This is a genomic window from Mycobacterium timonense (assembly GCF_025821985.1).
Classification (GTDB): Bacteria; Actinomycetota; Actinomycetes; order Mycobacteriales; family Mycobacteriaceae; genus Mycobacterium; species Mycobacterium avium.
In genome coordinates, this window is sequence record NZ_JACKSY010000006.1 from 1 (window position 1) to 56,200 (window position 56,200).

The window sequence follows — 56,200 nt, forward strand, 5'->3', positions numbered from 1 at the left end:
ATAGGCCACGCAGGCACCCTACGGCCCACCGGCTAGTGCACAAATCCGCACCAGGCCACAACCGAAGACACAGGTCACAGCCCTACACAACCGCCGGATCGCCGACAGTGATAAAAGTCAGGTCAAATCCACATACGCGCCGAAGTCAATGACATAGACGTCGTACCTTTCCCCTGGCTCGTCTTGAGCCGAGTAACCTCGGCGAACGAGGTGGATGACTCGGGCATCGAACAACGCTGTAAGCAACGGCGCGCCCGAAGATCGTTGATTTACAAGGAATCCCCGTGCTCGCTTTTCGCGGATGACCTTGTCGATAACCCAGTTCAGTAGCTCCAGTCCGCCCGGCACTCCGCGCAGCGCCGATTCTTTGTCCGTCTGGAACCACTGGCGTGCTGCTCGGCGAACCTCTGGCATCGAGATCGGGGCGGTCGCCTGCACGAACGGCGGCCTTCGCCGCGATGTTGATCGCGTCTCGCGGAACGCCCTCTGATCCGCGTACCAGCTCGTCAAAGACGCGTGAACTTGTAAAACCCATCGACATCAGGTCGCGTTCACTCCGGAGGCCCGGCACCTGCTCGTCCTCATCGGCTCCAGCGGTCAGGTGCTTGAAGAAAAGGCCGCGAAAAAAATCTCGCGCCCGCTCGCGATCCTGCTCGAAGACCATGAAGTCGTCGAGGTCGACGTTGGCGGCGAAGTCAGCACCGAGTTCGATGCCGATTGGGGGCCCATCTCCAATAGTGGCGCGGAACCGAGTCTGCTGTTCTATCGCCGCGATCTTCACGGTGAACGCCTGCACGGGAGTTACGCAGCGAACAAGGAATTCACCCAGATACGGCTGCATGTCCAGCGGCACGCTGCTCCATTCGTCCAGTAGCAGCCACACCCGGCGCGCTTTCAGGGACTGAGCCAGTTCACGAAGAGAGCGCGCGATTTCACCGAAGTTAAGGCTAAGTCGCTCTTGGCCTTTCCTCGTCTCAGACCGCTTGTCGCTATCCGAACCTGACGCCTCGCCACCGATCTCGGCTCCTGCCGTCATGCTGGTTAGTGAAACCTTCCCCTTGAGGGATCCTCTTCTGGCCCGCGTGCGATCGCTCTCGACAGTGGTCTCCACTCGCCCGTCGACCGCGACGGTGTTCTTCAATGAGTCGAGCAGGTAGTCCAACCTCAGAGCGATCGACTCATCGGCGATCAGTTCTTCATCGCTGAGGACAGCGTCGAGGATGGCGTCGTGTATCTCTGTAAGGAGATTGACTAGAAGTCGCCCCGTGCGTTCAAGAGGGGACGCCCGCTCGGAGTCGAAAAGGCCCTGGGCTGAGCCGATAACCCGAAGATCAATGTAAATCCCGATATCGCCATCATCTGTACGAGTTGACGCGAGGTACTGGAGCGCGTGCGTCTTGCCCGTCCCTCGTCGACCATAGAGAACCTGATGGTCGATTGATTCCAACGCAGCCGCGACTCCGGAGTCGACGAATGTATCTCTTAACTGAGCGGTCACGCGACCCTCAGCCCGTCGCGGCACACGATTAAATGCCCGATTGAGCGGGGAAACACCAGGCACGCAGGCCAGCCTAGGATGCTCAGGCGCCTGTGCCCAGCACCGTTGAGTTCGGCGCGTTGCCGCACGCCATGCAGATCTTTTGTCAGAAGTGCACCGCCGATACGGCCATTCCGGCTCACGGGTGTGGTGGCGGTTCCAACGGCGCCGGTCGCTTACGATTCTGCGTGTGCTTGTGCCAGGAGAAGTGATTTCCTACCTGGAAATGTGCCGTGAGGAGGGGGTCAACCTCCAGCGCGGCATGAACTTCGGCAGCAGCGGTCGGCCCAGCGTCATTCTGATGAGCCGCCGACCGGGCGCACCTTATGACGACCGCATCGAAGAGGACGGCCGTGTCCTTATCTACGAAGGCCACGACAGGCCACAAACTCGGGGCGGTCCGGACCCGAAGACGCTCGACCAGCCTGAGCGCGGCCCCGGCGGCACGCTGAGCCAGAACGGATTATTCCTGCAGGCTGCGTCACAACACCGCGAGATGGGGATGCCGGCGGAGCGTGTTCGCGTGTACGAAAAAATGCGCACCGGCATCTGGACATTTAACGGCACGTTCAGGCTTGTCGATGGATGGCGGGAAGAGTCTCACGAGCGATTGGTGTTCAAGTTTCGGCTCGAGGTCGATCCCGATGCGACGCCTCTTGTCGACTTGCGCGAGCCGCGTCTAGAGCAGAACCGACTCATCCCAACCGACGTGAAGCTGGCTGTGTGGAAGCGTGACGAAGGCAAGTGTGTCGAATGCGGAAGCACCGACAACTTGCACTTCGACCACATCATCCCGTACTCGCGCGGCGGCTCCTCGCTCGTAGCCGAGAACATCCAGTTGATGTGTGCGCGGCACAATTTGGCGAAGCACGACAAGATCCAGTGACGTGACCGCGTGGATGGCAACGCGGATGGCAACACGGCACATCTTGTAGGTTTTCGCCCACTTTCACCCGCACCCGCAAAATCCATCTAGCTGCGGAAACGAAGGCGGGCGAAGGCCAGAGAAGGCCATGCCAGTACCTGGGGGTCAAGTGGTGGCAGCCCTGTCAGCCCGACCAGTGTCAGCCCGACCAACCGCCGACCGGCTACGGCTGAAAGGCCGGGAGGACAGTCCCGGAATCGCGAATCTCCCAGATGGTGTTCGCCCGCACCCCATCGAAGTTGATCTTGTTCAACGTGGCCCGCGAATATGTCAGGTCGATGGCGACCTGCGTCGAGGTGTTGCCGTACGGATCGGTCATCGGGAAGGTGCCCTGCACATTCACCGCGGACGCGTTCGGGTAGGTCGCGTGCGCGTACTTGAGAATCTGAATGGTGTCCGAGCGCGCACCGTCCCTGATCATCTCTTCGCTGTAGTTGTCGCGGATGGCGAACCGGGCGTCCACCACGTCGCCGTCGGGGGCCGCGGCGGTGGTGAAGGTGACGCCGTCCGGCTTCTTGGGACCGGCCGGCGTCGGGGGTGCTGGCTCGGTGGATCCCGTCGCGGCCGAAGTCGCGGTGGCGCGGGCGGCTTTCTCCGGGTCGAAGGCCCAGCTTTTGGCGAAGATGAGCAGCAGGACGACGACGCCCAGAGCCGCCAGGGCCAGGGCCGCCTTGCCGGAGGTGCCGTTCTTGCGTTGCTCGGTGAAGAACGCCCACTCGCCCGTCCAGCTGGTGCCGTCGAAGTAGCGTTTCAGCCCATGACCGACCGCGGGATCGGGGTACCAGCCGGGCGCCGATTTGGGAGGGGGCGGCGCAGGTTCGGAAGGCATCCGTCCATTTTCATCGTGACGCCGACGTCCCGGCCACCCGGCCGACGGCTACCGCGCTCTGCGCAGGTCGGCCAGTGAGTTTCTCAGCCCACCGTCCATCCGGACCTGAACGGCCGCCACCGCCACCATCACCGCGGCGGTCACCAAGTGCACGACCGCGTCGGTGATGTTGTTGGGAAAGGTGAACAGGAACGCGACCTGGTGGGAGAAGAACGCCCAAATGCCCGGCAGCGCACCGGCTATCGCGGCCAGCAGCAGATAGAGCACCGACCAGGACTTGCGGGCGGCGAACACCAGGCCGGGAGCGAACAGCGCCAGACCGGCGACCGCGTGCCAGCCGTTGTAGTCCATCCCGAGCAGCTGGACGGTCGGGGCGTTCGGCCCGGTGGCGAAACTGGGATTCATGACCAGACCGACCACGGCCTGGATCACGTGGACCACGCAGATGACCAGCAGGCCGACCTGGGCGACACTCCACCTCACACTGCACCTCCTTGTGCACCGGGGAACCACCTCGAATACTACGTTTCGTAGTAGACCGCCACAATGGTATTCGGGGTCTGTTCGGGGCGATCGGCCACGAAGGGCTTCCGAACGCTCAGACCAGGTGCAGCCCCTGGGCCAGCTGGGACACCCCGACCACGGTGAACAGCGCGACCAGGATCTGCCGGTGGTAGGTGCGCACCCAGTCGTGCAGCACCAGCAGCAGCGACTGCGTCTTCCCCGGTGTGGCCAGGTACCCGACCAGGATGACCTCCACCACGGCGTACATCAGCACGACGAACGCCACCGACGCGCTGACCTGCGCGGTGACGGAGGCTCCCGAGGCCGCGATGATCGCGACGATGAACAGCACACCGTCGACGGGCACGGAGATGACGCCGATCACCCAGGCCACCCATGACGCCCCGCTCTCCCACGCGCTGTGCATCCGCCCGAGCAGCCGCCGCAGCACCGACCGGTCGTCGGGGGACACGTCCTGCGCCCGGGTCAGCAGCCGCGGCATCGCGATGGTGGCGCCCGGGGCCGCTGACAGTTCCGAGGTCCGGTCGTCGGGCGGTGGCGCGGCGGCGCGCTGGCGGGCCGCGAAGCGCACGGTCAGCACCGCGGCGATCGACAGCCCCACCACGCCGAGGCCGATCTGAATCTTCCCCAGGGCCGAGCCCGTGGACGGGGACGCGTGCGAGGGATGGCCGAACATCGGCGTGAAGTTCAGCAGCAGCACCGGGATCAGCAGCTCGGGCACGCACACGGTCAGCCCGCCGATCCAATACGCCAGCAGGCTCGGCCCGGGCCGCGGCCGCGAAATCATCAGCAGAGCCAGACCCAGACGAACCGGATTGAGCGCAGCCAGCATCCCCAAGCCCAGCACCGACCCCCACATGGGCGCAGCTCTACCCGCGGGTGTCGGGCTCTAAACGCCGGCCTTCGCGCGCCGGGGTGCCGCGGTGATGGTCGGGCAAAGCGAACCTATGCGTCCCCTGTGAACGACGAATTGTGCTCGCGTGCAACGGTTTCAGACACCGCCTCCGATCGGCGCCCTGGCAGGTGAGGCGGCGGATCCGGGGCCGACGACCCAGTCGGTCACGGGGGCGCCGTGAAGCGGTTGGACCACGCGCGCCGGTGACCGGCCGGCGAACGCCCGATGAGTCCGAGGTCCGTGAGATCAATCACAAACAATCGGTGTGATTCCCCGGGGCGGGCGACCACGGCGGACATCGGCGGGTCCAGGTGCGCTCCCACTGCGCCCACGGCCCCGTCAGCTACGACCGACCAGACGCGCCGGCGCCGGGCAACGACGGTCTCGCCCGCGACACAGCAACATCCGTACGTTTTCCCATGGTACGGCAGGGATTCGGCGCGGCGGGCGGCATGCGGCGCCCACCGGAGGGCGCCGGCTTAAAGGGCTGTTAAGGTCGCGTTCATGCCGCAGGCGCGGTCGCCAATTCGCCGGCCCCGCAGCGTATCGGGCCGATGACCGGCTGAGACGGGCGCCGGCGGGCAAACCCCGCCGCCGCGGCCGGCGAGGTGGCGCATCTGAGCGCGGGCAAACCGCATCGGCGACCGCCGGCGACCCGGCCGCAAAAGCCGGTGGCGGCGGGAGTGGCCGGGCAAAGAGGCGTTTTGCTCAGTGCCGCACACGAGTCGAACAGTAGAATCGCCGCGGATCGGTTATGTAGGAACGGAATTCATATGTTTTGCACAGCATCGGTTGGGTATCCGCCGACCGAGGATCGCGGCGTCGACAATCGTAATGCCAGTTCAACGGGGATGCACCGCCCGGCGAACGGCGGGTGTCGGCGCAGGGCCGGAATCTGCGCCGCCGCGTCACGGTGCCGAATCTTGGCGACCAGGCTCACCTTCGCCGGTGTCCAGCCGGTGGGCTGGTTGACGTGGCGGCCCGGCCCGACGGGCTGAATCCTTATGCGCCGCAAGGGCGTTCATGCCACAGGCGGTGCGACGGTGGTAAATCTGGAATCAGGTCTCGGTGAAAAGGGGGGTCCATCACCATGCAGCTCAATCCGTTCGACGACGACGGCGGCCGATTTTTCGTCCTGGTCAATAACGAAGAACAACACAGTCTTTGGCCAACGTTTGCCGACATTCCCCCGGGTTGGCGGGTAGTTTTCGGGGAAGCCGACCGCACCGCATGCCTGCAGTACATCGAAGAGAGCTGGCCCGATATCCGGGCGAAAAGTCTGCGCGACACGCTGAGCGCCGGTTTGTGATGTGCCGACGGCTGTCGGTATGAAGGGTTGCGGGGTCGAGCTCTGGGGGTCAATTAGTGAAACGCGGTGACCGGGCATATCCGGTGACGCGAGGCCAGCTGGACATCTGGCTGGCGCAGCAGACCGGCCACTTCGATGTGGCATGGCAGCTGGGCGTGCTGGTGCGCATCGACGGCGCCATCGACCCCGCGCTGCTGCACCAGGCCATGCGACACGTGGTCGGCGAGGCCGAGAGCCTGCGCGCCAGCTTCTTCGAGGCCGACGGCCAGGTCTTCCAGAAGGCGGTCGAATACTCCGACGTCGACCTGACCTTCTACGACCTGAGCGGCTCGCCCGATCCGGAGCGGGAAGTCCGCGAGATGGCGGCGTCGATCCAGCGCACCCCGATGCCGCTGACCGGTCCGATGATCAAATTCGCTTTGTTCCGAACCGGTTCCGCCGAGTACTACTGGTTCACCACCTGCCATCACATCGCCATCGACGGGATGGGCATCGCGCTGGTGGGCCGGCGGATCGCGGCGGTCTACACGGCGCTTGCGTCCGCCAAACCGATTCCGCCCGCCTTCTTCGGTTCGCTGCAGGACCTGGTCGGCGGCGAGCTGGAATACGAGGCATCCGCGAAATTCCTTGAGGACAAGGATTATTGGCTTGCGCACCGTCCCGGCGACGGCACGGCCGGCCATCCGCCGCGGCCGGCCGACGACGGGCGAGACCCGTATTCGCCCTCCCCGCCGGTGCAGTTGGACGAGTCGGTGATCGGCAGCGTCAAGGAGTTGTCCAAGGCGTTGGGCGTCCGTCGGTCATCGGTGCTCACCGCCGCCTGCGCGTTGTTGGTGCGCGGATGGTGCGCCGACGGCTCCGACGAGGTGGTGCTCGACTTCCCGGTCAGCCGGCGGGTCGATCCCAAGTCGAAGACGCATCCCGGCATGCTGGCCGGGGTGGTGCCGCTGGTGCTGCACGCCCCGGCGACCGCCACGTTCGCCGACTTCTGTCGGCATGTCGATCAGCGCTCGCGAGAAGCGTTGCGGCATCAGCAATTCCCCACCCGCACGCTGGACGGGGAAGGCGACTTCAGCGGGCCGAGGCAGGCGCCGAACCGGGTCGTCGTCAACTTCGTCCCGGCGCGTCTCACCCTCAGCCTGGCCGACGTGCCCGCCACCGCGACGTACACCAGCTTCGGCCCGGTGGGCCACTTCGGGCTGTTCTTCCTGGGATTCGGTGACCAGCAATTCCTGAGCACGGTCGGCACCGGGCAGCCGTTGGCGAACTTCGACGCGACTGACCTGGCGGAGCGATTGCAACGCATCCTGGCGGCCATGGCCGCCGACCCGGCCCGGCTGCTGTCGTCGTTGGACGTGCTGCGCGACCCCGAGCACGCGCAGCTGGAAGCGCTCGGCAACACGGCGGTCCTGACCCGGACGCCGGGCCCGGCGGTGTCGGTGCCGGAGCTCTTCGCGACACAAGTGGCCCGGGCGCCGCAGGACGTGGCGCTGGTGGGCGAAGGCCGTTCGCTGACGTACCGGCAGCTGGATGAGGCGTCGAACAGGTTGGCGCATTTGCTGGCCGGCCTGGGCGCGGGCCCGGGACAGTCTGTGGCGCTGCTGTTTTCGCGGTCCGCCGAGGCGGTTGCGTCGATTCTGGCGGTGCTCAAGACCGGCGCGGCCTATCTGCCGATCGACCCGGCCGCGCCGGAGACCCGGATCGGGTTCATGCTCGCCGACGCCAAACCCGTTGCGGCGCTGAGCACCGCGGAGCTGGCCGGCCGGCTCGAGGCCCACGGCATGACGGTGATCGACGTCAACGATCCCCGTATCCAGGACCGGCCCGCCACCGCGTTGCCGGTGGCCGCGGCCGACGGTGTCGCCTATGTCATCTACACGTCGGGTACGACGGGTGTGCCCAAAGGTGTTGCGGTCACGCACCGCAACGTGACGCAGTTGTTGGGGTCGCTGGATGCGGGCTTGCCGTCGGCCGGGGTCTGGTCGCAGTGCCACTCGTATGCGTTCGATGTGTCGGTGTGGGAGATCTTCGGCGCGCTGCTGCGGGGCGGGCGTCTGGTGGTGGTGCCCGAGGCGGTGACCCGCGCGCCCGAAGAGCTGCACGACGTGCTGGTCAATGAGCAGGTCTCGGTGTTGACGCAGACGCCGTCGGCGGTGGCGATGCTCTCGCCGCAGGGGTTGGAGTCGGTGTCGTTGGTGGTGGTGGGGGAGGCCTGCCCGGCTGAGGTGGTGGATCGCTGGTCGGGCGGGGCGGGTGATGGTCAACGCCTACGGCCCGACGGAGACGACGATGTGCGTGGCCATTAGCGCGCCGCTGGCCCCGGGTATGGGGTCACCGCCGATCGGTGTGCCGGTCGATGGTGCGGGGTTGTTTGTGCTGGACGCGTGGTTGCGGCCGGTGCCGCCGGGGGTGGTCGGCGAGTTGTATGTCGGCGGCGCCGGGGTGGCCGCGGGGTATGTGGGCCGGTCGGGGCTGACGGCGTCGCGGTTTGTGGCGTGTCCGTTCGGGGCACCCGGTGCGCGCATGTATCGCACCGGGGACCTGGTGTGTTGGCGTCCCGATGGACAGTTGGACTATCGGGGTCGCGCCGACGAGCAGGTCAAGGTTCGCGGGTATCGGATCGAACTCGGCGAGGTCCAGGCGGCGCTGGCCGGGCTGGACGATGTCGAGCAGGCGGTGGTGATCGCCCGCGAGGACCGGCCCGGCGGCAAGCGGCTGGTCGGCTACATCACCGGTACCGCCGACCCCGCCGAGGCGCGCACCGCGCTGGCCCAACGGCTGCCGGTGTACATGGTGCCGGCCGCGGTGGTGGCGCTGGACGCCATCCCGTTGACGCCCAACGGAAAACTCGACACCCGCGCCCTACCCACACCCGAATACAGCACCGGCGAATACCGCGCCCCCGAATCGCCCACCGAGGAGATCCTGGCCGGCATCTACGCCGAGGTGCTCGGTGTGAACCGGGTCGGCGTCGACGAGTCGTTCTTCGAACTCGGCGGCGACAGCATCTTGTCGCTGCAGGTGGTGGCCCGCGCCCGTGCCGCCGGGCTGACGTGCCGGCCGCGAGACGTTTTCGTCGAGCAGACCGTCGCCCGGCTGGCCCGGGTGGTCGGCTCCGGCGACCGGGCGGCCGAGGTGGCCGACGAGGGCGTCGGCCCGGTGCCGCCCACCCCGATCATGCGGTGGCTGCAGGCCGCCGAACGGGCCGGCGGGGCCACTGACCAGTTCAACCAGACCGTCCTGGTGCAGGCGCCCGCGGGTGTGACCGAGACCGAGGTCGCAATCGTGTTGCAGGCGTTGGTAGATCGGCACGCCATGCTGCGGTTGCGGGTCACCGACGACGGCGCCGACGGCTGGTCGTTTGAGGTGCCCGAGGCCGGGTCGGTGCAAGCCCGCGACTGCCTGCGGTCGGTGGACGCGCTGTCCGACGAGGCGCTGCTGGCGGCCCGGGCGCGGCTGAACCCGGCCGCCGGGACGATGCTCGCCGCGTTGTGGGTCGAGGCCACCGGCCAGCTGGCGGTGATCATCCACCACCTGGCCGTGGACGCGGTGTCGTGGTGGATCCTGTTGGAGGACCTCAACATTGCCTGGTCGCTGCACCGCGCCGGCCAGCCGGTGGAGCTGGCGCCGGCGGGCACGTCGTTCGCCCGGTGGGCCCGACTGCTCGACGAGCACGCACGCCACCCCGAGGTGGTCGGCCAGCTCGACCGCTGGAAGACGGTCACCTCCACACCGGCCGCGCTGCCGGCACCGCGACCCGACGTGGACACCTACGCCAGCGCCGGTCGCCTGTCGGTGGAGCTGGACGCCGAGACGACCGCGATGCTGCTCGGTGAGGTGCCGGCGGCGTTCCACGCCGGCATCCACGACATCCTGCTGATCGCGTTCGGCCTGGCTTGGACGGAATTCCTGGGCGAGCCCGGCGCTCCGATCGGCATCGACGTGGAGGGCCACGGCCGCCACGAGGAACTGGGCCGCGGCATCGACCTGTCCCGCACCGTCGGCTGGTTCACCACCAAATACCCGGTGTCGCTGGACGTCGCCGGGTTGCGCTGGCCGCAGGTGGCCGCCGGCGACCCGGCGCTGGGCCCCGTCCTCAAACGGGCCAAGGAGCAGCTGCGCACCCTGCCGGAACCGCTGACCTACGGGCTGCTGCGTTACCTCAACACCGACGTCGACCTGGCCGGGGCCGACCCGTCGATCGCGTTCAACTACCTGGGACGCCAAGGCGCCGCGTCTGATTCGGCGGCCGACGGGTGGCGGATCAGCCAGGACATGTCGCTGCTCGGCGCCGCCGCGGCGGTGCCCATGCCGCTGATGCACGCCGTCGAGCTCAACGCCGGCACCATCGACACCGGCGCCGGCCCGCACCTGCACGCCGAATGGACTTGGGCACCTTCGGTTCTCGGCGCGGAGCAGATCACCCGGGTGAGCCGGCTGTGGTTCGAGGCGCTGGCCGGTGTCTGCGCGCACGTGCGCTCCGGCGGCGGCGGTCTCACCCCGTCGGACATCGCCCCGGCCCGGCTGACCCAGCAGCAGATCGACGAGCTGCAAAGCCGGCACCGCATCGCCGACATCCTGCCGCTGACCCCGCTGCAGCAGGGACTGCTCTTCCACTCCAGCACCGCGCAGGGCAACGACGGCATGGACGACATGTACGCGGTGCAACTGGATTTCACCCTCACCGGCCCCCTCGACGCCGACCGGCTGCGCGAGGCGGTGCGCACCGCCATCCCCACCTGGCGGCCCTGTTCTGCGACCAGTACAACGAACCGGTGCAGATCATCCCCGCCGACCCCGCCGTCGAGTGGCGCTACGTCGAGCTCGACGGCGGGGTCGCGGCCGATCCCGGCGACCCGATCGAGCAGCTGTGCGCTGCCGAACGCGCCGCGGTGGGCGATCTGGCCGGCCAGCCGGTATTCCGCACCGCGCTGGTGCGCACCGGAGGCGACCGGCACCGGTTCGTGCTGACCAGCCACCACATCCTGCTCGACGGCTGGTCGCTGCCGATCCTGCTGCGCGAGATCTTCGCCGGCTACTACGGGCAGCGGCTGCCCGCCGCCGGCTCCTACCGGGCCTTCCTCACCTGGCTGGCCGAGCGCGACCTCGACGCCGCCCGCCGGGCCTGGGGCGAGGTGCTGTCCGGTTTCGACACGCCCACCCTGGTCGCGCCGGAGGGCCGGTTGGGGCAGGGCCGCCGCGGCTTCGAAAAGTCTTGTGTCCCTGAGCAAACCACCCGGGCGCTGGGCGAGCTGGCACGCTCCTGCCACACCACGCTGAGCACCGTGCTGCAGGCGGCCTGGGCGGTGGTGCTGACCTCGCTGACCGGCCGGCACGACGTCGTCTTCGGTACCCCGCGCTCGCGGGTCGGCCAGCTCGAGGTCGACGACGCCGAACAGATGGTGGGCCTGCTGATCAACACGGTGCCGGTCCGCGCCGAGATCGCCGCGACCACCACCACCGCGCAGCTGCTGGCGCAGCTGCAGAACAGCCACAACGACACGCTCGAGCACCAGCACCTGGCGCTCAGCGAGATTCACCGCGTCACCGGGCACGACCAACTCTTCGACACCCTTTTCGTCTACGAGAACTACCCGATCGACAGCGGCATGACGTTGGGCGCGGACGGGCTGGCCATCGCCGAGTTCACCAACCGCGAGTACAACCACTACCCGCTGACGGTGGAAGCCCTGCCCGGCCCCGAACTCGGCCTGCACATCGAGTTCGACACCGACGTGTTCGACACGGCGAGCATCGAATCCCTGGTGCAGCGCCTGCAGCGGGTGCTGGTCGCGATGAGCACCGATCCGGCCCGACGGCTGTCGTCGCTCGACCTGCTCGATCGCGGCGAGTCCGAGCTGGTGCTGTCGACGATGTCCGGCGCCGGGGTGAGCGCACCGATCGGGGTGGCCCCGCAGCTGCTGGCCGCGGCGGTGGCCGCCGACCCGGACGCGCCGGCGATCGTCGACGGGGCGCGGGAGCTGTCCTACCGCGAACTCGACGAATGGTCAACACGCCTGGCGCGCAAGCTGATCCAGCACGGTGTGGGCCCCGAGCGCGCGGTCGGGGTGGCGATCGAGCGGTGCGCCGAGTTGGTGGTCGCCTGGTGGGCGGTGACCAAGGCCGGCGGCGTGTACGCGCCGGTGAATCTGGACCACCCGGTCGAGCGGATCGCCTCGGTGCTGGACACGGTGGACGCGGTGTGCGTATTGACCTGCGGCACCGACGAAGTCGCCGGCGCGGGGCCGCGGCCGATCCTGCGGATCGACGGTCTCGACCTGTCCGGCGACTCCACCGAGCCGATCACCGACGCCGACCGGCGCTCCCCGCTGCGCGCCGACGACACCGCGTATCTGATCTTCACGTCGGGTTCCACCGGTGTCCCCAAGGGCGTCGCGGTCAGCCACACCGGCCTGCTGGGCTGGGCCGCGGCCCAGCGCGAGCTGTTCGGCCTGGGTGCGGACGCGCGGGTGCTGATGGTCGCCTCCCCGACCTTCGACGCGTCCGTCGGGGAATTGTTGCTGGCCGCGGGATCCGGGGCGGCGCTGATCGTGGCGCCGCCGCAGGTATACGCCGGTGAGGCGCTGACCGCGTTGCTGCACAACCAGCGGGTCGGCACGGCCATCCTGACCCCCACCGTGATCTCGACGCTCGACCACGGCCGGCTCGACGGGCTGCACACCCTGGTCGCCGTCGGGGAGGCCTGCCTGCCCGAGCTGGTCGACGGCTGGGCGCCGGGCCGGCAGATGTTCAACGGCTACGGCCCCAGCGAGACCACCATCTGGGTCACCTGCGCGCGGCTGACGGCGGGCCAGCCGGTGCGCATCGGCGCCCCGATCCCCGGCGTGTGCGCCCGGGTGCTGGACGGCTGGCTGAAGCCCGTCCCGGTCGGCGTGGTGGGCGAGCTGTATCTGAGCGGGCCGGCGCTGGGCCACGGCTATCTCGGCCGGGTGGACCTGACCGCGGAACGGTTCGTGGCCAACCCCTTTGGCGGCACGGGTGAGCGCATGTACCGCACCGGCGACCTGGTGCGCTGGACGCCCGAGGGGACGCTGGACTACCTCGGCCGCGCCGACAACCAGATCAAGCTGCGCGGGCAACGCATCGAGTTGGGCGAAATCGAGAACACCCTGCTGGCCTGCCCGCAGGTCACCCAGGCGGCCGTCACCGTGCAGGACAGCGCCGCCGGCTCCCAACTGGTCGCCTACGTGACACTCGATCACGGGCCGAGCGACGCGGACGTCCGCCACGACACCGACGACGCCGACGACGTCGCGCAGTGGCAGCACCTCTACGACGACCTGTACGGCGCCGACCTCGCCGCGACGTTCGGCGAGGACTTCCGCGGCTGGAACAGCAGCTACACCGGCGAGCCGATCCCGCTGCAGGAAATGGCCGAATGGCGTTCCGCCACAGTCGATCGCATCATGTCGCTGCGGCCGCGACGCGTGCTGGAGATCGGCGCGGGCTCGGGGCTGCTGTTGTCGCAGATCGCCCCGCGGTGCGACCGCTATGTCGCCACCGACTTCTCCGCGGTGGCGATCGACAACCTGGCCCGATCGATGGAGCAGCTGCAGCTGCCCTGGCGCGACCGGGTCGAGCTGCTGACCCGGCCCGCCCACGTCACCGACGGGCTGCCGCCGGGCCGCTTCGACACCATCGTCATCAACTCGGTCGTCCAGTACTTCCCCAACGCCGGGTATCTGGCCGACGTCATCGACAACGCCCTGGAGCTGCTGGCCCCCGGCGGGTCGCTGTTCATCGGTGACGTCCGCAACCACGCCCTGCAGGGCGCCTTCCAAACCGGCATCGCCCTGGCCCGCGGCGGCGGCGCCGATGCGGCCGAGATCCGCCAGCGCGTCCGCCACGCCATGCTCGGCGAAACCGAATTGCTTTTGGCGCCTGAGTTTTTCACCAACTGGGCCGACTCCCGTCCCGCGGCGGCCGGACTCGACATCCAGCTCAAGCGCGGACTGTCCGACAACGAGCTGAACCGCTACCGCTACGACGTCGTCATCCACAAGGCGCCCGCGCCGGTGCGGTCGGTGGCCGCCGCGCCCACCTGGTCGTGGACCGACTGCACCGACTGCGCCGGACTGCGCGACCAACTGGCGGCGCGGCGCCCCGCCGTTGTCCGCGTCACCGACATTCCGCAGGCCGGGGTGATCGACGACGTCCGGGTCGAAGCCGCGCTGGCCGCGGGGCTGCCCGTCGCCGACGCGCTCGCCGCGGCCGGATCCGACACCGCCGCCGCCGTCGCCGAGGAACTGCATCGCGTCGGTGAGGCCACCGGTTACCGCGTCGCCGTCACCTGGGGCGCCCAACCCGGCATTCTTAGCGCGGTTTTCGTGCAGGACGGCGACCAGGCCGCCGAGCCGCTGACCGATCTCTACCTGCCGCCCGCCGGGGCCCGACAGCGCACCCGGCACGCCAACGACCCGCGCGCCAACACCAAGATCGCGCAGGTGCGGGAGCGGCTGAACGCCTGGCTGCCCGAATACATGGTGCCGACACACATCGTGGCGCTCGACGAATTCCCGATGACCACCTCGGGCAAGCTCGACCGCAAGGCCCTGCCGGCGCCGGACTACCAGCACGCCGACCGCTACCGCGCCCCGTCCACCGCCGTCGAGGAGATCCTGGTCGGCATCTACGGCCAGGTGCTCGGGCTGGAGCGGGTCGGCGTCGACGACTCGTTCTTCGACCTCGGCGGGGATTCCCTGTCGGCGATGCGGCTGATCGCCGCCGTCAACGCCAGCCTGAACACCGACCTCGGGGTGCGGACCGTCTTCGAGGCGCCCACCGCCGCCGAGTTGGCGCTGCGCGTCGGCAGCGAGGCCGACCGGCCCGAGCCGCTGGTGGCGGGGGAGCGCCCGGCGGTGATCCCGCTGTCGTTCGCCCAAACCCGGCTGTGGTTCATCGACCAGTTCCAGGGCCCGTCACCGATGTACAACATCACCGTGGCGTTGCGGCTGTCCGGGCGGCTGGACGCCGACGCGCTGCGCGCGGCGCTGGCCGACGTGGTGGCCCGGCACGAAAGCCTGCGCACGGTCTTCGCGACCGCCGACGGAACCCCGCAGCAGGTGGTCATTCCTGCCGATCGGATCGGCTTCGCCTGCGACGTCGTCGACGCCCGCGGCTGGCCGGAAGACCGGCTGCGCGAGGCGATGTCGGCCGCGGCCCGCTACACCTTCGACCTGTCGGCCGAAAGTCCGCTGCACACCGAGCTTTTCGCCCGCGGCGACGACGAACACGTGCTGGTCGTCGCGGTGCACCACATCGCCGCCGACGGCTGGTCGATCACCCCGTTCGCCCGGGACCTCGGGGTCGCCTACGCGAGCCGGTGCGCCGGCCGAGACCCCGACTGGGCGCCGTTGCCGGTGCAGTACGCCGACTACACGCTGTGGCAGCGCGCGCATCTGGGTGACGTCGACGATCCGGGCAGCCGGATCGCCGCCCAGCTGGACTTCTGGACCGACGCGCTGGCCGGGCTGCCGGAGCGGCTGCAGCTGCCCACCGATCGGCCCTACCCGGCGGTGGCCGACCACCGCGGCGCGCGGCTGGCGGTGGACTGGCCGGCCGAACTGCAGCAACAGCTTCGCCGGGTGGCCCGCGAGCACAACGCGACCAGCTTCATGGTGGTCCAGGCCGCGTTCGCCGCCCTGCTCGCCAAGGTCAGCGCCAGTTCCGATGTGGCCGTGGGCTTTCCGATCGCGGGCCGCCCCGAACCCGTGCTCGACGAGCTGATCGGTTTCTTCGTCAACACGCTGGTGCTGCGGGTCGACCTCAACGAACTGGGCGGCGACCCGACGTTCGCCGAGCTGCTGGCCCAGGTGCGCCGGCGCAGCCTGGCCGCGTTCGAGCACCAGGACGTGCCGTTCGAGTTGCTGGTGGAGCGGCTCAACCCGACCCGCAGCATGTCCCACCACCCGCTGGTGCAGGTGCTGCTCGGCTGGGAGAACTTCCCCGGCGAGGTCACCGCCCCGGCCGCCGGGCTGGCCCTGGGCGACCTGCAGGTCACCCCGATGCCGTTGCACACCAACACCGCCCGCATGGACCTGACCTTCTCGCTGGCCGAACGCTTCACCGAGTCGGGCCAGCGCGCCGGCATCGCGGTGACCGCCGAATATCGCACCGACGTGTTCGACGGCAGAACCGTCGAGGGCCTGATCGAGCGGTTGCAGCGGTTGCTGACGGCGGTCACGGCCGATCCGCAGCGCCGCCTGTCGGCGGTCGACCTGCTCGACGCCAACGAGCACGCCCGGCTCGAAAAGTGGGGCAACACCGCGGTGTTGGCCCGGCCGGCCACCCCGGTGTCGGTGCCCACCCGGTTCGCCGCGCAGGCGGCGCGCACCCCCGACGCGGTCGCGCTGACCTGCGACGGCCGGTCCATGACCTACCGCGAACTCGACGAAGCGGCTAACCGCTTGGCGCACTTCATGATTCACCATGGCGCCGGCCCGGGTGAGCGGGTGGCGCTGCTGTTCCCCCGGTCGGCCGAGGCGATCGTGGCCATCCTGGCCGCGCTCAAGTCGGGGGCGGCCTATCTGCCGATCGACCCCGCGCTGCCGGCGGCCCGCGTCGAGTTCATGCTCACCGACGCCGCCCCGATCGTCGCGGTCACCACCGCCGCGCTGGCTGAGCGGCTGCACGGTTTCGACCTCACCGTCATCGACGTCGCCGACCCCGCCGTCGCCACCCAGCCCGCGACGGCGCCACCGGTGCCCGACCCCGATGACGTCGCCCACATCATCTACACCTCCGGCACCACCGGTGTGCCCAAAGGCGTTGCGGTGACGCAATACAACGTCGCCCAGCTCTTCGACGACCTGCGGATCGGCATCGAGTTGTCGCCGCGGCAGGTGTGGACCCAGTTCCACTCCTACGCCTTCGACTTCTCGGTGTGGGAGATCTGGGGCGCGCTGCTGCACGGCGGCCGCCTGGTGGTGGTGCCCGAAACGGTGTCGCGCTCCCCGAACGAGTTCCACGACCTGCTCGTTCGCGAACACGTCACCGTCCTGACCCAAACCCCGTCGGCCGTCGGGCTGCTGCGCACCGACGGGCTGGACGGCACCGCGCTGGTGATCGGCGCCGAACCCTGCCCGCCCGAGCTCGTGGACCGCTGGGCGCCGGGCCGCACCATGGTCAACGTCTACGGCCCCACCGAAACCACCATGTGGGCCTGCAAGAGCGCACCACTGACGGCCGGGTCGGGCTTCCCGCCGATCGGCGCCCCGGTGACCCGGGCGGCGTTCTTCGTGCTCGACGATTGGCTGCGCCCGGTGCCGCCCGGGGTGGTCGGCGAGCTGTACCTGGCCGGCGACGGCGTCGGCGTCGGCTATTGGCGCCGACCGGGATTGACCGCCGCGCGCTTCCTGGCCTGCCCGTTCGGCGAACCCGGAACCCGGATGTATCGCACCGGCGACCTGGTGTGCTGGGGCCCGGACGGGCAACTGCGCTACCTGGGCCGCGCCGACGAGCAGGTCAAGGTCCGCGGCTACCGCATCGAGCTGGGCGAGATCCAGGCGGCGCTGTCGGCGCTGGACGGGGTGGAGCAGGCCGTCGTCGTCGCCCGCGAGGACAACCCCGGGGACAAGCGCCTGGTCGGCTACGTCACCGGGTCGGTGGCCCCGGCCAAGGCGCGCGCCGCGCTGGCCGAACGGCTGCCCGCCTACATGGTCCCGGCCGCGGTGGTGGTGCTGGATTCGCTGCCGATGACCGTCAACGGCAAGCTCGACACCCGCGCCCTTCCCGCGCCCGACTACCGGCACACCGGCGGGTACCGCGCCCCCGAATCACCGACCGAGGAGATCCTGGCCGGCATCTACGCCGAGGTGCTCGGCGTAGAGCGGGTCGGCGTCGACGACTCGTTCTTCGACCTGGGCGGCGACTCGCTGACCACGATGCGGCTGATCACCGCGATCAACTCCGCGCTGGACACCGACCTGCCGGTGCGCACCGTCTTCGAGGCGCCCACCATCGCCCAGCTGGCGCCGCGCATCGCGCAGAGCGCCGGCGGGCTGGCGCCGCTGGTGGCCGCCGAGCGGCCGGACGTGGTCCCGCTGTCCTTCGCGCAGAACCGGTTGTGGTTCATCGACCAATTCCAGGGCCCCTCACCGCTGTACAACATGGCCGCGGCGCTGCGGCTGCGCGGCAGCCTCGACGCCGGGGCGCTGGGCGCGGCGCTGGGCGACGTGGTAGCCCGGCACGAGAGCCTGCGCACCGTGTTCCCGTCGCACCAGGGGACGCCCCGCCAGCTGGTGGTGCCCGCCGAGCGCGCCGAATTCGGTTGGGACGTCATCGATGCCACCGATTGGCCGGCCGACCGGCTGGATGACGCCGTCCAGGACGTCACCCGCCACACCTTCGACCTGGCCGCCGAAATACCAATCCGCGCAAAGCTTTTCGCGGTATCCGAGGACGAGCACGTGCTGGTGATCGTGGTCCACCACATCGCCGCCGACGGCATGTCGCTGACGCCGCTGGGCGTCGACCTGAGTCAGGCGTACGCCAGCCGGTGCGCCGGGCATGCCCCGGGATGGGCCGACTTGCCGGTGCAGTACTGCGATTACACGCTGTGGCAGCGCGCCCAGTTCGGTGATCTCGACGACCCCGACAGCCGCATCGGCACCCAGCTGGCCTACTGGCAGGACGCGCTGGCCGGCATGCCCGAGCGGCTGGCGCTGCCCACCGACCGGCCCTACCCGGCGGTGGCCGACCAGCGCGGCGACAGCGTGGCGGTCGACTGGCCCGCCGAGCTGCAGCAGCAGGTGCGCCGGGTCGCGCGTGAACACAACGCCACCAGCTTCATGGTGGTGCAGGCCGCCCTGGCGGTGCTGCTGTCTAAGATCGGCGCGAGTTCCGATGTGGCGGTGGGCTTCCCGATCGCCGGGCGGCGCGACCCCGCGCTCGACCGGCTGGTCGGCTTCTTCGTCAACACGCTGGTGCTGCGGATCGACCTGACCGGCGACCCCAGCTTCGCCGAGCTGCTGGCCCGGGTTCAGGCCCGCAGCCTGGCCGCCTTCGAGCATCAGGACGTTCCGTTCGAGGTGCTGGTGGAGCGGCTCAACCCGACCCGCAGCCTNACNCATCACCCGCTGGTGCAGGTNATGCTGGCCTGGCAGAACTTCGCCGGGCACGACGACCCCGCGGCCGCTTTGGCATTGGGTGACCTCGACGTGACGTCGGTGCCGGTGCACGACCAGTCCGCCCGGATGGACCTGGTGTTCTCGCTGGCCGAACGCTGGAACCCCGACGGCGAATTCGCCGGCATCGGCGGGCGGGTGGAATTCCGCACCGACGTGTTCGACGCGGCCACCATCGAGACACTGATCGAACGGCTGCGGCGGGTGCTGGAGGCGATGACGGGCGATCCGGGCCGGCCGCTGTCCGCGGTGGATCTGCTCGACGATGCCGAGCGCGCCTACCTGGAAGAGGTTGGCAACACGGCGATTTTGACCCGGCCGGCGAGCGGGCGGGTGTCGGTGCCCGAACTGTTCGCCACCCAGGTGGCCCGGGTGCCGGAGACGGTGGCGCTGGTCTGCGACGACCTGTCGGTGACCTACCGGCAGCTCGACGAGGCGTCCAACCGGCTGGCGCATCGCCTGGCCGCGGCCGGCGCCGGCCCGGGACAGACTGTGGCACTGCTGTTTTCGCGATCCGCCGAGGCGGTCGCCGCCATCCTCGCGGTGCTCAAGACGGGGGCGGCCTACCTGCCCATCGACCCGTCGGCCCCGCAGACCCGCGTCGAGTTCATGCTCGGCGACGCCGAACCGATCGCCGCCGTCACCACCGCCGAGCTGGCGCAGCGGCTCGCCGGCCGCCCCGTGACCGTCGTCGACGTCGACGATCCGGGCATCGATACCCTGCCGGACACCGCGCTGCCGCTGCCCGACCCGGACGGCATCGCGTACCTGATCTACACCTCCGGCACCACCGGTGCGCCCAAAGGCGTTGCGGTCACTCACCACAACGTGACCCAGCTGCTCGGCTCGCTGGACGCCGGCCTGCCGTCGCCGGGGGTGTGGTCGCAATGTCACTCGCTGGCCTTCGACGTGTCGGTGTGGGAGATCTTCGGCGCGCTGCTGCGCGGCGGACGCGTGGTGGTGATGCCCGAGGCGGTGGCCCGCTCACCGCACGACCTGCACGACGCCCTGATCGCCCGGCACGTCACCGTGCTGACCCAAACCCCGTCCGCGCTGGCGATGCTCTCCCCGCAGGGGTTGGAGTCGGTGTCGCTGGTGCTGGCCGGCGAGGCCTGCCCGCCCGAGGTGGTGGACCAATGGGCGCCCGGACGGGTGATGGTCAACGGCTACGGCCCGACCGAAACCAGCATGTGCGTGAGCATCAGCGCCCCGCTGACCGCGGGATCTGGCATACCGCCGATCGGGTCGCCGGTCGATGGGGCGGCGCTGTTCGTGCTCGACGAATCGCTGCGGCCGGTGCCGCCCGGCGTGGTGGGCGAACTCTACGTCGCCGGATCCGGTGTGGCCGCAGGGTATCTCGGGCGGCCGTCCCTGACCGCGGCCCGCTTCGTCGCGTGCCCGTTCGGGGCGCCCAGCGCGCGGATGTATCGCACCGGGGACCTGGTGCGCTGGCGTGCCGACGGGCAGCTGGACTACCTGGGCCGGGCCGACGAGCAGGTCAAGGTCCGCGGCTACCGCATCGAGCTGGGCGAGATCCAGGCGGCGCTGTCGGCGCTGGACGGGGTGGAGCAGGCCGTCGTCGTCGCCCGCGAGGACAATCCCGGGGACAAGCGGCTGGTCGGCTACATCACCGGCACCGCCGACCCGGCCGAGGCCCGCGCCCGGCTGGGCGAGCGGCTGCCCGCCTACATGGTCCCCGCCGCCGTGCTGGGGCTCGACGCAATCCCGTTGACCCCCAACGGAAAACTCGACGCCCGCGCCCTGCCCGCACCCGACTACGCCGCCGGTGAGTACCGCGCCCCACAGACACCCACCGAGGAGATCCTGGCCGGCATCTACGCCGAGGTGCTGGGCGTGCAGCGGGTCGGCGTCGACGACTCCTTCTTCGACCTGGGCGGCGACAGCATCTCGGCGATGCGCCTGATCGCGGCCGTCAACGCCGCCCTGAACGCCGACCTGCCGGTGCGCACCGTGTTCGAGGCGCCCACGGTCGCCGCGCTAGCGCCCCGGATCGGGGAGGGCGGCAGCGGACTCGAGCCGTTGACGGCCGGTGAGCGGCCCGCGGTGGTGCCGCTGTCGTTCGCGCAGAACCGGCTGTGGTTCTGGATCAATTGCAGGGCCCCTCACCGGTTTACAACATGGCGGCCGCGCTGCGGCTGGACGGCCCGCTGGACACCGAGGCGCTGGGCGCGGCGCTGGGCGACGTGGTGGCCCGGCACGAGAGCCTGCGCACCCTGTTCGCCGCCCCCGAGGGGCGACCCCAGCAGGTGGTGCTGCCCGCCGAGCGGGCCGACTTCGGGTGGGAGGTCGTCGACGCCAGCGGCTGGTCGGCAGACCAACTGGACGAGGCGATCGGCGCCACCGCCCGCTACACCTTCGACCTTGCGGCCCAAATCCCGCTGCGCGCAGAGCTTTTCCGTCTCCACGACGACCGGCACGTGTTGGTGGCCGTGGTGCACCACATCGCCGCCGACGGCATGTCCATCACCCCGCTGGTGCGTGATCTCGGTGCGGCCTATGCCCGGCGGTGCGCCGGTCACGCCCCGGGCTGGGAGCCGCTGCCGGTGCAGTACGTCGACTACACGCTGTGGCAGCGCGCGCAATTCGGTGATCTCGACGATCCCGGCAGCCGCATCGCCGCCCAGCTGGCCTACTGGCAGGACGCGCTGGCCGGCATGCCCGAGCGGCTGGCGCTGCCCACCGACCGGCCCTATCCGCTGGTGGCCGACCAGCGCGGCGCCACGGTGGAAATCGACTGGCCGGCCGAGCTGCAGCAGCGAATCGGCGACATGGCCCGCCGGCACAACGCCACCAGCTTCATGGTGATCCAGACCGCCCTGACCGTGCTGCTGGCCAAGCTCGGCGCCAATCCCGATGTGGCGGTGGGCTTCCCGATCGCGGGGCGGCGCGACCCGGCGCTGGACGACCTGGTCGGGTTCTTCGTCAACACCCTGGTGCTGCGGGTGGACGCGGCCGGCGATCCCAGCTTCACCGAGCTGCTGGCCCGGGTCCGCACCCGCAGCCTGGAGGCCTTCGAGCACCAGGATGTGCCGTTCGAGGTGCTGGTGGAGCGGCTCAACCCGACCCGCAGCCTCACGGGCAGGACACCGGCCCGGCCGCGGGGCTGTCCCTCGGCGATGTCGAAATCACGCCGATACCGGTGGACACCCACACCGCGCGGATGGACCTGACCTTCTCCGTCGGCGAACGCTGGAGCGAGAGCGGCGAACCGGGCGGGATCGGCGGCACAGTGGAATTCCGCACCGACGTGTTCGACCCGGACAGCATCCAGACGCTGATCGGGCGGCTGCGGCGGGTGCTGGAGGCGATGACCGCCGACCCGACACAATCCGTGTCGTCGGTGGACCTGCTCGACGAGCGGGAGCACGCCCGCCTCGACACCCTGGGCAACCGGGCGGCGCTGACCGGACCTCCGCCCCGGTTCGATTCCCTCCCAACACTTTTCGCCGAGCAGGCCGCCCGCACCCCGGACGCCGTCGCGCTGGTCTGCGGCGGCCGCCGGATGACCTACCGGGAGCTGGACGAGGCCGCCAACCGGGTGGCGCACCTGCTGCGCGTGCGGGGGGCCGGCCCGGGACACACCGTGGCACTGCTGTTTTCCCGGTCGGCCGAGGCGATCGTCGCGATCCTGGGGGTGCTCAAGTCGGGGGCGGCCTACCTGCCGATCGACCCGGCGCTGCCGGGCGAGCGGATCGGGTTCATGCTGGCCGACGCCGCGCCGCTGGTCGCGATCAGCACCGCCGAGCTGGCGCCGCGGCTGCACGGCCAGCACGACGTGCCAGTCGTCGACGTGCACGACCCCGCGATCGAGGCCGCGCCCTCAAGCGCGCTGCCGCCGCCGGGTGCGGACGACATCGCCTACCTGATCTACACCTCGGGCACCACCGGCGTGCCCAAAGGCGTTGCGGTGAGCCACCGTAACGTCGCCCAGTTGCTGACGGCCGAGTCGGGGCTGCCGCGCGAGGGCGTGTGGTCGCAGTGGCATTCGCTGGCCTTCGACGTGTCGGTGTGGGAGATCTTCGGCGCCCAGCTGCACGGCGGGCGGCTGGTGGTGATCCCCGAATCCGTGGCCCGTTCACCGGAAGACCTGCACGCGCTGCTGATAACCGAACAGGTCAGCGTGCTCAGCCAGACCCCGTCGGCGGCCGGCGCCCTGTCACCCGAGGGCCTCGAGGACCTCACCCTGGTGGTGGCCGGCGAGGCCTGCCCGAGCGAGCTGGTCGACCGCTGGGCGCCGGGGCGGACGATGATCAACGCCTACGGCCCCACCGAGGCCACGGTGTACGCGGCGATCAGCGCGCCGCTGCGGCCGGGAGCGCTGGGTGGTGTGCCGATCGGCTCCCCGGTGCCGGGCGGGGCGGTGTTCGTGCTGGACGAGTGGCTGCGCCCGGTGCCGCCGGGTGTGGTGGGCGAGCTCTATGTCGCCGGCGCCGGGGTGGCCTGCGGCTATTGGCGGCGCGGCGGGTTGACCGCGTCGCGGTTCGTGGCGTGTCCGTTCGGGGCGCCCGGGGCGCGGATGTATCGCACCGGCGACCTGGTGCGCTGGCGCGGCGACGGCCAACTGGACTATCTGGGCCGCGTCGACGAACAGGTCAAGATCCGCGGCTACCGCATCGAACTCGGCGAGGTGCGCGCCGCCCTGGCCTGGGTGGACGGTGTCGACCAGGCGGTCGTCGTCGCCCGCGAGGACCGGCCCCGGGACAAGCGGCTGGTCGGCTACATCACCGGCACCGCCGACCCGGCCGCGGTGCGCGCCGCGCTGGCCGAACGGCTGCCCGCCTACATGGTCCCGGCGGCCGTCGTCACGCTCGACGCAATCCCGTTGACGCCCAACGGAAAACTCGACACCCGCGCCCTGCCCGCACCCGAATACTCCGACGCCGACCGGTATCGCGCCCCCGACAACGCCGTCGAGGAGATCCTGGCCGGCATCTATGCCCAGGTGCTGGGCGTGCAGCGGGTCGGGGTCGACGACTCGTTCTTCGACCTGGGCGGCGACAGCATCTCCTCGATGCAGGTGGTGACCCGGGCCCGCGCCGCCGGCCTGGTGTGCAAGACCCGCGACATCTTCGTCGAGCAGACGGTCGCCCGGCTGGCCCGGGTCGCCGAGGTGGCCGACGCCGACGCCGCGGCCGACGAGGGTGTCGGCGAGATCACCGCCACCCCGATCATCCGCTGGCTGCAGGACGTGGAAAGCGCCGGCGGCCAAGTCGATCAGTTCAACCAGGCCATGCTGGTGCGGGCGCCCGCCGGCGTCACCGAGGCCGACGTGGTCACGGTGTTGCAGGCCCTGCTGGACCGGCACGCCATGCTGCGGCTGCGCGTCGAGCGCGACGACGCCACCGGCGAGTGGTCGCTGCAGGTGCCCGAGCCCGGGTCGGTGGACGCCGGCGCCTGCCTGCATGCGGTGGACGAGCTGTCCGACGCGGCCGTCATCGAGGCGCGGTCGCGGCTGAACCCCGCCGCCGGCGTGATGCTCAGCGCGGTGTGGGCGAACGCCACCGGGCAGCTGGTGGTGATCATCCACCACCTGGCCGTCGACGGTGTCTCATGGCGAATCCTGCTGCAGGACTTGAACATCGCCTGGGCGCAGCATCACGGCGGGCAGCCGGTGGCGTTACCCGCGGCGGGCACCTCGTTCGCCCGGTGGGCGTCACGGCTGGCCGGGCACGCCCACCACCCGGACGTGGCGGACCGGGCCGGCGCCTGGCAGGCGGTGGCGGCGACCCCGCCGGCGCTGCCCGCGGTGCGTCCCGACGTGGACACCTTCGCCTCCGCCGGCCACCTCTCGACCGAGCTGGACACCGAAACCACCGCCATGCTGCTCGGTGAGGTGCCGGCGGCATTCCACGCCGGCGTGCAGGACATCCTGCTGATCGCGTTCGCGCTGGCGTGCGCGGAGTTTTGCGGCACCCGCGGCACGCCGATCGGCATCGACGTCGAGGGCCACGGCCGGCGCGAGGAACTGGGCCGCGACATCGACCTGTCCCACACCGTGGGCTGGTTCACCACCAAATACCCGGTCGCCCTGACCGTCGGCGCCCTGGATTGGGCGCAGGTCGTCGCCGGCGCGCCGGGACTGGGCGACATCCTCAAGGCCGCCAAGGAACAACTCCGCTCGCTGCCCGACCCGCTGAGCTACGGGCTGCTGCGCTACCTAAATCCCGGCGTGGACCTGGACGGGGACGACCCGCCGATCGGGTTCAACTACCTGGGCCGCCAGGGCGGGGCCACCGAGTTGACCGCCGACATGTGGCGGCCCGAGCCGGACGGCTGGACGGCCACCCGCGCGGCCGCCGCCATCCCCATGCCACTGATGCACACCCTGGAGCTCAACGCGGTCACCGTCGACTCCGCGTCCGGCCCGCGGCTGCACGCCAACTGGACCTGGGCGCCCTCGGCGCTCGACGATCAGCAGATCGCCCGGCTGAGCCGGCTGTGGTCGCAGGCGCTGACCGGCATCTGCGCGCACGTGCGCGCCGGCGGCGGCGGGCTGACGCCGTCCGACATCGCGCCGGCCCGGCTCACCCAGCAGCAGCTCGATCAGCTTGCGCGGCAACACCGCATCGCCGACGTGCTGGCGCTGACCCCGGTGCAGCAGGGTCTGCTGTTCCACGCCAACACCGCGTCAGGCAGCGACGACCTCTATGCCGGGCAGCTCGACATCGCCATCGCCGGCCCGCTCGACGCCGCGCGGCTGCGCGACGCGGTGCACGCCGTGGTTCACCGGCACCCCAACCTGGTGGCCCGGTTCTGCGACCGCTACGACCAGGCGGTCCAGATCATCCCGGCCGAGCCGGCACCGGCCTGGCAGGTCGTCGAGCTGCACGGCGAGGAGCAGATCCGCCAGCTGGGCGCCGACGAGCGCGCCGCCGTGTGCGCCGATCTCACCGAGTCTCCGGCCCTCCGGGTGGCGCTGGTGCGCACCGCGACCGACCGGCACCGGCTGCTGCTGACCAACCACCACATCGTGCTGGACGGCTGGTCGATGCCGATCCTGTTGGGCGAGATCTTCGCCGCCTACTACGGTCAGCGGCTTCCGGCGCCGGCGCCCTACCGCGGCTTCGTCGACTGGCTGGCCGAACGGGACCTCGACGCCGCCCGCGCGGCGTGGGCCGAGGTGTTCGCCGGCTTCGACACCCCGACCCTGGTCGGGCCCCAGGACCCGGTCGAGCTCGGGCCGCAACAGGTCGAGACGTTCACCCTGCCCGCCGACCTGACCCGGGCCGTCACCGACTTGGCCCGGTCCTGCCACACCACCGTCAACACCGTGCTGCAGGCGGCGTTCGCGCGCCTGCTGTGCGCCCTCACCGGGCAACGCGACGTCGTCTTCGGCACCACGGTGTCGGGCCGGCCCGCGGAGGTGCCCGGCGCCGACACGATGGTGGGCCTGCTGATCAACACCGTGCCGGTGCGGGCGAACATCACCGCGACCACCAGCACCGTCGACCTGCTGCACCAGCTGCAAGGCGCCTACAACCACACGCTCGACCACCAGCACCTGGCGCTCAACGAGATCCACCGAATCACCGGCCAGGACAAGCTTTTCGACACGCTGTTCGCCTACGAGAACTACCCGATCGACGCCGGCGCGCTGTCCGGCGACCAGGAGCTGGCCGTCACCGACATCACCAGCCGCGAATCCACCCACTACCCGCTGACCGTGCAGGCCCAGCCCGGGTCGCAGCTGCGCCTCCAAATCGAATACGCCACACGGGTTTTCGACGACGAGGACATCGCGACGCTGATCGAGCGGATGCGGCGGGTACTGGTCGCCATGACCGCCGACCCGGCACGGCCGCTGTCGTCGATCGACGTGCTCGACCCGGCCGAACACCAGCGGCTGCACGACTGGGGCGCCCGGGCGGTCCTGGACCGGCCCGCCACCCGGACGTCGATCCCGGCGCTGTTCACCGCGCAGGCACAGCGCAGCCCGCAAGCGCCGGCGGTGACCTTCGAGGGCCGCACCACGACCTACCGGGAGCTCGACGAGGCGTCGAACCGGTTGGCGCACTTGCTGATCGGCCGCGGGGTGGGCCCGGGGCAAGCGGTGGCGCTGCTGTTGCCGCGGTCCGCCGACGCGATCGTGGCGATCCTGGCGGTGCTCAAGACCGGGGCGGCCTACCTGCCGATCGACCCCGCGCTGCCGGCGGCCCGCATCGAGTTCATGCTCGACGACACCGCGCCGACCGCCGCGGTCACCACCGCCGCGCTGGCCGGCCCGCTGCGCGGCCGCGACCTGACCGTCGTCGACATCGGCGACCGCGCGCTGTCCCGCCAGCCGCACACCGCGCTGCCGGCGCCGGACCCCGACCACGTCGCGCACATCATCTACACCTCGGGCACCACCGGTGTGCCCAAAGGCGTTGCGGTCAGCCACCACAACGTGACCCGGCTGTTCGACGCGCAGGCCGTCGGCGTCGAGTTGTCCGCCGATCAGGTGTGGACGCAGTTCCATTCGTACGCGTTCGACTACTCGGTGTGGGAGATCTGGGGCGCGCTGCTGCACGGCGGCCGGCTGGTGGTGGTGTCCGACGCGGTGGCCCGCTCACCGATGGACTTCCACGCCCTGCTGGTGGCCGAGAACGTCACCGTGTTGAGCCAAACCCCGTCGGCGGTGCGGATGCTCTCCCCGCAGGGCCTGGAATCCGCGGCGCTGGTGATCGGCGCCGAGCCCTGCCCGCCCGAGCTGCTGGACCGCTGGGCGCCCGGGCGCACCATGGTCAACGTCTACGGCCCGACCGAAGCCACCATCTTCTCGACGGCCAGCACACCGCTGGCGGCCGGTTCGGGGGCGCCGCCGATCGGCTCGCCGGTGCCCGGGACGGCGCTGTTGGTGCTGGACGGCTGGCTGCGCCCGGTGCCGGCCGGCGTGGTCGGCGAGCTGTACGTGGCCGGCCGCGGCGTGGGCTACGGCTACCTGCGCCGGGCCGGGCTGACCGCGTCGCGGTTCGTGGCGTGTCCGTTCGGGGCGCCCGGGGCGCGGATGTATCGCACGGGCGATCTGGTGCGCTGGCGCGCCGACGGGCAGCTGGACTACCTGGGCCGCGCCGACGAGCAGGTCAAGATCCGCGGCTACCGCATCGAGGTCGGCGAGATCCGCTCCGCCCTGGCCGCGCTCGACGGCGTCGACGAGGCGGTCGTGATCGCCCGCGAGGACCGGCCCGGGGACAAGCGGCTGGTCGGCTACATCACCGGGGACGCCGACCCGGCCGAGGCCCGCGCCCGGCTGGCCGAGCGGCTGCCGGCCTACATGGTCCCCGTCGCGGTGGTGGTGCTGGACGCGCTGCCGATGACCGTCAACGGCAAACTCGACCTGCGCGCCCTGCCGGCGCCCGAATACGCCGCGGCCGGCTACCGGTCGCCGACCACCCCCGCCGAGGAGATCCTGGCCGGCATCTACGCCCACGTGCTCGGCGTGCAGCGGGTCGGGGTCGACGACTCCTTCTTCGACCTGGGCGGCGACAGCATCTCGGCGATGCGGGTGATCGCGGCCATCAACAGCGCCCTGGACGTCGGTGTCCCGGTGCGGGCCATCTTCGAGGCGCCCACGGTCGCCCAGCTGGCGCCGCGCATCGGTGAGGACGCCGGCCGGCTGGACCCGCTGACGGCGGGCGAACGTCCCGCGGTGGTGCCGCTGTCGTTCGCGCAGAGCCGGCTGTGGTTCCTCGACCAGCTGCAGGGGCCGTCCCCGGTGTACAACATGGCGGCCGCGCTGCGGATGCACGGCCGGCTCGATGACCGGGCGCTGGGCGCGGCGCTGGCCGACGTGGTGGCCCGGCACGAGAGCCTGCGCACGGTGTTCGCCGCGCCCGACGGAACGCCGCAACAGGTGGTGCTGCCGGCCGAGCGCGCCGACCTCGGCTGGCGGGTGGTGAACGCCCGCGACTGGTCGGCGAGCCGGCTGCGCGAGGCCATCGACGCCGCGGCCCGCGAAACCTTCGACCTGGCAACCCAAATCCCGTTGCGCGCAACACTTTTCCGCATCGGCGAGGACGAACACGTGCTGGTGGCCGTGGTGCATCACATCGCCGCCGACGGCTGGTCGTTGCGGCCGCTGGTGCGTGACCTGGGGGTGGCCTACGCCAGCCGGTGCGCCGGTCACGCCCCGGGCTGGGAGCCGCTGCCGGTGCAATACGTCGACTACACGCTGTGGCAGCGCGCCCAGTTCGGCGAGCTGGCCGACAGTGGCAGCCGCATCGCCGCCCAGCTGGCCTACTGGCAGCAGGCGCTGGCCGGCATGCCCGAGCGGCTGGCGCTGCCCACCGACCGGCCCTACCCGCAGCTCGCCGATCAGCGCGGCGCGGCCGTCGACGTGGACTGGCCGGCCGATCTGCAGCAGCAGGTCGCGGGGCTGGCCCGCGAGTACAACTCCACCAGCTTCATGGTGGTGCAGGCCGCGCTGGCGGTGCTGCTGGCCAAGCTCAGCGCCAGCACCGACGTCGCCGTCGGCTTCCCGATCGCCGGGCGGCGCGACCCGGCCCTCGACGACCTGGTCGGGTTCTTCGTGAACACCCTGGTACTGCGGGTCGACCTGTCCGGCGATCCCAGCTTCACCGAGCTGCTGGCCCGGGTCCGCACCCGCAGCCTGGAGGCCTTCGAGCACCAGGATGTGCCGTTCGAGGTGCTGGTGGAGCGGCTCAACCCGACCCGCAGCCTCACCGCCGGCCAGGACGCCGACCCCGGCGCCGGGCTGGCCCTGGGCGACGACGTGCGGGTCACCTCGATGCCGCTGGACACCCAGGTCGCCCGCATGGACCTGACGTTCTCGTTGGCCGAACGCTGGACCGAGGACGACGAGCCCGCCGGGATCGGCGGACGGGTGGAATTCCGCACCGACGTGTTCGACGCGGACACCATCGAGACGCTGATCCGGCGGCTGCAGCGGGTGCTGGAGGCGATGACCGCCGACCCGACACAATCCGTGTCGTCGGTGGACCTGCTGGACGCCGGCGAGCACGCGCACCTCGACCGCATCGGCAACCGGGCCGCGCTCAGCGGGCCGGCAGCCCAATTCCACTCCATCCCAACGGTTTTCGCCGAGCAGGCCGCCCGCACCCCGGACGCCGTCGCGCTGGTCTACGAAGACCGCTCATGGACCTACCGCGAGCTCGACGAGGCCGCCAACCGGTTGGCGCACCGGCTGGCCGGCTTCGGGGTGGGCGCCGGCGAGCGGGTGGCCCTGCTGTTTTCCAGGTCGGCCGAGGCCATCGTCGCGATCCTGGCCGTGCTCAAGGCTGGCGCCGCCTACCTGCCGATCGACCCGGCGCTGCCGGACGAGCGGATCGGGTTCATGCTGGCCGACGCCGCGCCGATGGTCGCGATCAGCACCGCCGAGCTGGCACCGCGGCTGCACGGCCACCACGTCGTCGTCCTCGACGTGCACGACCCGGCCGTCGACACTCAGCCGTCGACCCCGCTGCCGCCGCCGGGTGCGGACGACATCGCCTACCTGATCTACACCTCGGGCACCACCGGTGTGCCCAAAGGCGTTGCGGTGAGCCACCGCAACGTGACGCAGCTGCTCACCGCCGATTCCGGGCTGCCGCGCGAGGGCGTGTGGTCGCAGTGGCATTCGCTGGCCTTCGACGTGTCGGTGTGGGAGATCTTCGGCGCCCTGCTGCACGGCGGCCGGCTGGTGGTGATCCCCGACTCGGTGGTGCGCTCGCCGGACGACTTCCACGCCCTGCTGGTCGACGAACAGGTCAGCGTGCTCAGCCAGACCCCGTCGGCCGCCGGCACCCTCTCACCCGAGGGCCTCGAATCGACCGCCCTGGTGGTCGCCGGCGAGGCGTGCCCGGCCGAGCTGGTCGACCGGTGGGCCCCGGGCCGGACGATGATCAACGCCTACGGCCCCACCGAGGCCACCGTCTACACCGCGATCAGCGCGCCGCTGCAGCCCGGGTCACCGGCCGGGGTGCCGATCGGCTTCCCGGTCCCCGGCACCGGCCTGTTCGTGCTCGACGAATCGCTGCGGCCGGTGCCGCCGGGCGTGGTGGGCGAGCTCTATGTCGCCGGCGCCGGGGTGGCCTGCGGCTACTGGCGGCGCGGCGGGCTGACCGCATCGCGGTTCGTGGCGTGTCCGTTCGGGCGGCCGGGGGCGCGGATGTATCGCACGGGCGATCTGGTGCGCTGGCGCGGCGACGGGCAGCTGGACTACCTGGGTCGGGCCGACGAGCAGGTCAAGGTCCGCGGCTACCGCATCGAACTCGGCGAGGTGCGCTCGGCGCTGGCCGCGCTGGACGGGGTGGACCAGGCCGCCGTCGTCGCCCGCGAGGACCGGCCGGGGGACAAGCGGCTGGTCGGCTACATCACCGGGGACGCCGACCCGGCCGAGGCCCGCGCCCGGCTGGGCGAGCGGCTGCCGGCCTACATGGTGCCGGCGGCCATCGTCGCGCTCGACGCAATCCCGTTGACGCCCAACGGAAAACTCGACACCCGCGCCCTGCCCGCACCCGAATACTCCGACGCCGGCCAATACCGCGCCCCCGAAACCCCCGTCGAGCAGACCCTGGCCGCCATCTACGCCCAGGTGCTGGGCGTGCAGCGGGTCGGGGTCGACGACTCCTTCTTCGACCTGGGCGGCGACAGCATCTCCTCGATGCAGGTGGTGACCCGGGCCAAGGCCGCCGGCCTGGCGGTGCGCACCCGCGACATCTTCACCGAGCAGACCGTGGCCCGGCTGGCCCGGGTGGCAGGCGTGGCCGACGAGGACGGCGGGCCGGCCGACGAGGGCACCGGCGAGGTGACGGCCACGCCGATCATCGAATGGTTGCGCGGCGTGAACGGCCCGGTCGATGAGTTCAACCAGACGATGGTGCTGCAGGCGCCCGCCGGCGTCACCGAGGCCGACGTGGTGGCGGTGCTGCAGGCCCTGCTGGACCGGCACGCCATGCTGCGGCTGCGCGTCGACACCGCGGCGGACACCGGCGAGTGGTCGCTGCAGGTGCCCGAGCCCGGGTCGGTGGACGCCGCGCAGCGGGTGCACACCGTGGACGAGCTGTCCGACGCGGCGATCATCGAGGCGCGGTCGCGGCTGAACCCGGCCGCCGGCGTGATGCTCAGCGCCCTGTGGGTGGGCTCCACCGGCCGGCTGGTGCTGATCATTCATCACCTGGCCGTCGACGGGGTGTCCTGGCGGGTGCTGCTGGAAGACCTCAACATCGCCTGGGGCCAGCATCACAACGGCCAGCCGATCGCGCTTCCCGCGGGCGGCACGTCATTCGCCCGGTGGGCGTCGCTGCTGGCCGAGCACGCCTCCTCGCCGGCGGTGGTCGAGCAGGCCGACGCCTGGCGGCGGGTCGCCGCGACGCCGCCCGCGCTCCCGCCGGTGCGCCCCGAGGCGGACACCTACCAGAGCGCCGAGAACCTGGCGGCCACGCTGGACACCGAAACCACCCGCACGCTGCTCGGCGAGGCGCCCGCGGCGTTCCACGCCGGGGTCAACGACATCCTGCTCATCGCGTTCGCGCTGGCCTGGGCCGAGTTCCTGGACAGCGCGGACGCCCCGATCGGCATCGACGTCGAGGGCCACGGCCGGCACGAGGAACTGGCCGCCGGCGTGGACCTGTCGCGCACCGTCGGCTGGTTCACCACCAAATACCCGGTCGCCCTGACCGTCGGCGCCCTGGAGTGGGAGCAGGTGACCTCCGGCGCGCCGGGGCTGGGCGCACTGGTCAAAGACGCCAAGGAGCAACTGCGCGCCCTGCCCGACCCGCTGAGCTACGGGCTGCTGCGCTACGTCAACACCGACGTCGACCTGGACGGCGCCGACCCGCCGATCGGGTTCAACTACCTGGGCCGGCTGGGCGGCGCGGCCGCCGAGCTCTCCGACGAGCTATGGCGGATCAGCCGCGACGGCTCCTCGGCGACCGCCACCAGCACCGCGGTGCCCATGCCGTTGATGCACACCGTGGACCTCAACGCCGGCACCATGGACACCGAGCACGGCCCGCAGCTACACGCCAACTGGACCTGGGCGCCCTCGGCGCTGAACCGCGACCAGGTGACCCGGTTGAGCCGGCTGTGGTTCGACGCCCTGGCCGGCATCTGCGCGCACGTGCGCGCCGGCGGCGGCGGACTGACCCCGTCCGACATCGCGCCCGCGCGGCTGACTCCGCCGCAGATCGACCAGCTCGAGCGCCAACACCGGATCGCCGACGTGCTGCCGCTGACCCCGCTGCAGCAGGGCCTGCTGTTCCACGCCAACACCACCCGCGGCGGCGACGACCATCTCTACGTGGTGCAGCTGGATCTGACATTGACCGGCCCGCTCGACCGGGACCGGCTGCGCGAGGCCATGCACACCGTGATCAGCCGGCACCCGCACCTGGGGGCCCGCTTCTGCGATCAGTTCGACGAGCCGGTTCAGGTCATCCCGGCGGATCCGACGATGGCGTGGCGGTACCTCGAGCTGCATGCCAACGGCAGCGAGTCCGACGCCCAGATCCGGCGGCTGTGCGCCGGCGAACGTGCCGCGGTCTACGACCTGGCCGAGGCGCCCGCGGTCCGGGCCGTGTTGATCCGCACCGGGCCCGACCGGCACCGGCTGGTGCTCACCATCCACCACATCGTGCTCGACGGCTGGTCGGTGCCGATCCTGCTCAACGAGACGTTCGCCTGCTACACCGGGCAGCGGCTGCCCGCGCCCGCGCCCTACCGCAGGTTCGTGACCTGGCTGGCCGAGCGCGACCTCGACGCCGCCCGCGCGGCGTGGGGCGAGGCGCTCGCCGGTTTCGACACCCCGACACTGGTCGGGCCGCCGCATTCGCTGGAGCCGGGCGCCCGAGGCGTCCAAGCGTTTGCGGTGTCCGCGGAGATCACCCGGGCGCTCGGCGAGCTGGCCCGCGCCCACCACACCACGGTCAGCACCGTGCTGCAGGCCGCGTGGGCGCAGCTGCTGGTGTGGCAGACCGCTCAGCACGACGTCGCGTTCGGCACCACCGTGTCGGGCCGGCCCGCCGAGGTGCCCGGCGCCGACTCGATGGTGGGCCTGATGATCAACACCGTCCCGGTGCGCGCCCGCATCTCCGCGGCCACCACCACGACCGATCTGCTGGCCGAGCTGCAACGCGGTCACGCCGACACGCTGGACCACCAGCACCTGGCATTGAGCGAGATCCACCGAATCGCCGGCCAGGACAAGCTGTTTGACACGCTGTTCGGCTACGAGAACTACCCGCTGGACACCTCGGCGCTGGCCGTCGACCACGAGCTGACCATCAGCGACGTCAACCTGTTCGAGCGCAACCACTACCCGTTGACCATGCAGGCCGCCCTGTCCGGCGACCGGCTGGGGCTGCGGGTGGAATACGACGCCGGCATCTTCGACGCGGCCACCATCGAGGCGCTGAGCCGGCGGTTGGAGCGGGTGCTGATCGCGATGACCGCCGACCCGGCCCGGCCGCTGTCGTCGGTCGACCTGCTCGACCCGTCCGAGCGTCAGCGCTTGGACGACATCGGTAACCGGGCGGCACTGGCCGGGCCGCCGCCCGCGCCGCCGTCGATCCCGGTGTTGTTCGCCGCGCGGGCGGCGCAGACCCCGGATGCGGTGGCGATCAGCTGGGATGGCCTGTCGATGACGTACCGGGAACTCGACCAGGCCGCCAACCGGCTGGCGCACCTGCTGGCCGATCACGGTGCCGGCCCGGGACAGTCTGTGGCGCTGCTGTTTTCGCGGTCGGCGCACGCGATCGTCGCGATCTTGGCGGTGCTCAAGACCGGGGCGGCCTACCTCCCGATCGATGCGGCGGCGCCGGCCGCCCGGGTCAGGTTCATGCTCGCCGACTCCGCGGCGGTCGCCGCGGTCACCACCGCGGGTCTGCGGTCGCGGCTGGACGGCTGCGACGTGGCGGCCATCGACATCGAGGACCCCCGGATCCAGACCCGGCCGAGCACGCCGTTGCCGGCGCCCGCACCCCACGACATCGCCTATGTCATCTACACCTCGGGTACCACGGGTGTGCCCAAAGGTGTTGCGGTCACGCACCGCAACGTGACGCAGCTGCTGGAGCCCCTGGATGCGGGACTGCCGTCGCCCGGTGTGTGGACGCAAAGCCACTCGTATGCCTTCGATGTGTCGGTGTGGGAGATCTTCGGCGCGCTGCTGCGGGGCGGACGCCTGGTGGTGGTGCCCGAGGCGGTGACCCGCTCCCCGAAGGACTTTCACGCCTTACTGGTCGACGAAGAGGTCACCGTGCTGACCCAGACGCCGTCGGCGGTGGCGATGCTCTCGCCCGAGGGGCTGGAGTCGGTGTCGTTGGTGGTGGTGGGGGAGGCCTGCCCGGCCGAGGTGGTGGACCGCTGGGCGCCCGGGCGGGTGATGGTCAACGCCTACGGCCCGACGGAGACCACCATGTGCGTGGCCATCAGTGCGCCGCTGGCCCCGGGTATGGGGTCACCGCCGATCGGTGTGCCGGTCGATGGTGCGGGGTTGTTTGTGCTCGACGCGTGGTTGCGGCCGGTGGCCCCCGGCGTGGTCGGCGAGTTGTATGTTGCCGGCGCCGGGGTGGCCGCCGGGTATGTCGGACGGTCCGGGCTGACCGCCTCGCGGTTCGTGGCGTGCCCCTTCGGCGAGCCCGGAACCCGCATGTATCGCACCGGGGACCTGGTGTGTTGGCGTCCCGATGGGCAGTTGGACTATCGGGGTCGCGCCGACGAGCAGGTCAAGGTTCGCGGGTATCGGATCGAACTCGGCGAGGTGCAGGCGGCGCTGGCCGGGCTGGACGATGTCGAGCAGGCGGTGGTGATCGCCCGCGAGGACCGGCCCGGCGGCAAGCGGCTGGTCGGCTACATCACCGGTACCGCCGACCCGGCCGAGGCGCGCACCGCGCTGGCCCAACGGCTGCCGGTGTACATGGTGCCGACCGCGGTGGTGGCGCTGGACGCCATCCCGTTGACGCCCAACGGAAAAATCGACACCCGCGCCCTACCCACACCCGAATACACGGGCAGCCGCTACCGGGCCCCGTCCAACGCCGTCGAGGAGACCGTGGCCGGCATCTACGCCCATGTGCTCGGCGTGGAGCGGGTCGGCGCCGACGACTCCTTCTTCGAACTCGGCGGCGACAGCATCTCGGCGATGCGGGTGATCACGGCGATCAACGCCAGCCTGGGCGTCGAGCTCGCGGTCCGCACCTTGTTCGAGGCGCCCACCGTCGCAAGCCTGAGCCGGCGGGCGCAGACGGATACCGCTCGCGGCGGACAAGCCGAAGAGATCGTGCCCGTCCAGACCCTGAAAGAGGGGACCGGCGCACCGCTGTTCTGCATCCATGCCGCCGGCGGGCTCAGTTGGTCATATCAGGTGCTCGGCAATCATCTGGATTGCCCGATCATCGGAATTCAACAAGCCGAACCGCAGCACGCCGCGCCGCGGTCGATTCGCGAGATGGCGCAAAGCTACGCCGACAGAATCCAGGAAACCTATCCCGACGGCCCCTACCATCTCGTCGGCTGGTCGTTCGGCGGCGTCGTCGCCCACGAACTCGCGATCGAGCTGCAGCGGCGCGGGTGCGCAATCGCACGCCTTGTCCTCCTCGACGCTCAACCCGGTCTCGACGGCAGCGTCACCGCACCCGACGCTGCCCTGGCCGAGCAGCACATGATGGAAGAAGCCCTGCGGTCGCACCTGGCCGCCGCCGATCACGACCAACCGCACGCGCATCGGCAGTTCAACCAACTCGTCCGTGAAGCCGGAGCCGAAGGCATGTCTCGACACAAGCGCCTTTTCGATGTGCTTTTCGGGAATGCCCGAAACAATATCGAGCGCAGCAAGATTCACGAGCCCGGTGTTTTCCTCGGCGATGTGACCATCTTCTCCGCGGTGCGTGATCACGAGGATCGCAGTGCGTTCCTCGCCGAGAATTGGCGTCCGTACGTTGCCGGCGACATCGTCATCCACGAGATCGACTGCACGCATGACGAGATCCTCAATGCCGATGTGGTGGATTCGTACGGGCAGCGCCTCGGGCAACTGCTGGGCGCGCAACGTCGCCGGGAACTGACCCCACCGCAACGATTCGGGGCGGACCCCGGCGACGACGAGCCGCCCGTCCGGTGATGAGCGATTTCGCCGGCCCGTCGCGACGGTGCGATTCATTTCACACCGGCGTCGATCGCGGTGATCACCGCGCACGGATCGCGGCCGTAGCTGGGCCGTTGCAGCGCTTTTGGCGGAGGTCACGCGCGCTGGGAATCGGGCAACGGTAGGGTCGAAGAGGTGTGCGGAGTCACCGGGGAGGTACGACTCGACGGGCGGGCGCCCGATGTAGCCGCGGTCTCGGCGATGGCCGCCGTGCTGACACCACGCGGCCCCGACGCCGGCGGCGCCTGGTCGCAGGGCCGCGTCGCGCTCGGGCATCGTCGCCTCAAGATCATCGACCTGACCGAAGCCGGCGCCCAGCCGATGGTCGACTCCGAGCTGGGCCTGTCCATCGCTTGGAACGGCTGCATCTACAACTACAAGGAACTGCGCAGCGAGCTGTCCGGCTACGGCTACCGGTTCTTCTCGCACAGCGACACCGAGGTCCTGATCAAGGCCTACCACCGGTGGGGCGACGACTTCGTCAGCCATCTGTTCGGCATGTTCGCCTTCGCCATCGTCGAACGCGACAGCGGTCGGGTGCTGCTCGGCCGCGACCGCCTCGGCATCAAACCCCTCTACCTGACCGAGGACAGCCACCGGGTCCGGTTCGCCTCGACGCTGCCCGCGCTGCTGGCCGGCGGCGGCGTGGACACCCGCATCGACCCGGTCGCCCTGCACCACTACATGAGCTTCCACTCGGTGGTGCCCGCCCCGGCCACCATCCTGCGCGGGGTCCGCAAGGTGCCGCCCGCCTCGCTGGTCGCCATCGAGCCCGACGGCAAACGCACCGTCACCACCTACTGGGCGCCCGATTTCACCCGGCACGCCGACCGCGCCGACTGGTCCGAACGCGACTGGGAGGACGCCGTGCTGTCCACCCTGCGGCTGGCCGTCAAGCGCCGGCTGGTGGCCGACGTCCCGGTGGGCTGCCTGCTGTCCGGTGGTGTCGACTCCAGCCTGATCGTGGGTTTGCTCGCCGAAGCCGGCCAGCACGGGCTGTCCACCTTCTCCATCGGCTTCGAGTCGGCGGGCGGGGTGAAGGGCGACGAGTTCCAGTACTCCGACATCGTGGCCCAGCGCTTCGAGACCAACCACCACCAGATCCGCATCGACTCCGCCCGGATGCTGCCCGCGCTGGACGGCGCCATCGGCGCGATGAGCGAACCGATGGTCAGCCACGACTGCGTCGCCTTCTACCTGCTCAGCCAGGAAGTGGCCCGGCACGTCAAGGTGGTGCAGTCCGGGCAGGGCGCCGACGAGGTGTTCGCCGGCTACCACTGGTACCCGCCGATGGGCGAGCCGGCCGCCGCCACCCTGGACGGGGCGGTCGCCCAGTACCGGCGGGCCTTCTTCGACCGGGACACCGCCGGCGTCGCGCAGCTGGTCGGACCCGGCATCCTCGCCCCGGGCGACCCCAGCCTGCGGTTCGTCACCGAACACTTCGCCCAGGCCGGCGCCGAGACCGGCATCGACCGCGCGTTGCGGCTTGACACCACGGTGATGCTGATCGACGACCCGGTGAAGCGGGTCGACAACATGACGATGGCCTGGGGGCTGGAGGGCCGGGTGCCCTTCCTCGACCACGAGCTGGTCGAGCTGGCCGCCACCTGCCCGCCGGAGTACAAGATCGCCCACGAAGGCAAGGGCGTGCTCAAACAGGCTGCGCGGCGGGTCATTCCGTCCGAGGTGATCGACCGGCCCAAGGGCTACTTCCCGGTCCCGGCGCTGACCCACCTGGAAGGCCCCTACCTGGACATGGTCCGTGACGCGCTGTACGCGCCGACCGCCAAGGAACGCGGTCTGTTCAACACCGACGCGGTCGACGCGCTGCTGGCCAACCCCAACGGCAAGCTGACCCCGCTGCGCGGCAACGAGCTGTGGCAGATCGCCCTGCTCGAGCTGTGGCTGCAGCGGCACGGTGTGACGGGCCCGGTTGCATGACCATGACCGATCCGGCAGAGGATCACCCCTCCGAGGCGATCACCCTCGGGCTGCACGACGCGTCGCCGCCCGAGATGGTGGACGCGATGGCCAAGGACGTCGAGCTCGAATTGGGTTGGGGCCGACTGATTTTCGGGCAAACCTTCGCCAATTCCCAAGAGCTGGTCGAGGCGCTGCGGCGGGAAGGGCCCGGCCGGCGCGACATCTGCATCTACGCCCGCGAATCCCATGTCGTGGTCGCCGAGGCGCCCACCGAGCTCTTCATCGACCCCAGCCACACCTACCGGCTGCGGTTCACCGGTAAGGAGAAGAGCCTGGCGCCCACACCGCTGGGCGTCACGGTCCGCACGCTCAACGACCCGATCGACGCCGACGCGATGAACCGGGTGTACGTGCGCTGCGGCATGGTCCCGGCCGGGGTGGACGTGATCTGGGAGAACCATCAGCACGTGCCCGCGGTGAAATACCTGCTCGCGGTGCGCGACGAGGACGGCGCCGTGGTCGGCACCGTCACCGGCGTCGACCACGAGTTGCTGTTCAACGACCCCGAGCACGGGTCGAGCCTGTGGACGCTGGCCGTCGACCCGGCCGCCGGGCTGCCCGGGGTGGGCGGCGCCCTGACCCGGGCGCTGGCCGAGCACTTCCGCAGCGCCGGCCGCGCCTACATGGATCTGTCGGTGGCGCACGACAATGCCGCCGCCATCAGCCTGTACGAGAAGCTGGGCTTCCGCCGCGTGCCGGTGCTGGCCATCAAGCGCAAGAACGCGATCAACGAGCCGCTGTTCAGCCCGCCGCCGGAGACGGTCGACGACCTCAATCCCTACGCCCGGATCATCGCCGACGAGGCGCTGCGCCGCGGGATCTGGGTCGAGGTGCTCGACGCCGAGACCGGCGAGATGCGGCTGACGCACGGCGGCCGCAGCGTCATCACCCGGGAATCGCTGTCCGAGTACACCTCGGCGGTGGCCATGTGCCGGTGCGACGACAAGCGGTTGACCCGCCGCCTGGTCTCCGAAGCGGGCATCACCGTGCCGCGCGCCCGGCTGGCCACCTTCGACGAGGGCGACTTCGCGTTCCTCAAGGAGGTCGGCGAGGTCGTCGTCAAACCCACCCGCGGCGAGCAGGGCAAAGGCATCACGGTCGGGGTCACCGCCGAGAACGGGCCCGACGACCTGTCCGCCGCCCTGGCCCGGGCCCGGGCGCAATACCCGGACGTGCTGATCGAGCAGCGGGTGCCCGGCGACGACCTTCGGCTGGTGGTGATCGACGGCCGCGTCGTCGCCGCCGCGCTGCGCCTGCCGCCGGAGGTCATCGGCACCGGCGAGCACAGCGTGCGGGACCTGATCGCCGCCGAGAGCCGGCGCCGCTCGGCGGCCACCGGCGGCGAATCGCGCATCCCGCTCGACGAACTCACCGAGGCCACCGTCGCCGAAGCCGGCTGGAAGCTCGACGACGTGCTGCCCCAGGGCACCCGGCTGCGCGTGCGCCGCACCGCCAACCTGCATCAGGGCGGCACCATCCACGACGTCACCGCGCAGGTCAACAGCGAACTGTGCCGGGTCGCGGTGACCGCGGCCGAAGCGATCGGCATCCCGGTGACCGGCATCGACCTGCTGGTGCCGGACGTGACCGGCGCCGACTACGCCTTCATCGAAGCCAACGAGCGGCCCGGGCTGGCCAACCACGAACCGCAGCCCACCGCCGCGGCCTTCATCGACTTCCTGTTCCCCGGTCACCCCGGCCAGCCGCAGGCCTGGACTCCCGAGGAATCCCGCTTTGCCCGGGGCTGACGCATGAGCGCCGGCGCGCAGACCAACACCATCACCACACACGTGCCGGCGCGGCTGGACCGGCTGCCGTGGTCGCGGTTCCACTGGCGGGTGGTGATCGGCCTGGGCGGGGTGTGGGTGCTCGACGGGCTCGAGGTCACCATGGTGGGCAACGTCTCGGCGCGGCTCATGGAGCCGGGCAGCGGCATCGCGCTCAACCCGGCACAGATCGGCATGGCGGCCGCGATCTACATCGCCGGAGCGTGTTCCGGTGCGCTGTTCTTCGGTCACCTGACCGACCGGTTCGGGCGGCGGAACCTGTTCATCCTCACCCTGGCCCTCTACCTGATCGCCACCGTGGCGACCGCGTTCGCGTTCGCCCCCTGGTATTTCTTCCTGACCCGGTTCTTCACCGGCGCCGGCATCGGCGGTGAATACGCCGCCATCAACTCGGCCATCGACGAGCTGATCCCGGCGCGGGTGCGCGGCCGCGTCGACCTGGTGATCAACGGAACCTATTGGCTGGGTTCGGCGGCCGGCGCCGGCGGCGCCCTGATCCTGCTGGACACCTCGAACTTCGCGGCCGACCTCGGCTGGCGGCTGGCCTTCGGCATCGGCGCCATCCTCGGCATCTTCGTGCTGCTGGTCCGACGCAACGTCCCGGAAAGCCCGCGCTGGCTGTTCATCCACGGCCGCGAGGAGGAAGCCGAGCACATCGTCGGCGAGATCGAGGAGGCGGTCCAGCAGCAGACCGGCCGACCCCTGCCCGAGCCGCAGGGCAAGGCGCTGCGCATCCGTCAGCGCACCGCGATCTCGTTCCGGGAGATCGCCGCGGTGGCCTTCAAGCTCTACCCGCGGCGCGCGGTGCTCGGCCTGGCGTTGTTCATCGGGCAGGCGTTCCTCTACAACGGCGTCACGTTCAACCTCGGCACCCTGCTCAGCCAGTTCTACGCGGTGCCCTCCGGCATGGTGCCGGTGTTCTTCGTGCTGTGGGCGTTGAGCAACTTCGCCGGGCCGCTGCTGCTGGGGCACCTGTTCGACACGGTGGGCCGCAAACAGATGATCACGCTGACCTACATCGGTTCCGCCGTCGTCGTGGTGGCGCTGGCGCTGGTGTTCCTCACCCAGGCCGGCGGGGTGTGGGCCTTCATCGGCGTGCTGATCGTGGCGTTCTTCCTGGCCTCGGCGGGCGCCAGCGCGGCCTACCTGACGGTCAGCGAGATCTTCCCGATGGAGACCCGGGCGCTGGCTATCGCGTTCTTCTACGCGATGGGCACGGCGATCGGCGGTATCACCGGCCCGCTGCTGTTCGGTCAGCTGATCGACTCGGGCCAGCGCGACCATGTGGTGTGGTCGTTTTTGATCGGGGCGGTGGTGATGGCGGCGGCCGGGCTGGTCGAGCTGTGGCTCGGCATCGCCGCCGAGCAACGCCCGCTGGAGGACCTGGCCCTGCCGTTGACGGTGGACGACGCCGAAGACACTGAGCCCCAGGGGGATTCGGCGCCCGTCGACTGATCAGCCGGTGAGTTTGATCAGCCAGCTGGGGTCCTGATAGTTCACCGCCCTGGTGCCGTCCCAGACGAACGGGGTGGAGTTGGCGTTGACCCCGGACAGCGTCGAGTAGCCGTTGGCCGCTTTGGTCTTGGCGGTGCCGAGCTCGTCGCCGGACTTGATGCAGGCGATCGCGTCGGCCCCCGCGCCGACCGTCTTGGCCAGTTGGGCGAGTTCGCCGTCGGTGCGGTCCTCGACGCCGTTGCCGGCCAGGTCCTTGTCGTCGATCAGCCGCATGTCGACGTAGAGCTGGCCGTCGATCTCCCCGAAGTCGTGGATCGGCACCACATGCGGTTCGTGCAGCCGCCCGGCGGTGCGCGCCTCACGCTGCATCCGCGACCGGAAGACCGGGTCGTTGGACAGGGCCGGCGACATCAGCTTCAGCGCCACGATGCGTTCGCGGACGGTGTCCTCGGCCTCGTAGACGTCGCCCATGCCGCCGCGACCGACCAACCGCCGCAGGCGATACGGCCCGAATTGCGAGCCCTCCCGCGAATCCGCGCTCGTGTCATGCATCGGCGACTCCTCGTCCGCCAGCCGTGCGCCGCAAACCGGCTGCCGGCGCCCGGGCAGTGGCGTGCAGGCATAAGGCTAAGGTCTCGGCGACCGCGGGGCACGGCGAATAGCGAAAGCCAGCTAATTCGGTGGGGCGCTCAACGCGGGTCGTCGTCGCCGATGGCGCGGTCGGTGAGCCCTTCCCGGGAAAGCGCCCGCACGAATCCGTAGGCCTGCATCCCGGACGGGCCGGGATTGTCCAGAATCCACTCGTTGATCTTGTCCAGCGCGTTGGCCAGGTCGTCGCGCTTGACCCGGATCAGGTAGGTCTTGCGGTCGTCACCGGGATCCTCGGTGGCCTCGGCGACGGCGACGGGATTCTTGAACGCATACGCGATGCCGTGCACGGCGTCGTGGTTGAGCGCCCATTGGATTTCGCTGGGGCGCAGCCGGTTCACCGCCAGGTTGCGGTAATCGCGGTCGTGGTCTGAACTGCTCACCTGGCCGGCGATCCTTTTCTGTGGGCACGGGTTGCGTGGGCGCTGGGCAGCGGTCAACTGAATCAACTGAAAGGTGATGTCGCGGGAGGCGATTCGATCACGTTTCGAGCCGGGCATTTTCATCATAGGAACAGGCGTGGCCGGCTGCATGCCGAGCGCGGCGGCTCAGCGGCGGTACCGCAGGAACAGATAGTCGTCGCAGACCAGTGCGTGCGCCAGATGCAGGCCGACCGGGGCGGTCAGCCGCGCCGGGTGCACCCGGTAGCCCAACGGCTGGCTGGCGGCCAGCTTGGGGGCCAGCGTCACACACAATTCGATGAGCGCGTCGGCCTCCACCAGCTCGTCGAGCAGGGTGGGGCCACCCTCGCACAGGATGCGATGCATGCCGGCCTCGCGCAGCATCGCGACGGCGCGGGCCACATCCACCGTCTCCTCGCCGGCCACCAGCACGTGCTGTGCGTCGAGGTCGGGCCGGGCCGCGGTGCGTGCGCAGGTCACCAGGATGGGCGGCTGCTCGGGGTCGCTGAACAGCCGGGCGGGCAGCTCGCCGCTGCGGCTCACCACGGCGATCGGGGGCGGCGCGGCGCGCCCTTCGTGCAGCCGGCGGGCCCGCGCCGCGTCGGTCAGCCGCACCGGGCCGTAGTTCTCGGCCCGGGCGGTGCCGGCGCCCACCAGCACGACGTCGGCCAGCCCGCGCAGGATGCGCAGCAGCCGTTGATCGGTGCCGCAGGACAGCGGGCCGGCGCGGCCGCCGAACGCGGCGGCGCCGTCGGCGCTGAAGATCATGTTGGCGCGCACCCCATCCGGGGGATCGGCATAGAAGGGCGCGAGCTCGATGATGCCGGGCACGGCGCTGATCCGGGGCGGCGAGTTCACCCTTACGCCTCGTGTCCCGGTTCCAGGTGGCGCACGTCGCCGAAGGACACCCAGCTTTCCAGCTGCCGCGGCGGGCTCCCGTCGACGGGGGCGAGCAGGTGCCCGACGTGATCGCCCAGCGAGAAACGATCCAGGATCTCGCCGGCGAACCATGCGGCGGCGTCGTCGAGGATGGGCAGGCGGTGCGGGCCGGGATGCCAGGAACAGCGGTCGAACTTGTCGACCTTGTCGCTGGTCTGGCTGCCGAACAGCTCCGCCACGTCCAGGTGGTCGTGGTCGAACACGTGCACGGCCAGGTGGGTGGCGTCGCGCGCGGTGCGGAAGGTGTGGTTGCGCCGCGACAGGCCGACCAGGAACCGGGGCGGGTGGATGCTGGCCTGGCTGGCGAACCCCACCAGGCAGCCGGCCGGGGTGCCGTCGGACTGGGTGGTGACGACGAACATGGGGTAGTTCAGCAGCGCCACCAGCTTTTCGAACGGGTCGGTTCGGGGATCGGCCATTTGCTCAGTCTTCCCCGTCGGCCCATCGCGGAACCATCCGCAGCGCCCGGCGGTCGCACCGCGCCGCGGCCGGCCCGTGTGACGTATCGTTTGACAGCATGGCGACAGCCAGCCGAGCCGCCGTTGCGCCGCTGCCATCCGCCGCACTGGGCGGCGTCGCCCGGCAATTTCGTGCTGCGCCAAGCGAATCGAGCCACGTGTTGCCGCCGGCTGGCGGCGGCCCCGGGCGGTGATGGTGGCGGTCACCCGGCGCGACTTCTGCAAATGGGGTGGCATCGCGGCGCTGGCCGCATGCGCCGGGCCGCCGCACGGTAAGGCCGATTACACGCTGCGGATCGCCACGGGGACAGTCGAATTGGCGCCCGGGCGGGTGGTGTCCACCCTCACCTACAACGGCCAGTTTCCCGGCCCGCTGCTGCGCTTCATGCAGGGCCGGCGCACCTGGGTGGACGTGTACAACGACACCGACGCCCCCGAGCAACTGCATTGGCACGGCCAGCACATCGGTGCCGACGTGGACGGCGCCGCCGAGGAGGGCACGCCGTACGTGCCCGCGCACGGCATGCGCAGGATTTCGTTCGTTCCCGGCCCGGCCGGCTTCCGCTTCTATCACACCCATGTGGTGCCGCGCGCCGATCTGTCCCGCGGCCAGTACAGCGGATTGGTCGGGCCGGTGCACATCGCGTCCAAGGACGATGACGCCGGCGCCTTCGACCAGGAAATCTTCTTGACGCTCAAGGAATTCGAGCCGTCGTTGAGCCGAGGCGGCGACATGGCCGTCGACTTCCTCGCCGGCGCGCAGGAGCCGGATCTGAGGGAGCGGGGCGAGTCGTCGATGGCGGCCTCGCGCGGCCGCGGCGAGCAACCCGGCTACGAGGTCGGCTACCGGGCCTTCGCGATCAATGGACGCATGCTGGGCCACGGCGATCCCATCCGGGTGCGCACCGACCAGCTGGTGCTGCTGCACGTCCTCAACGCCAGCGCCACCGAAACCCGCAGTTTGGCCCTGCCCGGTCACGCCTTCACCGTCGTCGCGCTGGACGGCAACCCGGTGCCCAACCGGGCGCCGGTGCCGGTGCTGTGGCTCGGCGCGGGGGAACGCGTCTCGGCGCTGGTCAGCATGACCAACCCGGGCGTGTGGGTGCTGGGCGACCTGTCCGACGACGACCGCGAGCACGGGCTGGGCGTGGTCGTCGAATACGCCGGCCGCGCCGGGGAACCGCAATGGGTGCCCCCGCCGCCGTTCACCTGGGATTACCGGCTGTTCGCCGGCCCGCACCCGGCGCCGGTCGCGCCGCCCGATCACACCATCGACCTGCTGATCGAAAAGCGCAACGCCGCCGACAACGGTTTCAACGTCTGGACGGTCAACGGCACACCGTTCGCGATGGACAGCAACCAACCCGTGCTGGACGTCGAACGCGGCAGGCGTTACCGGCTGCGGTTGCGCAACGCCAGCGACGACCTGCACCCGATGCACCTGCATCGGCACACCTTCGAAATCACCCGGTTCGCCGGGACGCCCACCGCGGGCGTGCGCAAGGACGTCGCGATGCTCGGCGGCTACCAGAGCATGGAGATCGACTTCGTGGCCGACCAACCGGGCCTGTCGCTGCTGCACTGCCATCAACAGATCCACATGGATTACGGGCTGATGCTGCTGCTCAACGGCGTCTGATCGGCGAAACTCTTTGTGTACCAACGTCATAGCGTTGGGGGAGTGGCCGTTTCCCGCCCCAGCGGGTCGTTGCGGCGCACCCCGCCGTACATGCCCCACCGCACGATCAGGGGCATCACCACGCGTTGCACCGACCAGGACGGGAAGCGCACGGTATGACCGCTGGGCAAGAAGACTTCCAGCCCGTCGGGCTGGATCCCCACCAGCGAACCCCAGCGCCGCCTCGGCGCCCGGAAGCCGCGCAGCGGCCGGCCGGTGAACTCGGCGACGACGTTGCGCGCCACCAGCGCGTCGCCGCGGTTGCGCGCCGAGCTGCGCAGCGGATCGGTGGCCGCGACGTCGCCGACCGCGAACACGCCGGGGTGCCCGGGCACCCGCAACTGCGGGGTGACCCGGACGAAGCCGCGCTTGTCGAGCAGCTCGGCGGGCAGCCACCCGGTATTGGGCCGCACCCTCCCGATCGCCCACAGCACGGCGTCGGCCGCGGCCGGCGGTTGCCCGGTGCTCCACTGCACGGGCCGGCTGGTGAGCTCGTCGCCGGCGAAGCCGTCGGGTAGCACGGCGCGATGCCCCGGGTGGACGCCGACCCCCAGCCGGGTCAGCCGGGCATGCAGCCGCCGCCAGGCGCGGGGATGATGCCCGCGCAGGGCGGTCTCGCCCGGGAAGTACAGGTCGATCCGCTTGTCCGGCCAGGTCCTCGCCATGTTCAGGGCGCTGCTGACCGCGGCCGCGCCGCCGCCCACCACGATCACCGACCCGGCGGCGGCCAGCCGCTCGTGCGCGTCGCGCAGGTCCGCGCCGATCTCGGCGGCCGACTGCAGGGTGGGGCGTCGCCAGAAGCCGTTGCTGACCCCGGTGCAGATGACCAGCGCGTCGTACGGCTCGGCGACGGGTGCGCCGTCGTCGCCGCGCCCGAATACGGTGCGGGCGGCCAGGTCCACCCTGGTGAGCGTCGCCTGCACCGTGCGGACGCCGTCCAGGCGCCGGAACCGGTCGAACGGAATCCAGTAATCGCGGGCCCAGTCGTGCGGGCGGGACAGCCGGACCCCGAGTTCCTGGCCGCTCACCAGGGCGGGTTTGGCGGAGATCCCGACGACGTCGGCGTGCCGGGACAACCGGATCGCCGCCAAGACGCCGACGTCCCCGAGGCCGGCGACGACGACACGCTTGCGGTTCATGCGGTTATCCTGCCCTGCGTAGCTGGCCGCCGTTGACCGATCCGAGGAGGGAGGAGGCCACGCCAGTTGATCGTTTCGCGCCGATCCGTTCGTCCGCCGGCCGCGGCGCCGGCACCTCCCCGGGTGGGCGCCCTGCTGCGCGCCGCGGTGCGCGCCTCGGCTCCCCGTCCCGCCGCGGCGCGGCGCGCCGCCAAGGACTTCGAGAAGGATCTCCTTCCCGCGGTCCGCGCCGAGATCCGCTGGGCGTTCACCCCGCCGCGCACCTGGCTGATGGGTGTGGTGGCCAACGTGATCGCCGCCGCCGCCTGGCTGCTGGTGCAGCCGCTGACTCTGGGCCGCCATCACGACTGGGTGATCCTGGTGGGCACCTACTTCTCGTCGTGGGTGCTCGCCGATGTCACCACCACCAACTTCCTGGGCGCCGATCACTACCGCATCCTGCGCGGGTTGGCCGACGGGGTGCCGTTCGGGCGCATCCTGCTGGTCAAGAACCTGGCCCTGCTCACGATCGTCGGGCTGCCCACCCTGGCGGCCGCGATGGCGTTGACGCTGTGGCTGGAAACGCCTGCGCGGCTTGCCATTACGGTGCCCACCGTCGCGGTTCCGATCGTGTCGTGGCTGGGCGTCGGCAACCTGATCTCGGTGCTGCACCCGGTCAGCGTCGAGCCGCTGATCCGGCGGTGGCGCCAGCGCGCCGATCTGCGCCGCACCCGCAGCTGGCTGCTGGCCCTGGCGCTGCCGTATGCGCTGTATTACGTGGCCGACCCGATGAACGGTGTGGAGCACCGGGTGTTGTGGCAACAGCTGCCCGCGCTGATCTGGCCGGTGTTCGGGCGCGACACCAAGAGCGTGGTCCATTTGGCCATCGCCGTCAGCGTCTGGATCGCCGGCAGCCTCGCGGCCGTGTCCTGGGTGCGCCGGCGCGGACTGCAGATCCGCTGACCTACGCCAGCTGGGGCTTGATCTCTTCGATGACCCACTGCGCGTAATCAAGGTATTCGTCCACGCCGCCGACGGCGGGCACGGGCACCGCGGTCACCGTCACGCCCTGCTCGGCCAGCCAGCCCAGCCGGTCGACGATCTGGCCCGCGCTCATGCCCGGCCGGTCCCTCACGTCGCGGCGGGCGACGTGTCCTTCGCCGACCCGGTTGGTGCCCAGCCCGTGCATCACCTCGAAACGCCGCCCGTCGTAACAGGGTTGGGACTTGATGTAGTCGAGTTTTTCCGCGATCTGCTCGGGTGGTGTCAGAAACGGCCACCACCCGGAGCCGAACCTGGCCGCCCGGCGCAGCGCGGCGTCGGCGTCACCGCCGATCCAGACCGGAAGGTGGGGTTTTTGAACGGGTTTCGGTTCGAAGGCGATGTCGGCGAACGACACATAGCGGCCGTCGAAGCGGGGTGTGTCGCTGGTCCACAGCTCGACGATAGCGGCCAGATATTCGTCGGCGATGCGGCCGCGTTCCCCGAACGGCACGTCGAGCAGCTCGAATTCGCGGGCCAGCCATCCCACGCCGAAGGTGACCATCATCCGGCCGCCGCTCATCCAGTCCGCGGTGGCCAGCGCTTTGGCCAGCACGATGGGATGCTGCAGCGGCAGGATGGTGACGCAGGAGTTGATGGCCACCCGCTCGGTGGCCCCGGCGATGAACGCCTGCGCGGTGGTCGAGTGCAGATAATGCGACCCGGACAGCTCGACCTGGTCGACGGGGATGACGAGGTGTTCGGGCACCGCGATCATGTCGTAGCCCCACCGGTCGGCGCATTGCATCATGCGCCGCTGTTCGGGCCCGGTGACGGCCGCTTCCCAGGGCTGCGCAATCGCCTTGAGGCGCATCAGGTGCGGAACGGGAAAGGCGAATTTCACGGGCGTCCCAGCCAGCGGTCCATGACCCCCAATCTAGGGGCGGTGTTGTTAACCTGGCGACATGGCCTCCGAAACGGACCCTGCCAGCCAGAAGCCGGCGCTGGCCGCCACCAGCTGGGCGCTGCTGGGCATGATGTCCTACGAGGAGGAGGTCTCGGGCTACGACCTCAAGAAGTGGATCGACTGGAGTGTCGACCTGTACTACTGGAGCCCGTCCTACAGCCAGATCTACACCGAGCTGAAGAAGCTGGAGGCGCTCGGGCTGGTGACATCGCGCGTCGAACGCGACGAGGGCACCCGCAGCCGCCGGCTCTACAAGATCACCCCGGCCGGCATGGACGCTGTCACGCAGTGGACCAACCATGCACCCGTCGACCCGCCGGTGCTCAAACACAGTGTGCTGCTTCGGGTTACGTTCGGGCACCTGAGTAATCCCGGTCGGCTCAAGGAATTGCTGCAGGAGCACGTGGCCTACGCCGAGGCCCGGCATCGCAAGGCCATGGAGGACGCCGAGGGAGCCGAGGCGGAGCCCGCCTGGGCGTATTCAGTGCTCGCATTGCGCTGGGCGGCAAAGTATTACGCTGCCGAGCGCGAGTTCGCGCTGGAGATGATCAAGGAGATCGACGAGGCCGACGCCATCCTGCAGCGCGCCGCAAAGGGTGGGTACGGTAAGCCCCGGCCCACGCCGGGTTACTGGCGTGAGGTCGAGAAGCAGGTCCAGGCGAAGCGCGAGGCGGAGTAGTACTCGGCATTGACGACCGGTTTCGCCCCGCGTGGGGCGGCCCGGAATCAGTGCCCGGCCGGCATCCCGGTGGCGTTCCGGATAACTAAAACGCATAGCGAAATCCCTTGTGTCACTTTGGTTTCTGTGGTCACATTGCGGCGATTCTTGTCGGTGGGCTCGCCTAGTTTGCGGTTATGAGTAGTGATCGGGAGGCGGTGTCGGCGGCGTTCGACGCCATCGATGCTGCCTTGGACGATCTGCTCGACTGCGACTACGCCGCGTTGGCCACCCGTGAGAAGTTGGCGTTGCTCAACCGCTGCGAACGGCTGCGCCGGCGGCTGCCGGCGGTCGAGCATCCGCTGATCAACGCGCTGGCCCGCGACGCCAGCCCGGCGGAGTTGGGTGGCCGGCTTTCGCATGCGATCGCCGAGGCGACGCTGATCAGCCGCGCGCGACGCCAGCCCGGCGGAGTTGGGTGGCCGGCTTTCGCATGCGATCGCCGAGGCGACGCTGATCAGCCGCGCCGAGGCCGCCCGGCGGGTGCACACCGCCGCCGACCTGGGCCCCCGCGTCGGGCTGACCGGGGAACCGTTGCCGCCGCTGCTGGCGGCCACCGCCGCCGCGCAACGGGCCGGGTCGCTGGGTCCCGAGCAGGTGGCCGTCATTCGTAAGTTCTGCCACCAGCTGCCCGGCTGGGTCGATCAGGCGACCCGGGAGCGCGCCGAAACCGACCTGGCCAGGGAAGGCACCCGGTATCGGCCCGAACACCTCGCAGCACTGGCGGGCACGCTGGCCGATTGCCTCAACCCCGACGGCCTCTACCGCGACGAAGACCGCGCCCGCCGCCGCAGCCTCACCCTCGGCAACCAACACGCCGACGGCATGTCCGAACTCCGCGGCTGGCTGTCCCCCGAGCTGCGCGCCACCCTGGAAGCCGTGCTGGCCAAACTCGCCGCACCCGGCATGTGCAACCCACTCGATGAAAACCCCTGCGTGGACGGCAGTCCCACCGAGCAGGCCATCGAGGGGGACACCCGCTCGGCGGCCCAGCGCAACCACGATGGGCTGCTGGCCGGGCTGCGCGCCCTGCTGGCCTCAGGAAACCTCGGCCAGCACAACGGGCTCCCGGCCTCCATCATCGTCACCACCACCCTGGCCGACCTCGAAGCCGCCGCCGGACGAGGCCTCACCGGCGGGGGCACCCTGCTGCCCATGAGCGATGTGATCCGGCTATCCCGGCACGCCCGCCACTACCTGGCCATCTTCGACCAGGGCAAAGTCCTGGCCCTGTATCACACCAAACGCCTGGCCTCACCCGCACAGCGCATCGTGTTATACGCCAAAGACCGCGGCTGCACCGCCCCCGGCTGCACCGTGCCCGGCTACTACAGCGAAGTGCATCACTGCACCGACTACGCCACCTGCCACACCACCAACATCAACGATCTGACCTTCGCCTGCGGACCCCACCACCGCCTGCTGCAACCCGGCGCCTGGACCACCCACAAAAACGCACGCGGGGAAACCGAATGGATCCCACCACCCCACCTAGACCGAAACCAACCCCGCACCAACACCTTCCACCACCCCGAAAAACTCCTACGCGGGGAGAACGGGGATGAAGACGAGGACGAGGACAGCGACGACGCCGGTTAGTCGGGCTGCGAGGCGCTCGGGCGCGCCGCCTCCTGAGCGGCGCTCGGGCGCGCCGCCTCCTGGGCGGCGATGTAGCCGTACACCAGCCCCTGCGCGATCGTCGCCCCGGCGCCCGGATACGTCGTGCCGAACGCATTGGCGGCGGTGTTGCCGATGGCGTACAGCCCGGCGATCGGCCCGCCGTCCTCGCGCAGCACCCGCGCGCGCTCGTCGGTCTTCAGCCCGCCGCAGGTGCCCAGATCCGACAGCACCATCCGCACCGCGTAGAACGGTCCGTCGACCAACGGCCGCAGGTTGGGGTTCGGCTTGATTGTCGGGTCGCCGTAGTAGCGGTCGTAGGCGCTGCGGCCGCGGCCGAAGTCGGGATCCTCTCCGGCGGCGGCGTTTTGGTTGAACCGGGTCATCGTCTCGACGAACTCCGGCACCGGCACGCCGATGCCCGCGCCCAGCTCGGCGAGGTTGTCGGCCCGCACGGCGATGCCGGCGTCATACCACGCCTGCGGGATCCGCATCCGCGGAAACAGCTCGGCCCCAAAGACATAACTGTTGCGGTACTGCTGATCGAAGACGATCCACATCGACTCGACCGGGCTGCCGGACCGCTCCAACTCGAGCAGCCGCTGCCCGAACGACATGTAATCGGTTGCCTCGTTGACGAACCGGCGCCCGTGCTGGTCCACGATCAGGCAGCCCGGCAGCGAGCGTTCCGCGAGCATCACCGCGGGCGCCTTGCCGGGCAGCGGCGCCACCGCGGGGAACCACCACGCCTGATCCATCAGGTCGATCGCGGCGCCGATCTCCTGGCCGGCGCGGATCCCGTCGCCGGTGTTGGCGGCGGCGCCCAGACTCAGGTCGGCGCCCAACGATTCCGACTGAAACTTCCACCGCATCTCCATCCGATGGTCGAAGCCGCCGGTGGCCAGCACGACGCCGCGGCGCGCGCTGATCGTCACCTCGCGCCCGCCGTGCTCGACGACGGCCCCGCTCACCCGCTCACCCCGGCGCGTCAGGCGCGTCAGGGTGGTGCCGGTCCAGATCGGGATGCCGGCGCGCAGCACTCCGGTGAACAGCCCGGCCATCAAACCCTGACCGCCGGCCGCGTAGCGCCGGCCCAGCATGCGTCCGCCCACGCCCTGCGCCAGGCGCTTGGCGTAGACGGGAATTCCCTTGCGCGGCAACCGGGCCACCAGGTTCATCCACCGGTAATCGGCGCCCGTCGTCGGCATCGGAACCGTCACCTCCATCAGGCCGGGCTCCAACCGGGTGCGGTACTCGCCGAGCAGCGAGGTGTCGAAGGGGCGGCATTCACAGGTGCGCCCGGCCGCGCTGCCGCCCGGCTCCTCCGGGTGATAGTCGGAGTAATCGCGGGCCCAGAACAGCCGCAGCGGCGTGGTCCGGCGCAGCATCTCCACCGTCGCGGACACCTGCGCGACGAACGCCGCCGACCGCTGCGGCGGCGCCGAACCCGCGACCACCGAATCCAGGTAGGTGCCGGCGCGTTCCGCGGTGTCGCCGGCGTTCGCCTCGTCCAGCACCGGGCTGGCCGGCAGCCACAGCGCGCCGCCGGAGCGGGCGGTGGAGCCGCCCACGTACGACGATTTCTCCACGATCAGCACCGACAACCCCAGTTCGTGGGCGGCCAGCGCCGCGGCCATGCCGGTGCCGGAGCCGACGACGAGCAGGTCGACGGCGGTGTCGGCCACGGGAAGTCCGGCAGGAATCGTCGCGTTGTGCGTCGTCACAGCGAAAACGGTATGTCGCGGCACCGTGATACCGGAATAGCCGTCCTGATGAGTGGAACAGACACCCCCACGGGCGGGTCCGGCTGCGTTGAATCGTGCGCATGCATGACACCGACGAAGTCCGGCTCATCGAGGCCCGGGCCGTCCCGACCCGGTTTGCCCGCGGCTGGCATTGCCTGGGCCTGATCCGGGATTTCGGTGACGGCAAGCCGCACCCGATCAACGCCTTCGGGCAGAAGCTGGTCGTCTTCCGCGGCGGCGACGGCGCCATCAACGTGCTCGACGGCTATTGCCGGCACATGGGCGGCGACCTGTCGAGGGGTGAGGTGAAGGGCAACGAGATCGCCTGCCCCTTCCACGATTGGCGCTGGGGTGGTGACGGCCGGTGCAAGCAGGTGCCCTACAGCCGGCGCGCGCCCCGGCTGGCTCGCACCCGGGCCTGGACCACCCTGCAGCAGGACGGCATGTTGTTCGTGTGGAACGACCCGGAGGGCAATCCGCCGCCGCCGGAGGTGACGATCCCGCGCATCGAGGGTGCCGGCAGCGACGAATGGACCGACTGGCATTGGTATAGCACTGTCGTGCAAAGCAATTGCCGCGAGATCATCGACAACGTCGTGGACATGGCGCACTTCTTCTACATCCACGGGTCGCTTCCCAAGCAGTTCAAGAACATCTTCGAAGGCCACGTGGCCACCCAATACATGAACAGCGCCGGGCGCCCCGATATCGGCGGTGAGGGCGCGAGGATGCTCGGCACCACTTCGGTGGCCTCCTATTGGGGACCGTCGTTCATGATCGACGACCTGACCTATCACTACGAGGACGCCGACCACCAAACGGTGCTGATCAATTGTCACTACCCGATCGACGCGAATTCTTTTGTGCTGCAATACGGCATCATCGTCAAGAAATCGGATGCGCTGCCCGACGACCTGGCCATGCAGACCGCGATCGCGCTCGGCGACTTCGTCAAGCTCGGCTTCGAGCAGGATGTCGAGATCTGGCGGCACAAGGCGCGCATCGACAACCCGCTGCTGGTCGAGGAAGACGGGCCGGTGTATCAGCTGCGCCGCTGGTATCAGCAGTTCTACGTCGACGTCGCCGACGTGCAACCCGACATGGTCGACCGCTTCGAATTCGAGCTGGACACCACCCGACCCTACGCCGCATGGATGAAAGAGGTCGAGGCCAACTTGGCGGCCAGGGCCTGACGATGCTGAAAATGCCTGTGCGCGAGGATGTTCGGCTCGTCGACATGCCCATGGCGCCGGTGATGTGCCAAGACTGCGGAGCGCGGGTCATGGCCCGCAAAAGCAGCTGGAACCAAACCAGCGTGCAATGGGATGCCGACGCTTCGACTCGCTGCATCGAGCGCCGCGACGCCGAACGCCTGGCCGGCCATCACCGGGCGCCGTTCCTGGGATGTACCGCGCTGCGGGAGTCGATCCAGGCCGCCGTCGCCAGAGGAGAATTGGCGATCGTCGACCCCCTCGGCTGACGTAGTCTGGCCGCATGAGTGGTGTGAGGCGGGTGGCCGTGGTGACCGGTGCGAGCCGCGGCGCCGGACGCGGCATCTCGGCCGCGCTGGCAGATCGCGGCTGGCGGGTGTACGCGACGAGCCGCACCATCGGCGACGCCCCGTCCGGTGTGGTGCCCGTCCGCGTCGATCACCGCGACGACGCGGCCGTGTCGGACCTGTTCGACCGTGTGCGGCGGGAGAGCGGGCGGCTGGACCTTCTGGTCAACAACGCCGCGACGATCTCCGACAATTTGGTCAGCCCAAAGCCCTTCTGGGAGAAGCCACTCGACCTGGCCGATGTGCTCGATGTGGGATTGCGGTCGTCTTATGTGGCGTCCTGGTACGCCGCGCCGCTGTTGGTTGCGGGCGGACGCGGGCTGATTGCGTTCACGTCGTCGCCGGGGTCGGTGTGCTACATGCACGGTCCCGCGTACGGCGCGCAGAAGGCCGGAGTCGACAAGATGGCCGCGGACATGGCGGTGGATTTCCGGGGCACCGGGGTTGCGACGGTGTCGATATGGATGGGCATCCTGCTGACCGAAAAGCTGCGCGCCGCTTTCGGTGCGGATCCGGCCGCGCTGGCCGCGACCGCCGAGCATGCCGAAACCCCGGAATTCACAGGCTATGTGATCGATGCGCTGTTCGACGACCCGGGTCTGGCGGAGCTCAGCGGGCAGACGCTGATCGGGGCGGAACTCGCGCAGCGCTACGGCATCACCGACGAGGGCGGCCGCCGCCCACCGTCCCATCGGGACATGCTCGGCTCTCCCCGGACGCCGAGCAGCGTCGTGGTGCGCTAGTGTCCTGAGTTATTAATTCGTGGGTTCTTGTTATTGTAGGTGATGCCGTCCCCGCATGCCGCGAAGATCGTGTTGACCGAGGATGAACGCGCCGAGTTAGAGGGTTGGGTGCGGCGCCGCAATAGTGCCGCGGGGT

General features: G+C 70.3%; 23 protein-coding genes and 4 pseudogenes. 16 read left to right on the forward strand and 11 right to left on the reverse strand.

Annotated elements, in window-relative coordinates; all coding sequences use genetic code 11:
• Nucleotides 1-145 precede the first annotated feature (145 nt).
• Nucleotides 146-1,561: an ORC-CDC6 family AAA ATPase gene (locus H7I87_RS00625; protein ID WP_139800247.1), complete on the reverse strand. Its 1,416-nt coding sequence runs from the start codon at nt 1,559-1,561 to the stop codon at nt 146-148.
• Between the two features lie 184 nt (nt 1,562-1,745).
• Between H7I87_RS00625 and H7I87_RS28905 the strand changes: the two genes are divergently transcribed.
• The gene (locus tag H7I87_RS28905) at nt 1,746-2,423 is read left to right on the forward strand and encodes an HNH endonuclease (protein WP_224125878.1); all 678 of its coding nucleotides are present in this window, start codon (nt 1,746-1,748) and stop codon (nt 2,421-2,423) included.
• A gap of 202 nt (nt 2,424-2,625) precedes the next feature.
• On the opposite strand, the gene H7I87_RS00635 is transcribed toward H7I87_RS28905, so the two are convergent.
• The 3 genes from H7I87_RS00635 to H7I87_RS00645 form a co-directional block, all read right to left on the reverse strand.
• On the reverse strand, nt 2,626-3,291 hold the full coding sequence (locus tag H7I87_RS00635) for a DUF2510 domain-containing protein (protein ID WP_003876330.1): 666 nt from the start codon (nt 3,289-3,291) through the stop codon (nt 2,626-2,628).
• Nucleotides 3,292-3,339: 48 nt separating this feature from the next.
• The gene (locus H7I87_RS00640; RefSeq protein WP_003877806.1) at nt 3,340-3,774 is read right to left on the reverse strand and encodes a DUF4383 domain-containing protein; all 435 of its coding nucleotides are present in this window, start codon (nt 3,772-3,774) and stop codon (nt 3,340-3,342) included.
• A gap of 115 nt (nt 3,775-3,889) precedes the next feature.
• Nucleotides 3,890-4,675: a GAP family protein gene (locus H7I87_RS00645; protein WP_011725227.1), complete on the reverse strand. Its 786-nt coding sequence runs from the start codon at nt 4,673-4,675 to the stop codon at nt 3,890-3,892.
• A gap of 1,126 nt (nt 4,676-5,801) precedes the next feature.
• Between H7I87_RS00645 and H7I87_RS00650 the strand changes: the two genes are divergently transcribed.
• The 8 genes and pseudogenes from H7I87_RS00650 (at nt 5,802) to H7I87_RS00695 (ending at nt 42,493) form a co-directional block, all read left to right on the forward strand.
• Nucleotides 5,802-6,020 (forward strand): MbtH family protein, encoded by a 219-nt coding sequence (locus tag H7I87_RS00650; protein WP_003877808.1) that lies wholly within the window; start codon nt 5,802-5,804, stop codon nt 6,018-6,020.
• 83 nt (nt 6,021-6,103) lie between these two features.
• Nucleotides 6,104-10,511: pseudogene (locus H7I87_RS29100) on the forward strand (amino acid adenylation domain-containing protein); the annotation flags it as partial.
• A pseudogene (locus H7I87_RS28800) lies at nt 10,403-21,181 on the forward strand (amino acid adenylation domain-containing protein); the annotation flags it as partial. The pseudogenes H7I87_RS29100 and H7I87_RS28800, both read left to right, overlap by 109 nt.
• A gap of 122 nt (nt 21,182-21,303) precedes the next feature.
• Complete coding sequence (locus tag H7I87_RS00675; RefSeq protein ID WP_264002501.1) at nt 21,304-22,356, forward strand: condensation domain-containing protein; 1,053 nt, start codon at nt 21,304-21,306, stop codon at nt 22,354-22,356.
• Complete coding sequence (locus tag H7I87_RS00680) at nt 22,326-37,244, forward strand: non-ribosomal peptide synthetase (RefSeq protein ID WP_264002502.1); 14,919 nt, start codon at nt 22,326-22,328, stop codon at nt 37,242-37,244. Before H7I87_RS00675 ends, H7I87_RS00680 begins: the two co-directional genes overlap by 31 nt.
• Before the next feature lie 159 nt (nt 37,245-37,403).
• Nucleotides 37,404-39,209 (forward strand): N-acetylglutaminylglutamine amidotransferase, encoded by a 1,806-nt coding sequence (locus H7I87_RS00685; protein WP_023899930.1) that lies wholly within the window; start codon nt 37,404-37,406, stop codon nt 39,207-39,209.
• The gene (gene ngg, locus H7I87_RS00690; RefSeq protein WP_009977198.1) at nt 39,206-40,999 is read left to right on the forward strand and encodes an N-acetylglutaminylglutamine synthetase; all 1,794 of its coding nucleotides are present in this window, start codon (nt 39,206-39,208) and stop codon (nt 40,997-40,999) included. The genes H7I87_RS00685 and ngg overlap by 4 nt, the downstream gene beginning before the upstream one ends.
• A gap of 3 nt (nt 41,000-41,002) precedes the next feature.
• A complete protein-coding gene (locus tag H7I87_RS00695; protein WP_003876371.1) occupies nt 41,003-42,493 on the forward strand; it encodes an MFS transporter in 1,491 nt (496 codons plus the stop codon).
• Nucleotides 42,494-42,732: 239 nt separating this feature from the next.
• On the opposite strand, the pseudogene H7I87_RS00700 reads toward H7I87_RS00695, so the two are convergent.
• From H7I87_RS00700 to H7I87_RS00715, 4 genes and pseudogenes are all read right to left on the reverse strand, one after another.
• Nucleotides 42,733-43,045 (reverse strand): annotated as a pseudogene (locus tag H7I87_RS00700) (serine/threonine protein kinase PknE); the annotation flags it as partial.
• Nucleotides 43,046-43,182: 137 nt separating this feature from the next.
• Nucleotides 43,183-43,524, reverse strand: a complete 342-nt coding sequence (locus H7I87_RS00705) for a hypothetical protein (protein WP_044089410.1) — start codon at nt 43,522-43,524, stop codon at nt 43,183-43,185.
• A gap of 165 nt (nt 43,525-43,689) precedes the next feature.
• On the reverse strand, nt 43,690-44,400 hold the full coding sequence (locus tag H7I87_RS00710; protein WP_033727014.1) for a pyrimidine reductase family protein: 711 nt from the start codon (nt 44,398-44,400) through the stop codon (nt 43,690-43,692).
• 2 nt (nt 44,401-44,402) lie between these two features.
• Nucleotides 44,403-44,900 carry a flavin reductase family protein gene (locus H7I87_RS00715; RefSeq protein WP_009977188.1) on the reverse strand — a complete coding sequence of 166 codons (498 nt, stop codon included), beginning with the start codon at nt 44,898-44,900 and terminating at the stop codon, nt 44,403-44,405.
• A 229-nt stretch (nt 44,901-45,129) separates the two neighbouring features.
• Between H7I87_RS00715 and H7I87_RS00720 the strand changes: the two genes are divergently transcribed.
• Nucleotides 45,130-46,578, forward strand: coding sequence for a multicopper oxidase family protein (locus tag H7I87_RS00720; RefSeq protein WP_023881723.1), 1,449 nt, complete (start codon nt 45,130-45,132; stop codon nt 46,576-46,578).
• A 26-nt stretch (nt 46,579-46,604) separates the two neighbouring features.
• Here H7I87_RS00720 and H7I87_RS00725 read toward each other — a convergent pair whose 3' ends face one another.
• Nucleotides 46,605-47,756, reverse strand: a complete 1,152-nt coding sequence (locus H7I87_RS00725; protein WP_033727013.1) for an NAD(P)/FAD-dependent oxidoreductase — start codon at nt 47,754-47,756, stop codon at nt 46,605-46,607.
• Nucleotides 47,757-47,822: 66 nt separating this feature from the next.
• Here H7I87_RS00725 and H7I87_RS00730 point away from each other — a divergent pair, with 66 nt between their 5' ends.
• The gene (locus tag H7I87_RS00730; RefSeq protein WP_196243701.1) at nt 47,823-48,698 is read left to right on the forward strand and encodes a hypothetical protein; all 876 of its coding nucleotides are present in this window, start codon (nt 47,823-47,825) and stop codon (nt 48,696-48,698) included.
• A gap of 1 nt (nt 48,699) precedes the next feature.
• Here the strand turns inward: H7I87_RS00730 and H7I87_RS00735 are convergent, their stop codons facing one another.
• Nucleotides 48,700-49,620, reverse strand: coding sequence for a TIGR03619 family F420-dependent LLM class oxidoreductase (locus tag H7I87_RS00735; protein WP_033727012.1), 921 nt, complete (start codon nt 49,618-49,620; stop codon nt 48,700-48,702).
• A 61-nt stretch (nt 49,621-49,681) separates the two neighbouring features.
• On the opposite strand from H7I87_RS00735, the gene H7I87_RS00740 reads away from it, so the two are divergent.
• Together H7I87_RS00740 and H7I87_RS00745 are read left to right on the forward strand one after the other, a co-directional pair.
• On the forward strand, nt 49,682-50,362 hold the full coding sequence (locus tag H7I87_RS00740; RefSeq protein WP_003876380.1) for a PadR family transcriptional regulator: 681 nt from the start codon (nt 49,682-49,684) through the stop codon (nt 50,360-50,362).
• A 176-nt stretch (nt 50,363-50,538) separates the two neighbouring features.
• A pseudogene (locus H7I87_RS00745) lies at nt 50,539-52,000 on the forward strand (HNH endonuclease signature motif containing protein).
• Here H7I87_RS00745 and H7I87_RS00750 read toward each other — a convergent pair.
• Complete coding sequence (locus H7I87_RS00750) at nt 51,997-53,742, reverse strand: 3-ketosteroid-delta-1-dehydrogenase (protein WP_023860961.1); 1,746 nt, start codon at nt 53,740-53,742, stop codon at nt 51,997-51,999. The pseudogene H7I87_RS00745 and the gene H7I87_RS00750 overlap by 4 nt on opposite strands.
• Nucleotides 53,743-53,843: 101 nt before the next feature.
• Here H7I87_RS00750 and H7I87_RS00755 point away from each other — a divergent pair, with 101 nt between their 5' ends.
• Genes H7I87_RS00755 through H7I87_RS00765 form a run of 3 tightly spaced genes read left to right on the forward strand, consistent with a single transcriptional unit; the run spans nt 53,844 to nt 56,064 of the window.
• On the forward strand, nt 53,844-54,956 hold the full coding sequence (locus tag H7I87_RS00755; RefSeq protein ID WP_031344385.1) for a 3-ketosteroid-9-alpha-monooxygenase, oxygenase component: 1,113 nt from the start codon (nt 53,844-53,846) through the stop codon (nt 54,954-54,956).
• A 2-nt stretch (nt 54,957-54,958) separates the two neighbouring features.
• On the forward strand, nt 54,959-55,243 hold the full coding sequence (locus tag H7I87_RS00760) for a hypothetical protein (RefSeq protein ID WP_023860959.1): 285 nt from the start codon (nt 54,959-54,961) through the stop codon (nt 55,241-55,243).
• A gap of 14 nt (nt 55,244-55,257) precedes the next feature.
• A complete protein-coding gene (locus tag H7I87_RS00765) occupies nt 55,258-56,064 on the forward strand; it encodes an SDR family NAD(P)-dependent oxidoreductase (protein WP_031344386.1) in 807 nt (268 codons plus the stop codon).
• Nucleotides 56,065-56,200 lie beyond the last annotated feature (136 nt).

What these genes read in the sequence shown, in the direction of transcription:
- H7I87_RS00635 (WP_003876330.1), bottom strand. Translation starts at nt 3,291, where the DNA reads ATGCCTTCCGAACCTGCGCCGCCCCCTCCCAAATCGGCGCCCGGCTGG.
- H7I87_RS00645 (WP_011725227.1), bottom strand. Translation starts at nt 4,675, where the DNA reads ATGTGGGGGTCGGTGCTGGGCTTGGGGATGCTGGCTGCGCTCAATCCG.
- H7I87_RS00650 (WP_003877808.1), top strand. Translation starts at nt 5,802, where the DNA reads ATGCAGCTCAATCCGTTCGACGACGACGGCGGCCGATTTTTCGTCCTG.
- H7I87_RS00675 (WP_264002501.1), top strand. Translation starts at nt 21,304, where the DNA reads ATGGCGGCCGCGCTGCGGCTGGACGGCCCGCTGGACACCGAGGCGCTG.
- ngg (WP_009977198.1), top strand. Translation starts at nt 39,206, where the DNA reads ATGACCATGACCGATCCGGCAGAGGATCACCCCTCCGAGGCGATCACC.
- H7I87_RS00695 (WP_003876371.1), top strand. Translation starts at nt 41,003, where the DNA reads ATGAGCGCCGGCGCGCAGACCAACACCATCACCACACACGTGCCGGCG.
- H7I87_RS00715 (WP_009977188.1), bottom strand. Translation starts at nt 44,900, where the DNA reads ATGGCCGATCCCCGAACCGACCCGTTCGAAAAGCTGGTGGCGCTGCTG.
- H7I87_RS00725 (WP_033727013.1), bottom strand. Translation starts at nt 47,756, where the DNA reads ATGAACCGCAAGCGTGTCGTCGTCGCCGGCCTCGGGGACGTCGGCGTC.
- H7I87_RS00740 (WP_003876380.1), top strand. Translation starts at nt 49,682, where the DNA reads ATGGCCTCCGAAACGGACCCTGCCAGCCAGAAGCCGGCGCTGGCCGCC.
- H7I87_RS00755 (WP_031344385.1), top strand. Translation starts at nt 53,844, where the DNA reads ATGCATGACACCGACGAAGTCCGGCTCATCGAGGCCCGGGCCGTCCCG.
- H7I87_RS00760 (WP_023860959.1), top strand. Translation starts at nt 54,959, where the DNA reads ATGCTGAAAATGCCTGTGCGCGAGGATGTTCGGCTCGTCGACATGCCC.
- H7I87_RS00765 (WP_031344386.1), top strand. Translation starts at nt 55,258, where the DNA reads ATGAGTGGTGTGAGGCGGGTGGCCGTGGTGACCGGTGCGAGCCGCGGC.